The sequence below is a fragment of the Paenibacillus monticola genome (assembly GCF_009664975.1).
GTDB lineage: Bacteria > Bacillota > Bacilli > Paenibacillales > Paenibacillaceae > Paenibacillus_AQ > Paenibacillus_AQ monticola.
On record NZ_WJXB01000003.1, the window covers coordinates 1 to 57,671 of the forward strand.

At 42.4% G+C, this 57,671-nt stretch carries 56 protein-coding genes and 3 pseudogenes (1 of these 59 running past the window's edge); 13 read left to right on the top strand and 46 right to left on the bottom strand.

Annotated elements, in window-relative coordinates; genetic code table 11:
• Positions 1-1,312, top strand: a pseudogene (locus tag GJB61_RS09065) (IS1182 family transposase); the annotation flags it as partial.
• A 153-nt stretch (positions 1,313-1,465) separates the two neighbouring features.
• Here the strand turns inward: GJB61_RS09065 and GJB61_RS09070 are convergent.
• The 6 genes from GJB61_RS09070 to GJB61_RS09095 form a co-directional block, all read right to left on the bottom strand.
• Positions 1,466-2,356, bottom strand: a complete 891-nt coding sequence (locus GJB61_RS09070; RefSeq protein WP_154118208.1) for a ketopantoate reductase family protein — start codon at positions 2,354-2,356, stop codon at positions 1,466-1,468.
• Between the two features lie 37 nt (positions 2,357-2,393).
• Positions 2,394-2,870: a DinB family protein gene (locus tag GJB61_RS09075; RefSeq protein WP_154118209.1), complete on the bottom strand. Its 477-nt coding sequence runs from the start codon at positions 2,868-2,870 to the stop codon at positions 2,394-2,396.
• Positions 2,871-2,890: 20 nt separating this feature from the next.
• Complete coding sequence (locus GJB61_RS09080) at positions 2,891-3,181, bottom strand: ArsR/SmtB family transcription factor (RefSeq protein WP_154118210.1); 291 nt, start codon at positions 3,179-3,181, stop codon at positions 2,891-2,893.
• A 104-nt stretch (positions 3,182-3,285) separates the two neighbouring features.
• On the bottom strand, positions 3,286-4,227 hold the full coding sequence (locus GJB61_RS09085) for a ketopantoate reductase family protein (protein WP_154118211.1): 942 nt from the start codon (positions 4,225-4,227) through the stop codon (positions 3,286-3,288).
• Between the two features lie 119 nt (positions 4,228-4,346).
• Positions 4,347-4,757, bottom strand: a complete 411-nt coding sequence (locus GJB61_RS09090) for a DUF1801 domain-containing protein (protein WP_154118212.1) — start codon at positions 4,755-4,757, stop codon at positions 4,347-4,349.
• Positions 4,758-5,029: 272 nt separating this feature from the next.
• The gene (locus GJB61_RS09095) at positions 5,030-5,770 is read right to left on the bottom strand and encodes an SDR family oxidoreductase (RefSeq protein WP_154118213.1); all 741 of its coding nucleotides are present in this window, start codon (positions 5,768-5,770) and stop codon (positions 5,030-5,032) included.
• A gap of 204 nt (positions 5,771-5,974) precedes the next feature.
• Here GJB61_RS09095 and GJB61_RS09100 point away from each other — a divergent pair, with 204 nt between their 5' ends.
• Complete coding sequence (locus tag GJB61_RS09100) at positions 5,975-6,550, top strand: TetR/AcrR family transcriptional regulator (RefSeq protein WP_154118214.1); 576 nt, start codon at positions 5,975-5,977, stop codon at positions 6,548-6,550.
• Between the two features lie 88 nt (positions 6,551-6,638).
• On the opposite strand, the gene GJB61_RS09105 is transcribed toward GJB61_RS09100, so the two are convergent.
• The 3 genes from GJB61_RS09105 to GJB61_RS09115 all read right to left on the bottom strand — a co-directional run bounded on the left by GJB61_RS09105 (position 6,639) and on the right by GJB61_RS09115 (position 8,706).
• The gene (locus tag GJB61_RS09105) at positions 6,639-6,968 is read right to left on the bottom strand and encodes a nucleoside triphosphate pyrophosphohydrolase family protein (protein ID WP_154118215.1); all 330 of its coding nucleotides are present in this window, start codon (positions 6,966-6,968) and stop codon (positions 6,639-6,641) included.
• 14 nt (positions 6,969-6,982) lie between these two features.
• Entirely contained in the window at positions 6,983-7,891 is a 909-nt protein-coding gene (locus tag GJB61_RS09110; RefSeq protein WP_154118216.1) for a helix-turn-helix transcriptional regulator, read from the bottom strand.
• A gap of 71 nt (positions 7,892-7,962) precedes the next feature.
• A complete protein-coding gene (locus GJB61_RS09115; RefSeq protein ID WP_154118217.1) occupies positions 7,963-8,706 on the bottom strand; it encodes an SDR family oxidoreductase in 744 nt (247 codons plus the stop codon).
• Between the two features lie 179 nt (positions 8,707-8,885).
• Between GJB61_RS09115 and GJB61_RS09120 the strand changes: the two genes are divergently transcribed.
• On the top strand, positions 8,886-9,341 hold the full coding sequence (locus GJB61_RS09120; RefSeq protein WP_154118218.1) for a DinB family protein: 456 nt from the start codon (positions 8,886-8,888) through the stop codon (positions 9,339-9,341).
• A 144-nt stretch (positions 9,342-9,485) separates the two neighbouring features.
• Here the strand turns inward: GJB61_RS09120 and GJB61_RS09125 are convergent, their stop codons facing one another.
• A complete protein-coding gene (locus GJB61_RS09125) occupies positions 9,486-10,328 on the bottom strand; it encodes an SDR family oxidoreductase (RefSeq protein ID WP_154118219.1) in 843 nt (280 codons plus the stop codon).
• A gap of 84 nt (positions 10,329-10,412) precedes the next feature.
• Between GJB61_RS09125 and GJB61_RS09130 the strand changes: the two genes are divergently transcribed.
• Complete coding sequence (locus tag GJB61_RS09130; RefSeq protein WP_229521580.1) at positions 10,413-11,060, top strand: TetR family transcriptional regulator; 648 nt, start codon at positions 10,413-10,415, stop codon at positions 11,058-11,060.
• Between the two features lie 85 nt (positions 11,061-11,145).
• Here the strand turns inward: GJB61_RS09130 and GJB61_RS09135 are convergent, their stop codons facing one another.
• Positions 11,146-12,021 (bottom strand): AraC family transcriptional regulator, encoded by an 876-nt coding sequence (locus GJB61_RS09135; RefSeq protein ID WP_154118220.1) that lies wholly within the window; start codon positions 12,019-12,021, stop codon positions 11,146-11,148.
• A 168-nt stretch (positions 12,022-12,189) separates the two neighbouring features.
• On the opposite strand from GJB61_RS09135, the gene GJB61_RS09140 reads away from it, so the two are divergent.
• Positions 12,190-12,771, top strand: coding sequence for a LysE family translocator (locus GJB61_RS09140; protein ID WP_154118221.1), 582 nt, complete (start codon positions 12,190-12,192; stop codon positions 12,769-12,771).
• Between the two features lie 19 nt (positions 12,772-12,790).
• Positions 12,791-13,567, top strand: coding sequence for an AraC family transcriptional regulator (locus GJB61_RS09145; protein ID WP_154118222.1), 777 nt, complete (start codon positions 12,791-12,793; stop codon positions 13,565-13,567).
• Here the strand turns inward: GJB61_RS09145 and GJB61_RS09150 are convergent.
• The 14 genes from GJB61_RS09150 to GJB61_RS09215 all read right to left on the bottom strand — a co-directional run bounded on the left by GJB61_RS09150 (position 13,560) and on the right by GJB61_RS09215 (position 25,859).
• Positions 13,560-14,036: a GNAT family N-acetyltransferase gene (locus GJB61_RS09150; protein WP_154118223.1), complete on the bottom strand. Its 477-nt coding sequence runs from the start codon at positions 14,034-14,036 to the stop codon at positions 13,560-13,562. The genes GJB61_RS09145 and GJB61_RS09150 overlap by 8 nt on opposite strands.
• A 25-nt stretch (positions 14,037-14,061) precedes the next feature.
• Entirely contained in the window at positions 14,062-14,553 is a 492-nt protein-coding gene (locus GJB61_RS09155) for a hypothetical protein (protein WP_154118224.1), read from the bottom strand.
• Entirely contained in the window at positions 14,546-16,297 is a 1,752-nt protein-coding gene (locus GJB61_RS09160) for a sensor histidine kinase (protein ID WP_154118225.1), read from the bottom strand. The genes GJB61_RS09155 and GJB61_RS09160 overlap by 8 nt, the downstream gene beginning before the upstream one ends.
• Positions 16,294-16,974 carry a response regulator transcription factor gene (locus tag GJB61_RS09165; protein WP_154118226.1) on the bottom strand — a complete coding sequence of 227 codons (681 nt, stop codon included), beginning with the start codon at positions 16,972-16,974 and terminating at the stop codon, positions 16,294-16,296. Before GJB61_RS09165 ends, GJB61_RS09160 begins: the two co-directional genes overlap by 4 nt.
• Positions 16,975-17,123: 149 nt before the next feature.
• Positions 17,124-18,491 (bottom strand): sensor histidine kinase, encoded by a 1,368-nt coding sequence (locus GJB61_RS09170; protein ID WP_154118227.1) that lies wholly within the window; start codon positions 18,489-18,491, stop codon positions 17,124-17,126.
• Positions 18,482-19,141: a response regulator transcription factor gene (locus GJB61_RS09175; protein ID WP_154118228.1), complete on the bottom strand. Its 660-nt coding sequence runs from the start codon at positions 19,139-19,141 to the stop codon at positions 18,482-18,484. The genes GJB61_RS09170 and GJB61_RS09175 overlap by 10 nt, the downstream gene beginning before the upstream one ends.
• Positions 19,142-19,222: 81 nt before the next feature.
• Positions 19,223-19,990 (bottom strand): lantibiotic immunity ABC transporter MutG family permease subunit, encoded by a 768-nt coding sequence (locus GJB61_RS09180; RefSeq protein ID WP_154118229.1) that lies wholly within the window; start codon positions 19,988-19,990, stop codon positions 19,223-19,225.
• Position 19,991: 1 nt separating this feature from the next.
• Positions 19,992-20,738: a lantibiotic immunity ABC transporter MutE/EpiE family permease subunit gene (locus GJB61_RS09185; protein WP_154118230.1), complete on the bottom strand. Its 747-nt coding sequence runs from the start codon at positions 20,736-20,738 to the stop codon at positions 19,992-19,994.
• The gene (locus GJB61_RS09190) at positions 20,731-21,447 is read right to left on the bottom strand and encodes a lantibiotic protection ABC transporter ATP-binding protein (protein ID WP_154118231.1); all 717 of its coding nucleotides are present in this window, start codon (positions 21,445-21,447) and stop codon (positions 20,731-20,733) included. The genes GJB61_RS09185 and GJB61_RS09190 overlap by 8 nt, the downstream gene beginning before the upstream one ends.
• Positions 21,448-21,614: 167 nt before the next feature.
• A complete protein-coding gene (locus GJB61_RS09195) occupies positions 21,615-22,190 on the bottom strand; it encodes a polymer-forming cytoskeletal protein (RefSeq protein WP_154118232.1) in 576 nt (191 codons plus the stop codon).
• Positions 22,191-22,425: 235 nt separating this feature from the next.
• Positions 22,426-23,214, bottom strand: coding sequence for a CPBP family intramembrane glutamic endopeptidase (locus tag GJB61_RS09200; RefSeq protein ID WP_195724293.1), 789 nt, complete (start codon positions 23,212-23,214; stop codon positions 22,426-22,428).
• 103 nt (positions 23,215-23,317) lie between these two features.
• Complete coding sequence (locus tag GJB61_RS09205; RefSeq protein WP_420819739.1) at positions 23,318-23,968, bottom strand: polysaccharide deacetylase family protein; 651 nt, start codon at positions 23,966-23,968, stop codon at positions 23,318-23,320.
• A gap of 84 nt (positions 23,969-24,052) precedes the next feature.
• Positions 24,053-24,646: a YkoP family protein gene (locus GJB61_RS09210; protein ID WP_154118235.1), complete on the bottom strand. Its 594-nt coding sequence runs from the start codon at positions 24,644-24,646 to the stop codon at positions 24,053-24,055.
• Between the two features lie 34 nt (positions 24,647-24,680).
• Positions 24,681-25,859 (bottom strand): MGDG synthase family glycosyltransferase, encoded by a 1,179-nt coding sequence (locus GJB61_RS09215; protein WP_154118236.1) that lies wholly within the window; start codon positions 25,857-25,859, stop codon positions 24,681-24,683.
• A gap of 344 nt (positions 25,860-26,203) precedes the next feature.
• Between GJB61_RS09215 and GJB61_RS32550 the strand changes: the two genes are divergently transcribed.
• A complete protein-coding gene (locus GJB61_RS32550) occupies positions 26,204-26,251 on the top strand; it encodes a hypothetical protein (RefSeq protein WP_420819743.1) in 48 nt (15 codons plus the stop codon).
• 301 nt (positions 26,252-26,552) lie between these two features.
• Here GJB61_RS32550 and GJB61_RS09225 read toward each other — a convergent pair whose 3' ends face one another.
• From GJB61_RS09225 to GJB61_RS09235, 3 genes are all read right to left on the bottom strand, one after another.
• Positions 26,553-27,728 (bottom strand): sugar ABC transporter permease, encoded by a 1,176-nt coding sequence (locus tag GJB61_RS09225; protein ID WP_338115731.1) that lies wholly within the window; start codon positions 27,726-27,728, stop codon positions 26,553-26,555.
• A gap of 11 nt (positions 27,729-27,739) precedes the next feature.
• Positions 27,740-29,260 carry a sugar ABC transporter ATP-binding protein gene (locus GJB61_RS09230; RefSeq protein WP_154118237.1) on the bottom strand — a complete coding sequence of 507 codons (1,521 nt, stop codon included), beginning with the start codon at positions 29,258-29,260 and terminating at the stop codon, positions 27,740-27,742.
• 96 nt (positions 29,261-29,356) lie between these two features.
• Complete coding sequence (locus tag GJB61_RS09235; protein ID WP_154118238.1) at positions 29,357-30,466, bottom strand: sugar ABC transporter substrate-binding protein; 1,110 nt, start codon at positions 30,464-30,466, stop codon at positions 29,357-29,359.
• 207 nt (positions 30,467-30,673) lie between these two features.
• Here GJB61_RS09235 and GJB61_RS09240 point away from each other — a divergent pair, with 207 nt between their 5' ends.
• Positions 30,674-31,261: a MepB family protein gene (locus tag GJB61_RS09240; RefSeq protein ID WP_154118239.1), complete on the top strand. Its 588-nt coding sequence runs from the start codon at positions 30,674-30,676 to the stop codon at positions 31,259-31,261.
• Here GJB61_RS09240 and GJB61_RS09245 read toward each other — a convergent pair.
• Both GJB61_RS09245 and GJB61_RS09250 read right to left on the bottom strand, forming a co-directional pair.
• Positions 31,215-31,373 (bottom strand): annotated as a pseudogene (locus GJB61_RS09245) (HPP family protein); the annotation flags it as partial. The gene GJB61_RS09240 and the pseudogene GJB61_RS09245 overlap by 47 nt on opposite strands.
• 114 nt (positions 31,374-31,487) lie before the next feature.
• The gene (locus tag GJB61_RS09250) at positions 31,488-32,153 is read right to left on the bottom strand and encodes a hypothetical protein (RefSeq protein WP_154118240.1); all 666 of its coding nucleotides are present in this window, start codon (positions 32,151-32,153) and stop codon (positions 31,488-31,490) included.
• A 162-nt stretch (positions 32,154-32,315) separates the two neighbouring features.
• On the opposite strand from GJB61_RS09250, the gene GJB61_RS09255 reads away from it, so the two are divergent.
• A complete protein-coding gene (locus GJB61_RS09255; RefSeq protein ID WP_154118241.1) occupies positions 32,316-33,032 on the top strand; it encodes a response regulator transcription factor in 717 nt (238 codons plus the stop codon).
• Between the two features lies 1 nt (position 33,033).
• On the top strand, positions 33,034-34,449 hold the full coding sequence (locus GJB61_RS09260) for a sensor histidine kinase (protein ID WP_154118242.1): 1,416 nt from the start codon (positions 33,034-33,036) through the stop codon (positions 34,447-34,449).
• Positions 34,450-34,470: 21 nt separating this feature from the next.
• Here the strand turns inward: GJB61_RS09260 and GJB61_RS09265 are convergent, their stop codons facing one another.
• From GJB61_RS09265 to GJB61_RS09300, 8 genes are all read right to left on the bottom strand, one after another.
• Positions 34,471-35,232 carry a (2Fe-2S)-binding protein gene (locus tag GJB61_RS09265; protein WP_154118823.1) on the bottom strand — a complete coding sequence of 254 codons (762 nt, stop codon included), beginning with the start codon at positions 35,230-35,232 and terminating at the stop codon, positions 34,471-34,473.
• 9 nt (positions 35,233-35,241) lie between these two features.
• Entirely contained in the window at positions 35,242-37,197 is a 1,956-nt protein-coding gene (locus tag GJB61_RS09270; RefSeq protein ID WP_338115778.1) for an ABC transporter substrate-binding protein, read from the bottom strand.
• Between the two features lie 217 nt (positions 37,198-37,414).
• Positions 37,415-38,224: a GNAT family N-acetyltransferase gene (locus GJB61_RS09275; protein ID WP_154118244.1), complete on the bottom strand. Its 810-nt coding sequence runs from the start codon at positions 38,222-38,224 to the stop codon at positions 37,415-37,417.
• A gap of 29 nt (positions 38,225-38,253) precedes the next feature.
• Positions 38,254-40,704 carry an EAL domain-containing protein gene (locus GJB61_RS09280; RefSeq protein WP_154118245.1) on the bottom strand — a complete coding sequence of 817 codons (2,451 nt, stop codon included), beginning with the start codon at positions 40,702-40,704 and terminating at the stop codon, positions 38,254-38,256.
• 110 nt (positions 40,705-40,814) lie between these two features.
• Positions 40,815-42,266: an amino acid permease gene (locus tag GJB61_RS09285; RefSeq protein WP_154118246.1), complete on the bottom strand. Its 1,452-nt coding sequence runs from the start codon at positions 42,264-42,266 to the stop codon at positions 40,815-40,817.
• Between the two features lie 155 nt (positions 42,267-42,421).
• Positions 42,422-47,848: a diguanylate cyclase gene (locus tag GJB61_RS09290; protein WP_195724294.1), complete on the bottom strand. Its 5,427-nt coding sequence runs from the start codon at positions 47,846-47,848 to the stop codon at positions 42,422-42,424.
• A 22-nt stretch (positions 47,849-47,870) separates the two neighbouring features.
• Positions 47,871-49,031, bottom strand: a complete 1,161-nt coding sequence (locus GJB61_RS09295) for a small-conductance mechanosensitive channel (protein ID WP_229521581.1) — start codon at positions 49,029-49,031, stop codon at positions 47,871-47,873.
• A 212-nt stretch (positions 49,032-49,243) separates the two neighbouring features.
• Positions 49,244-49,954 (bottom strand): hypothetical protein, encoded by a 711-nt coding sequence (locus GJB61_RS09300; RefSeq protein WP_154118248.1) that lies wholly within the window; start codon positions 49,952-49,954, stop codon positions 49,244-49,246.
• Positions 49,955-50,108: 154 nt separating this feature from the next.
• Here GJB61_RS09300 and GJB61_RS09305 point away from each other — a divergent pair, with 154 nt between their 5' ends.
• The gene (locus GJB61_RS09305; protein WP_154118249.1) at positions 50,109-50,537 is read left to right on the top strand and encodes a VOC family protein; all 429 of its coding nucleotides are present in this window, start codon (positions 50,109-50,111) and stop codon (positions 50,535-50,537) included.
• 70 nt (positions 50,538-50,607) lie between these two features.
• On the opposite strand, the gene GJB61_RS09310 is transcribed toward GJB61_RS09305, so the two are convergent.
• Positions 50,608-51,000 carry an ArsR/SmtB family transcription factor gene (locus GJB61_RS09310; protein ID WP_154118250.1) on the bottom strand — a complete coding sequence of 131 codons (393 nt, stop codon included), beginning with the start codon at positions 50,998-51,000 and terminating at the stop codon, positions 50,608-50,610.
• Positions 51,001-51,188: 188 nt separating this feature from the next.
• Between GJB61_RS09310 and GJB61_RS09315 the strand changes: the two genes are divergently transcribed.
• Together GJB61_RS09315 and GJB61_RS09320 are read left to right on the top strand one after the other, a co-directional pair.
• Positions 51,189-52,100 (top strand): LacI family DNA-binding transcriptional regulator, encoded by a 912-nt coding sequence (locus GJB61_RS09315; protein WP_195724295.1) that lies wholly within the window; start codon positions 51,189-51,191, stop codon positions 52,098-52,100.
• Between the two features lie 45 nt (positions 52,101-52,145).
• Entirely contained in the window at positions 52,146-53,411 is a 1,266-nt protein-coding gene (locus tag GJB61_RS09320; protein ID WP_154118252.1) for an MFS transporter, read from the top strand.
• 123 nt (positions 53,412-53,534) lie between these two features.
• Here GJB61_RS09320 and GJB61_RS09325 read toward each other — a convergent pair whose 3' ends face one another.
• The 7 genes and pseudogenes from GJB61_RS09325 to GJB61_RS09350 form a co-directional block, all read right to left on the bottom strand.
• Complete coding sequence (locus tag GJB61_RS09325) at positions 53,535-54,005, bottom strand: heme-degrading domain-containing protein (RefSeq protein WP_229521582.1); 471 nt, start codon at positions 54,003-54,005, stop codon at positions 53,535-53,537.
• 55 nt (positions 54,006-54,060) lie between these two features.
• Positions 54,061-54,933 (bottom strand): hypothetical protein, encoded by an 873-nt coding sequence (locus tag GJB61_RS09330; RefSeq protein WP_195724296.1) that lies wholly within the window; start codon positions 54,931-54,933, stop codon positions 54,061-54,063.
• Entirely contained in the window at positions 54,911-56,002 is a 1,092-nt protein-coding gene (locus tag GJB61_RS09335; protein WP_338115732.1) for a winged helix DNA-binding domain-containing protein, read from the bottom strand. The genes GJB61_RS09330 and GJB61_RS09335 overlap by 23 nt, the downstream gene beginning before the upstream one ends.
• Positions 56,003-56,090: 88 nt before the next feature.
• Positions 56,091-56,663, bottom strand: coding sequence for a TetR/AcrR family transcriptional regulator (locus tag GJB61_RS09340; protein WP_154118255.1), 573 nt, complete (start codon positions 56,661-56,663; stop codon positions 56,091-56,093).
• A gap of 317 nt (positions 56,664-56,980) precedes the next feature.
• Entirely contained in the window at positions 56,981-57,166 is a 186-nt protein-coding gene (locus GJB61_RS31605) for an ABC-2 transporter permease (protein WP_229521583.1), read from the bottom strand.
• A 61-nt stretch (positions 57,167-57,227) separates the two neighbouring features.
• Positions 57,228-57,416 (bottom strand): hypothetical protein, encoded by a 189-nt coding sequence (locus tag GJB61_RS31610; RefSeq protein WP_229521584.1) that lies wholly within the window; start codon positions 57,414-57,416, stop codon positions 57,228-57,230.
• A gap of 118 nt (positions 57,417-57,534) precedes the next feature.
• A pseudogene (locus GJB61_RS09350) lies at positions 57,535-57,671 on the bottom strand (TetR/AcrR family transcriptional regulator); it runs 237 nt beyond the window's last position.

Here is a 57,671-nt window from a genome sequence, read left to right on the forward strand (position 1 = left end):
CTTGCCACGATAACGGTCGAACCGCGGTGGACCCGGTCCGAATGTTTAAATATCTATTGCTCAAATCCATCTTTGACTTGTCCGACGTCGATCTGGTGGAACGCTCTAAAACCGACTTGTCGTTCAAGTTTTTCCTACATATGGCTCCGGAGGAAGGGGTCATTGACCCCAGTCTGTTGACCAAGTTTCGCAAGCTGCGACTGAAAGATATGAAGTTACTCGATCTGCTCATTGGCAAAACAGTGGAAATCGCCATTGAAAAAGGCGTCATTCGCAGCAAAACCATTATTGTGGACTCGACTCATACCAAAGCGCGCTATACCCAAAAGACCCCGCAAGAAGTGCTGCGAGAACGCTCCAAAAAGGTACGTAAAGTGATCTACAGTATAGAAGAGTCAATGAAAAATGTTTTTTCGTCCAAGCCGGCTACGGATGTCCTTGAGGATGAAATCGAATATTGCCAGCGGTTGGTTGCGGTGATTGAGCAGGATGGACGGTTTACGGGACTTCCCAAGGTAAGCGAGCCTTTAAACCTGCTGAAAGAAACGGTCGCCGATGATGTGGAGCATCTGCAAACCTCTACCGATCCGGATGCCAAAGTGGGACACAAAAGTGCAGACTCTTCTTTTTTCGGATACAAAACCCATATCGCCATGAGTGAAGAACGAATAATTACAGCAGCGACGGTTACGACGGGCGAACAAAATGACGGGAAACAGCTCCAAACGCTGATTGAAAAAAGTAAGGCTGCAGGGATGCAGGTGAAACCGTCATTGGAGATACGGCCTATTCAGAAAAAGACAATCTGTCCTACAGTGCTCAAAACGAAATCGAGCTCGTTTCCAAATTAAATCCTTTGATTACACAGGGGAACCGAAAGAAAGAGGACGAATTCGAATTCAATAAAGATGCGGGAAGGTATGTATGCAAGGCTGGCCATCTGGCCATTCGTCGAGCGCGGCAGGGAAAGAAAGGACGGGGGGGAAACCAGACGGACACCTATTATTTTGACGTTGAGAAATGCAAACGGTGCCCACTGCGCGAAGACTGCTACAAAGAAGGGTCAAAGAGCAAAACCTATTCAGTAAGTATAATGAGCCACGAGCATCTGGAGCAGGCAAGGTTTCAAGAAAGCGAAGCCTTTAAAGCCAAAGCCAAGGAGCGGTACAAGATTGAAGCTAAAAATAGTGAACTCAAGCACAGACACGGGTACGATGTTTCATCTACCTCGGGTCTGATTGGCATGGAAATTCAAGGAGCAATGGCGATATTTGCAGTGAATTTGAAACGGATTTTGAAGCTCATGAGCTGAGAAGGGATTAGCCCAGCAACAATACATCTTAAAAAGACGGCATTCATTCGCCATGATCCGAATGAATGTCGTCTTTTGGATATGTTTGTTTCCAATCTTCCGAGAAGGCCATGTTTTTCAGTGGCCTCGAAATTCACGAGAGCTTTTTCGTTCTTATGGTCTGACATCATTTTGACTTAAGAACTTCAATAAATCGTTATTCAGCTGCATAATTTCATTGTTTGCACTATTCGCATAATCTGGCAACATCATATCCTTCACCATTTTAGTCCGTAGCCATATCATAAAGAACAAATCCAAAATCAAGTTTGGACACCTAAGCATAATTTTATATGCAAATGGATTAATAGCAACGCCAGCTTTTTGTATTGCCCTTAAATACGTTTTTAAAGTGAATGTTATTTTGTGTGCCGTTTTTCTGGTTCTAGCTGTTTTTTCGTCCATTAATATGCTAAGCATTGCAATGTCCGATACTGAATGTGTTATTAGATACGATTTCATATCCTTATTAACTGCGTAGGGAAGTTTTGCTGTTTTAAATAATTTCGCGAGGTTTTCTGCTCGTTCTGTCACCAAACCACTAATTTCTCCAAACACAGCAGCCATTAGAACCTTTGGTGGAAATCGAGCATACAAAATCCCATCTTTAATCTGACCGCCAACACCGGGAAAAGCGGGTAAAAGTCTATCTCCTACAATATCTAGCCACGAAGAAAATCCAATTGAATTACTAATCATCGTAACAATATTTTGGCTTTGATTGTCTTTTAGGGCTAACAACGCTGATTCGGATCGATCGTAACGAACGGTAACGAAAATAAAATCATATACATCATCATTTTCAAGCGTATCAATGACATTTACTTTTATAGATTTAACCGCACCTTTTTCATTATATTGCAGGCCATTTTCTTGCAATGTTTTAAATCTATTCGAACGTGCAAACAGAGTAACGTCAATCCCTGCTTCAATGAATTTGATTGCGTATGCGCTCCCTATAACCCCTGCACCAAAAATTAAAATTCTATTTTGTTTTATTGACATAAAATCACCCCCATTTTTCGAGCCCTTTAATCTGCCTCTATTTAGTCCTACGCACCCAACTCTTCTGTACCTTCCGAATCAAAACAATCTGCCCAATATGATAAGCATTATGCGTTGTCACATTCCCTACGACTTCCCACCACTTACTCCCGGGGATGCCGGGAACGTCGGTTGCCAATTGTTCTTGCGTTAGAATTTCCTGCCAGTACAACAGAACTGTTAACAGTTGTTTTTGAAGTGCATCGAACGGCTTATCTTGTACAACGGTGAAAGTACTGTCATTACTGCCCACGGGCGGTACCGCATGCACATCACATTCTTTATACCGGATCTGCCACGTTTCATTCCAATACAGCAGATGCTGCACGAGTTCGGCAATGCTGTTGGTGTCTTCACTGACCTTCCACCCAGCTTCCTCCTGGGTCAAGCCTTGAACGGCTTCCGTGAACGGTACATACCAACTCGGATCATTCGCATTCGCTAACAGCTGATTCGCCAATACTTCATGCTCCATCTCTGCTGTCCCCTTTCTTACTATCGTAAAGCCAACATCTCAGTGATCTCCGCAACCATTTCTTTATTCACACTGCAGATCAGGAACTTCCCCTTTTTCTCCGTGGTCACGAGTTCTGCATTCACCAATTCTTTGATATGATGCGAAACGGTCGGGGCACCAATATTCAGGCATGAGACGATATCTGCAACACAAAGTCCACCCCCAGCTTCAAAGCTGGTTTCATGTGACTCTGCAATTTTTAAATATAATTCCAACCGATTCTCATTCGATAGGGCTTTAAAGATTTTAGCCATTTTTTTGGTATCCAATGTTGAGCAACCCCAATCCAACAATTTCATTATTCGATAATTATCAAATAATTCTAGCGTAGCCTGGAGTGCGTGTCAATTTTTATAAGGATGAACCTATACAATCAGTCCTGCAAATATGGAGCATATTTCTGAAGCTTATCCCAGTTAGGTGTCGGTATATTCGCCCGTTGCTTCAACTCATTAAAAGCATGATGTAGCGCTGACATCTCATCTGCTGACACCGCCTTATCACTCAAGAGAGTTCTACCGAACGGGGTCGCCAGTATAATTCGCAGCCCTATGTAGAACATCTTCCGCTTATCCCGCACCAACTGTGATTGACTTGCAGGTGTAATCGTAATCCCAAGTGTTTCTAATACCTGATGCCCCTCATCTAAAGCATCAATCGCCTGATTCAGGAGTTTCTTGTTTCTTGCGGCTTGGCGCAAATTGCCGTTACTGGCTGGAGCGAGGAAGTTTAACGGCAAAACCATGATCATATGACTTTTCAGCCACTCATCCATATCCTTATAATAGGTCAGTTTATATTTGGTCTTAACAAAGGCTTGATTGATCACCGATTTCCAGGATAACTCTTCGCCCAGACCACCGATTGCCATTTGCACTTTTGGACCACGCACACTGATCATCCGGCCACTCTCCCTCCATCCACCGTTAAGCTGAAAAGCGAACGCTACCTTTTTCTCCACAGGACTGTTATCCTGCAAATATCTCAACATCTCACCGGGACTCGCATTATTCCCAGTGATAACCACATGTCTGCTGTGATTCGCAGCAAGAGCAGGTAGGACTGCCTGAAAATCCGGATATTTCATCACTACAAAGATAAGGTCAAAGATGTCCTCCGGCTGCAACTCTGTGATCACATTCACCTTATCAACCGTAGTGCGAAGCTGAAAATAATGACGAATGACAAGTCCGTCATTCTGCAGTTCATCCACCCTCCGTCCTCTCGCCAGCATAGTTACGTCATTGCCACCCCGCACCAACACATGGGCAAGATAACTTCCCAAAACCCCAGCGCCATAGACCAATACTCTCATTTACAATGAACCTCCTGATTGTTTGTTTTAAATTTAATAATAATATTACGTTTCGATAAGTATCGAATTGATTGTATAGCGTAGTTCCTTGATTGTCAATTTCTTTTATAACCCTCGGGCTATACAGTCGTGACTTCTATCCACCTGCCGACTATTTCCACAAGGTCCGCTCTCTTAGACTCAACATCACTCATATCCTTCAATTTTACAATTGCTCTATCATTAGTAACCCACTCTAATAGCCCAGTAGTATCTTCAAATAGCCGACTTTGTTCTACTCGCTCTATAACCTTGGCACCTGTATGAAAGATAAGACGAAAAAATCCTTTTCCCTGCAAATTAAAGGTCACACGATCCTCATTATGATAACAAAAGCTTGGTGCATTCCATTTGATATGTTCTGTAATATTTTCATTAACGTTTAAAATAATCTTGCGAACTTCTTCAATTTCATTTTTCTGTGGGTGGTCAAGACTGTTCAGAAATTCGATGACTTGTTCATGACCGGACTCATCCTTATTTGCTTTCATCCACTCTCATCCTTTCACCCTTAATTCATTCTCATTTTATTATAAATAATATCGAGTAAGAAATCTGCTATTACTCACTGAAAGGAAGTGCACCAAAGATAAAAAATTGCTGAAGGTACTCAAGAAGCTATACGTACATTCCAATTGACATACGTGGATCTAACATCTCAACACCAAAACCACTTCATCACTCGTGTGAATTCTACGCAAAAAGATCGCCCTTACATGTTGAACATGTAGAGGACGATTCGCACTTTTGAAACAGCGTTGTATTAGGGTTGAACTGTCGGTCTAATCACAATCTCATTGACTCCGGTATCTTCGGGCTCATTAATGGCGTAGGCAATCGCTCTGGCGATACTGTATGGAGAAATGGAAATACCGGTCATTTGTTGTACCATAGCTTGAATGTCAGGATTGCTAATCGTATGAGTTAGTTCAGATTGCGTCATTCCTGGAGAAATGATGGTAGATCTAATATGCGAGGCCGGAGATTCTTCCTGGCGCAGCCCTTCCGAAATCGCTCTAACGGCAAATTTAGTAGCGCTGTATACCGATGAAAGTGGAGTTACACTATAACCTGCAACCGAGGAAACGTTGATAATATGTCCTGATTGCTGTTCCCTCATGGTTGGCAATACAGCAGCAATTCCGTACAAAACGCCTTTGATGTTCACGTCGATCATTTGATCCCACTCTTGGACTTTCAGTTCATTCAGCATTGAAACCGGCATTATTCCGGCATTATTGATAAGCACATCGATACGGCCATATTGCTGTAAGGCAAACTGCGCCAGCTTCTGCATATCTTCTGATGAAGCTACATTAGTGGGTAAATATACGGCTTCGCCGCCTTCCTGTTCAATAACTTTCACAAGGGTTTGCAGACGATCTTCTCTTCTTGCGGCCAGTACTACCTTTGCGCCGTTTTGAGCCAATAGCTTAGCTGTAGCTTCTCCTATTCCGCTGGAGGCTCCCGTAATAATAATTACCTTTGATTTTAAGTTTTTCAATGTTTTTCGCCCCTTTAAGGAATTTGTAATAACTTTTTACTATACAACAATCGTTCGATATCTAACTTAAGTTGATTATTTAACTGTTGTTGATTATTATTATATAGAGTAGATAAGTTAATTCAATCGCTAATGTATACCCTTTTGTTTCATATACAACATCTGCAGCAGAATTGTTCATTAACTGGAGGAGGCTATATAAGAATGGAGACTGTAACGAAGATAGATAGACGAATCCTAAGAACAAAAGAAGCTATTAATAAGGCGTTTCTGGAGCTTTTTTCCGAAAAAGAACTCGAACAAATCACCATTAATGATATTTCTGAACGGGCTAATGTGAACCGGGGAACCGTCTATCTTCATTACACCGATAAATATGATCTGCTTAATAAATGTATAGATGATCATTTAAACAAAATGTTTATTTCATGTCTAGCAAGCGGCTCGACTCATGAACATCTAGATCTGATCCGTGCGCTGAAGCCAGCCTTTACTTATTTCGAGGAGAACTACCTATTTTTTTCTTCCATGCTTTCTAATCGAAGAACCTTCGCCTTTCGGGAGCGGATGCAGCAGAACATTGTAGATAGCATCCAAGTGAAGGTTGGTATGCAAGGCATCAATCAAGGAATGGATCAGGAATTAATCACACAATTTATAGCCTCGGCTTTCGTGGGCACAGTGGAGTGGTGGATTCTGCATAAAATGCCTCATTCCCCGCAGTATATGGCGGAACAATTATGGAAATTGTTTGAACGTAATGATATTCACCCTCAGTGACTGATAGGCTTATAAACTCTTATATTTTAAAAAAAGGTAACTCCATACGATCTGGAGTTACCTTTTTGATATGCGATAATTAAACACTCTATACGAGGTCTGTGTCGAGCTTGTCGATAAATGAGGTGTAGGCACCCGAGATATCTACACCCAGGCGGTCGGACAGGACTAGAATCCACCAGAGGGACTCCACGAGCTTATGTTTGAGCTCGGCCCTTGTATCTCCGCCTTTGCCCCATGTGCCTTCTGCGGCCATGACCTGGCGGCCAACGAGGCCAACGTCGGTGAAGAAACCAAGCATATCCTCTTCGATAGTCCATTCTCGTCCGAGGCTCTGTTGTTCGAGTTGATGATAAAGTCTGCGCACGTGCATAGCGCGCTCAGTTGCTGCAGTTAAGTCAATTTTCGTTGTACTCATATTATCTCTCCTTTTTAATTCCCACCTAATTTATTTCTTATTGTGTCTAATTGAGCCAATATTCTTGTCCGTAAATATTCGGGCCTAACCTCTTCTAGAAGAACTCCGAAAGACAGCAGATAACTGTCCAGCCAATTGCCTTCAGAGAAATATTCTGTGATGCTGTAACTACCATCTTCATTACGCGTAATCGTATGCTCCGCAAATTCATCGAAGATCCGATATGCCCCTTGCGCTGCAATCCGCAATGTCACTTCGATTGCGTTACGCATTACGTTCTCCTCGGCATCTGCAAACGTCACCACCGGTCTTGGATCACAAACGAGTTCGGTAACAACAATCTCCTTCATGCGGCTGATCTTAAACACCCGGGAACTGTCGCTGTTACGGCAATGTCCTTCCAAATACCAGGATTTATCTTTAAACAGCAGCCTAAGAAGCTCAACGCTGCGCTGGCTCTGTTCGCCCGCTGAATTATAGTAGCGAAATTCTATGAGGTGATGGGCGATTATCGCTTGTCGTAAGAGCGGGAACAGCTCTCTCTGCTGATCTCCACTTCCCCATTTCGAGAAATCCACTTCAATCCAGTTATTCATATCTTTCTTAAACAACCTGCTCAGCTTATCCAGTACGTCATGGGTGTCAGGAAGTTTTATGGCACTTAAGCTCTGAAGAGCCATCAAGATATCATTCTGCTCTGACTCCGATAACAAAGAGGTATTAAAGACATACCTGTCCAGTAATGATATTCCGCCGCCTTTTCCTCTGCTGCTGTAGATTGGAATGCCAGCCGCACTTAAGGTATCAATATCTCTATAGATTGTTCTTGTGGAAACTTCGAAATGTTCAGCAAATTCGGCTGCAGTCAAAGTTTTCTTTTGCAGGAGTAGATAAATAATTTCGAAATGTCGGCTGATCGGCATACATACCACCTCAATTCAACATTATACGCCATAGGCTGACATTTTAACCCTACCCCAAAAAGAGACGACTATCAGGAAGGTTGTAGAGTCGGTCTAATAATGATCTCATTGATTCCTGTATCATCGGGTTCATTAATGGCGTAGGCAATCGCTCTAGCGATGCTATATGGAGAAATGGCCAATTGGTTGGCTTGACCTACCCAAGCTTTGATTTCAGGATTGCTAATTCCATTGGTCAGCTCACTCTCCGTCAATCCTGGAGAGATGATCGTGGAGCGAATATGAGAGGCCGGGGATTCTTCCTGGCGCAGCCCTTCTGATATCGCTCTGACGGCAAATTTAGTCGCGCTATATACCGATGAAGTCGGACTCACACTATACCCTGCCATGGAGGAAAGGTTGATAATATGCCCCGCTTGCTGTTCCCTCATCGTCGGCAATACAGCGGCAATGCCATACAGAACGCCTTTGATGTTAATATCAATCATTTGATCCCACTCTTGGACTTTTAGTTCATTCAGCTGAGAAAGCGGCATAACTCCAGCATTATTCACCAGAACATCGATACGGCCATATTGCTCCAATGCAAACTGTACAAGCTTCTGCATGTCTGCAAATGAAGCTACATTAGTACGTATATAAACAGCCTTACCGCCTTCTGCCTCAATGTCTTTCACTAGGGTTTGCAGACGATCCTCTCTTCTTGCAGCCAACACTACCTTTGCACCTCTTTGTGCCAAAAGCTTAGCGGTAGCTTCTCCAATTCCGCTGGATGCTCCAGTTATAATGACCACTTTAGATTTCAAGTTCTCCATATGTTATCGCCCCTTAAAGGAATCTGTAATTGCTTTCTTACTATACAATTCATAATATGACTACGATGGGTCATATTATAAAAACTTTCGAATATGACACGATGCCGTCAAATTACAAGTCGTATACTAAATTAGCAAGTACGAATGAAGAGGATTTATTAGAAATGGAGCGATAGTGTATGCCAAAAAATAATGACATTTTAAATTTCCAAGCCTTTATTCCGTGGGTTAGTACATTAAAGCAATTGGATACCGAGGTATGGACTAAACCTATGTCAGAAGGAAAATGGTCGATTAGCGAAATGGTTTCTCACATTATGAATTGGGATAATCACATCCTCACACATATCCTTCCCTTCGTTAGACTAGGTAAAGAGATTAGCTTCCCAAATATTGATACTTACAATCGAAAGGCAGCTGTTTATGCCAAATCAGGAATTACACAATCAGCATTGATTGAAGAAGTCATTCGAACCAGAGAAAAGCTTGTTGCTCAGCTTGTAGAAATGCCGGATGTTCTATATAATGCACAATTGAACTATTCTCTTGCTTTCTTAATTGAGGAATTTGTTGTCCATGACAATGTACACAAAGAACAGATTATGCAATTTATCAACAAGTGTAATTTGGAATAAGCGTGAGCATCAGAACAACCTAATATCCACAATAAAAGAGATGCCCTATTTAGGCATCTCTTTTGCTGTTTCCTTTAGTGTAATTGGCATCGTATGAGTTCGTCCACGTGAAGCTCATCCTTGAGGAAGAGGCAAGTCTCCCCGTTAGGCGTTCGCCGGGAAGTCCGTTGAGAAGGCAAGATCCTTCTGCGCTTCCAAATTCGCGAGCCGCTCGGTGAGTGCTTTGTGAATCGTCGTATAAGAGTCGCTGCCAAGCGCAATTCGCTTAGGTGCCGGGTGTTGATCGACGCTATCGATCATGATCTTGGCCATTTTGGCGGGATCGCCGAGGGAGACACTTGTACCTTCCTCAATTATCCGTCGCACCATGCTTGCGGGAGATATATCGTATGCATCAATCTTCGGTGCAAGCTGGGAACTTCCATAGCGAAATTCAGTTCGTGCTCCGCCGGGCTCAACGAGTGTACAGCCAATGTTAAACGGAGCTACTTCTTGCCCAACTGCCTCAATGAAGCCCTCGATCCCCCACTTGCCTGCGTGATAGAGCGATCCGCCAGGGAACGCGGCCTGGCCACCCACAGTAGAGAGTTGGATAATTCGGCCACCGCCCTGCGTACGCAGATGCGGAAGGGCGGCACGTACCACCTGGATCGAGCCAATCAGGTTGGTGTTGATCTGGTGGAGGATTTGGTCATCCGTCATCTCCTCGGCTGCACCAAAGAGACCATACCCAGCGTTGTTGACTACGACATCGATCTTGCCAAGATCAGTGAACGCCTTATTCACGACCTGATGAATTGCCGGTGTGTCTGTCACGTCGAGATGGGCGAGCCACAAGAGGTCACCGTATTGCGCTTTGAGATCGTTCATGGCATCCATCTTGCGAACGGTACCGGCGACACGGTCACCACGTGCTAGAAGTTGCTCGGTCATGTGGCGCCCGAAGCCGCTGTTTACACCAGTGATAAGCCAAGTTCGTTGTGTCATTTTTCAATCCTTCTTTCTTGAGGTTTTCAGTTATTCAGATACTTTACTAACTGGTTAGTTATATGTTATATCTATCTAACCAGTTTGTCAAATGATACAATGTGTTCAAGATACTATACACAGAATGTAGAAGGTGAGGATGATTTGATGCGGAATGCCGAAGCGACGCGAGAACGGATTCTTGATGCAGCCATGGCGGAGTTCTCCGCTTATGGCATTGCTGGCGCGCGGGTCGATCGCATTGCCAAGACGGCTGGATGTAACAAGAATATGATATACATCTATTTTGATAATAAAGAGACACTTTTCAGCACCATCCTTCAAAAGCATCTTACGCGGGTGTACGAGGAACTCCCCTTCACGCCCGATGATCTCCCAGGGTATGCGACGCGTGTGTTCAATTTTGCGATGACGAATCCCGATTTGATACGGCTAATGGCGTGGTCCAGTCTGGAACAAAAGACAGAAAGTCCAGCCGAACGCGGCACCATTCATGATCTGAAAGTTGCGGCGTTGCTACAGGCGCAAAACGCGGGTCAGGTGAACAAGACCTTCGCTCCGGGCTTTCTCCTTACCGCCATTATGGCGCTCGCTACGGCTTGGACGGCGTCTAATCCCTTTGGCCCGTCACTTGATCCGGATTCTACGAAGAATCCTGACGAGTTGAGGAACAGTATCGCTGAAGCGGTCAAACTGATCACACAAGGCGATACGGAGAAGCACGAACAATAACTTTCTTGATAACTTCCATACCTGCACCCAACCAAATAAAACAAGCCGGAGCAAATGACACATCCGTGTCCGGCTTGTTTTACTTCTACAACTTTTTCGTAACGGGTATCCAGATTTCGCTTTTGAATGTGGGGGACATTACATCTTTACTCTCATTCCAGAGAATTTCCGGTCCCTCCATTTGTTCGTAATTAGAGGATGGGAACCATTCCGAATAAATCCGCCCCCAGATCTCTTGCAACGTACCCGGAAAAGGTCCGACCGCTTCAAATACTGCCCAAGTGGATGCGGAAACATCCAGTTGCGATAAACCTTCTGGACATTCCAGTGTTGTAGCCACACCGATGTAATGATCCAACTCTCCTTTTTCCTCCATCCGACTCTCGGGAAAGTTCGTGGATGCGCTTAGCAAACCCAAGGGAACAACATTCGAAAGCTGCTTAAGTCGAGTGATTGACAACAGATCAAGGCTTTCCCACATCGCAGCAATTTCTGGATTCACTCCGTCAAATTGAATGGGAACTCTCTTGTGGAACCCAACGATACGAAAAGCCTCTTTTTCCTCAATACGGTAATTCATTTCACTACCTCCTTTGATGCTCAACTGAAAAGTCATTCGAGGAAAGGCTTTTAGTAGTTGTCCCGTGACTCTTGCTTCTGAGGGTGTAACTCCGTGAAAGAGCTGGAACGCTTTAGTAAATGCGTCTGGTGAACTGTATCCATAATTCAAGGCGATGTCGATGATCCTTAAATTACTTCTTTGAAGCTCAAATGCAGCCAGCGTCAGGCGCCTGCGGCGAATATATTCTGACAGTGAAATACCAGCTAGAAATGAATACATTCGCTTAAAATGATATTCGGAACATAAAGCTCGTCTTGCCACTTCCTTATAGTCAATTTCATTGGTAAGATTGTCTTCAATGTAGCATAATGCATTATTCATGTTTTCAAGTAAGTTCATTTCCTGCCCGCCTCTCCTCAGAACTAGAATAACAGCAATTTTGGATACTAGTCCGATAGTTCATGCACAATAAAGACGGGACTTCCGCTTATGCTGCCGCAATAATATACTATAAGCATTCAAAATATTAGGTGTATATTCATGTGACTACTTTTACTGGAGGTCATCATGAATATAACGTCCTTTTTCATCTATTGTATTGTGGTTACATTTACGCCCGGACCTACCAATATTGTTATTTTATCTTCCGTGCATCATTTTGGCACAAAAAAGGCAATGGAATATGTAGGTGGAGCCACGATTGCTTTTGGCCTGTTACTTGCCGCTTCTGCTATGCTTAATCATATGCTTGCCGGGGTCATTCCGAATATTCTGAGCGTCATGCAGATCATAGGCAGTGTATATATGCTTTACCTAGCCTATCAAATCTATCGAATGAGTTCCGCGGAAACCAAACCTAAACAAACTGCCAATTTTGTCTCAGGCTTGCTAATGCAATTTGTAAATCCCAAGGTATTATTGTTCACGCTAACGGTTATACCGAGCTATGTTATGCCCTACTATACTTCTTCACTTGCATCGCTCGTGTTTGTTATAATCATCACCATCATCGGATTTCTAGCCTTTACGACCTGGGTTGTATTTGGCGCAGTCTTTCGAAGCTTTCTACACAATCATCAAAAAGTGATCAACACCCTGATGGCGCTATTTCTGGTTTATTCGGCAATGATGGTATCGGGAATCCTATAGAGCTAAAGAGGTGGAGGGTATGGAGAAATTCAACTACAAGAAGTCGGCAGATATCCTCGCATTATCGGCAAGCATGACTGATTTCACTTATAAAAAGCATTGTCATGAGGAATATGCGCTCGGTGTTACCCTGCGTGGCATCCAACAATATAATCTTGACGGCAGTTTTCAGTCCTCCCATAAAAATGGCGTCATGCTGTTTAATCCCGAGCAGTATCACGACGGCAGCTCATTTGATAGGGCTGGCATTGATTATGTTATGCTTTATATCAAACCAGCCTTATTTCTAGAGATAATGGGCAAGAAAGAATTGGTGCACTTCTCCTCCCCTATCGTCTACGATGCCCAATTGGCGCAATGTATATTGTCCCTCAGCCAGGCTATTCAGAACGGTAAAGATGAATCTTTGTGCAGCGAGCTGCTGTTAACCCTAGTCGACCTTGTTTCCAATACCGAAATAAATACTGCTCACAGAAATAATAGTGCACTTGTCAAAAGAGCGAAGGAAATGATGTTCTGCAACATAGACAATGTGCTGAAGCTTGACGACCTCTGTACAGAATTTAATCTGTCCAAATATCAGTTCATTCGCGAGTTTAAGGCTCATACCGGAATTTCGCCCTATCAGTTTTTTTTGAATAGCAAGGTAGAACATGCCAAGCAGTCCATTGAGAAGAACAAGGATATCTATACAGCTGTCGCTGAATACGGATTTGTGGATCTTACTCATTTGAACAGGCATTTTAAGAGTGTGTTCGGAATAACCGCGTATGAATACATGTCACAGCTCAATTGATATTACATCTTAATTTCAAGGCCTTTTGTTCCACGCCATAAACCTTAAATCCTACAGACTTATACAGCTTTTTGGCGGAGTCGTTGTCAGATACTACTGTTAAGTTTATTTGTTCCAAACCCTCGCAATCCCTCGCCCTTGTTATTAGTTCAAGCATTAGTAATTTCCCCAAACCTTTCCCTCGCATTTCGGGTGCTACATACATTCCATAAACATTCCCTTTATGTACAGCTTTAAGGCTGTTTTCGCGCATGAAAGTCACAATTCCAACTAACGAACCACTACTATCAAATGCACCTAGAACAAATTTGTCCTTAGACGGTTTAATTCGCTCCACTATAGTTTCTAATGAAAATTCCACTTCTCTCTCGTACGTAGATCCAAATGCTTCTGGGTTGATCATTAACGAACTCAATCGTAATTCTTGGTAGAATCGAGCATCTGTTTCCTGCAATACACGTATACTCATAAGTTCTCCCTCCGAAATCCCAAAATCATTTCAAAGTTATTTCCTTTTTCCAGGTTAGCTCTTTCCCCTCAGCATCCTTGAATAGAAATACAACCTGCCCTTCCTCGCCTTTCATCGTATCCGGGTAGAAGAAGCCCATGAATTGTCCATTTCCACTAATATAAAAGCCATCTTCCCCGTTTCCTCCATGCTCAATGGCCTCTTGAATCGAATTCACAATCGTATTATTCTTGGATACCCATTGCATTTCAGCTAAAGCGAAACCTTCTGGACGTTGATTTACGACAAAATCGAAGCTATTCCCCTCAATGGGTTTGAGGGTTTGGTCAATGATGATCAGGATTTCCTTGTCAGAGTTTGCTGCTGAATCGTTAGCATCAGTCTTCGCTGGTTCGGTTGCTGTTGGTACCGGATTAACGTTGTCCGCTGAGCCTGAGCTAGTCTGATTACCACACGCGCTAGTAAGAAGCAGCACAGTTAGTGCTGAAATAAGATAGATGGTTTTCTGTTTATTCATGGAGTTCTCCTCTGTCTTCATTTAATGTAAAAGAAAATGCGACACCTTGTTTGGTATTGACCACACTGAACTTGCTCTCATGAAGCTCCAAGATATGTTTGACGATCGCAAGTCCCAGACCCGTCCCACCGGATTTACGATCCCGTGATCGCTCCACCCGGTAGAATTGATCCCAAATTCTGCTCAAATCTTCCTCGGCAATGGGCGAACCGGTATTCTCGATTATTGTAGTCATCTCTCCGTGAGACATGCGCTTGATCTCAATGGTAATGACACTCTTCTCCACGGCATGCCGAATAGCATTACTTAATAAATTTAGAACAACCTGCTCCATTCGTCTGGGGTCAGCCTTAACAAACAGTTCTTCCACTTCAACTGTGTTTATCCAGAATTGAAGATGTTTACTCTCCAACTGTTGAGAGAATGAATCTGCCACCTTTTGAATAAGCGTTGTTAAGGATATACTTCTTGGCTGTAGCCGGATGGCCCTGGCTTCGAATTTGGAAAGCTCCAACAGATCCATAATTAAAGCATTCATCCGATCCGTCTCATTTACAATGAGGGCCAGGTAACGCTCTTTCTTTTCACTGGCCACCCCATCCTGCAGACCTTCTGCAAAACCTTTTACTATCCCCAAAGGGGTCTTTAACTCATGGGAGATGTTCGCAATCAACTCTTTACGAAGCTGCTCTGACCGCTGCTTTTCGGCAACATCCTCCTGCAGTTTCATATTCGCACTTGTTAGCTCCATTAAGGTTGTATTCAAGTTCTGCGACAACGTATTCAGGCTGCGGGACATCTCACCAAACTCATCCTTCGAATGAATTTCAGGCTGCTCGGTAAAGTCTAACCTGGCAAGACGTCCCGCCGAGCGATTTAACAGCACTAACGGACGAGATACAATTCTGGAATAAATCAACGACAAAATAACCACAAGTACAACAATGATTGGCGCCAAATACACAAAATATTGCTTGAGGACCCCAACCGCTTCCCCGACTGGCTGCAGAGAGGTCATGACGAATACATATCCGCCCCCATTGCTATCCTCTGCGAGTGAGCGAATCAGAACTGCATAATTGACACCGCTCCATTTATCCTGCCAATCCATCTGTACTAGCGCACCGTTTTGCAGACGGGATTGATATTGTTCTACTTTTGATAGCCAGTCCCGAATAGCATCATCTATTAAAGCATCCTGATAAAGAGGGTTATACGAGCGCAGCTCAGGCAGTATGAAGTCCGTTACCATCCCCTTTACCCGTACCAAACCCTCTTCGAGACTTACCTTTGTCTGCTGTATGACCACTGGCTGCATGATCGTATCCAACTCATCCATAAAAATACCATCGACCACCAGCATACTGCCGATCTCAATCCCTTCCGGGATGTAATTCATTGGTGTTCCATCCATGGGGATACGAATCGTAATTGTCTTCCCCTCTGATTGTAATTTCACAAAATAGGGGTTTATGGGTGTTCGTTCAAACCGGTTGTTCAAAATGGCGGTGCTTGTATCATTATGATTCATAAATGAGCCAAGCAGCCGCGATTGTTCACTGGATTCGGTCTGTTTGAATTGTTCCGTGAATTGATTCATATTCCGTTCTAAGGTATTAATCTTGGACGAACGATAAAACCGTTCAAAAAACAATCCTTCGGCAAGCATAACCAACGAAAAAACGAGTAAGATCAGAACTGTGGTTACAATGAACAGTTTGAGAACTACACCCTGTCTTTTCATGATTCCAGCTCGAATTTATAGCCTGAACGAATGACGGTACAGATATACTGACCTTCGTCTCCCAGCTTGGCTCTTAATTTTTTGATATGGGTGTCCACTGTGCGCAAATCCCCTAAATAATCGTAGCCCCAAACGGCGTCCAATATATACTCTCGGGATACAACTTTTCCATAATGCTTAATGAGAAAGAGAAGCAAATCATACTCTTTTGGCGACAGATTAATCTTTATTCCTGCCATGGATACCGTATGTGCCGTTCTATTTACCAACAAATCACCATAGAGCATTGTATCTCCTTCACGTCCAATGGTTCCTTCAGTTCTTTTCATTAATGCAGTAGCACGAGCTACTAAGACCCTTGGACTTAAAGGCTTCGTTACGTATTCATCCGCACCAAGCTCGAACCCCAGTATTTGGTCATCGTCCTCCGACCTAGCCGTAATAATGATAATCGGTACGTCCGACTTTGCACGAATACGTCTGCATACCGACCATCCATCCATTTCTGGCATCATAATATCCAGAACAACCAGGTCCACCGAAGTCTGTTCAAAAATCTCCAGCCCAAGACGGCCGTTCTCTGCCTCATATACTTCCCATTGTTCCTTTTTGAAATAATCCGTTATAAATTCACGCATGAGCATATCATCTTCAACTAACAAGATCCTTCGTTTCATTGGTGTGCACTCCACTTCCACTTACAACCTTATTTATATATCTACAAGCCCCACTATAGAGGACTGCTGTGTACGTCGTGTGTATTTTATCTGAATTCCAGAAGAAGTACAAATATCGAGGCTGTCCATACACAGAAACTGTTACAACGTCAAATTGGAATCTCTAAGGTTACCTGTGCACCACCCGTGAGAGGAGAGTTGACGATATGGAGCCTTCCTCCATGCAACTTTACAATTGAATCAGCAATATACAGACCTATCCCATAATGAATATTCGATGTCCTGCTGAAATCACCCATATAAAATTGTTTAGTAGCCGATTTCATATCTTCACTTGAGAAACCCTTGCCACTGTCTGTAGTAATGAAGCTGAGCTTGTTATCTATCGATTTGATTTCAAAGCCTAAATTTCCGTTGTAGGGTGAGTAAACAACTGCGTTTGAAACAATGTTCATGATCGCCCTATGAATCAGAGTGTGGCAGATCATAACTTCTGTGGGAATATTATTTTGCACAAACTCCACCTTTAGCCCTTTTGTATTCGCAAGTGCCTCAATCTGATCGTGGATGGTCTCTATAAAACTAGACAAATCTACTCTTTCCACTTGAAATGACAGAGATTTAGCGGAATTTGAAATTTCCATTAATGTCTTGATATACTCTTCAATTTGTTGGGCATTTTTTGAAATATATTCGATGTATTCCTGCTGTCCTTGATCTAACGTTGAATCAGACAGCAATTCTGCATTCCCTTTGATAATGGTTAAAGGAGTCTTCAGGTCATGGGCAAGCGCAGAAATTTGCTCCTTTTTCACCTGTTCAAGATTCCATTGTTGTTCCAAGGAGTTCTTTAATTCTGTTTTCATTTCAGATAAAGAATAGATCACATCATCAAACTCCTTAATCCCCGAAAAAGATACTTCAAAGTCCAGATCTTTACTTTTGATTTGGTTCGTGGCAGAGATCAGGACTCCTAATCTTTTGTTTAATTGTTGGGCATACAGTGTTGAGGTTAAAAATACAGCAACAATGAGTATGCAGAGGAACATTATAATCAATAGTGTTTGAACACTTAGAAAATGCCGTTGTAGAAATTCCGAATTATAACGCAGACTAATATAATATTGCAGAACACATACACCATCTTGCCGCTGAATTGTGTAATAGTTTTTAATACTCCCATTATTTTGATAGAGGCCTTGAGCATATTCTTTGGCTTCAATTAAGTCCTGACTGTCTAAATTCGATTGAAGCACATCGTAGTTATTATTGAATATTGCATAGCTACTGCCAGCGGGGATCATGTCTTCAGTAATTATAGACGCAGACTCGAGCACAGATTTCGCCTGCCTGGCAAGCGTTTCACTATAGTTCGCTGGGTACAGGAGTTCTTCTTGGAAGCAAAGTGCTACGATTCCCGCAAAAAATATCAGTGTAAGCCCAAAGGCAAAACATAAGGTTAGCAAATATCTGAGGAAAACAGTTTTTAACGTTATGGCCCCTTCTTTTATAACCATCTGTACCCAATCCCCCAAACCGTTTCAATGGGAGAAATCTCAAAAGCCACAAGTTTCCCGCGAATATTCTTGATGTGTTCCGTAATCGTCGCACTGTCGCTTTCTCCATCATAACCGTATACTTTCTCGTAAATTTTTTCTTTAGAAAAAACCTGCCCTTTATAACGCGCAAGAAATTCGCAAATAAAATATTCGCTTTTAGTGAGACTCACCTTTTGCTCATTCACAAATATCTCTTTCCCGCTTAAGTTGAATTTCACACCAGATACACTCATAACACTCCGCTTTTCCCTGTTCTCTCTGCGCAGATGTGCATTGACCCTTGCACGAAGCTCGCCCGCGCCAAATGGTTTGGTAATATAATCATCTGCGCCGTTTCCCAAACCAAACATGATATCATTTTCCAACGATCTTGCGGTCAGAAACATAATAGGACAATCTACAACATTTCTTATTTGTTTGCATAATTCAAAACCGTCAATTTCTGGCATCATAACATCCAACAGGATGATGTCGTAGTATGAATAGTCATTAAGTGAAATTCCTATGGCACTATTCTTAGTAACCACATCATGATTATCCTTAACAAGGATATTTTTAACAAGCGATAATATATCGGGTTCATCATCAATGACTAGCACCTTTGCCATAACACTATCTCCTTTTCTAAAACCACAGAGCTTAACTCTTTTTAGTATAAATTATTAATTATTTTGCGTAATGGCGATTTATCACTTTCTGCCTTCCCAACGATTAAACCAAATGATACTGCCTATTAGCACAAAGATAGTACCTGTTATAACGGCAGACATTCCCATACTAAGCTGTTCTCTAAAAAAAGCTGGAAGATTCATGCCTGATGGTGCTTGGAAATCTCGGATAAAAACCTCTGGTAGCTGTGATAGTCGTGCTGCCCATGTCCAGGGGACATACTGCCAGATATGATCACCAACTATCGTACCCCCAAAAATTGCAGCGATTAAAAAACCGGCTCCACCTGAGGCAACGGAAGCTCCTATCCCAAAAGCAAAGCTCAAATATAAATGCAGAGCAAATAAAATTAGAGAACCAAGCAGAACAAACATCGCTCCCTGTAAAAAACCCCCTACCTGTATCTTCTCAACGTTTAAAAACCATTTCATCCCCGCTAAAAGAACTAATGTTGAAAAGAAAATTGAAATTGCGGTCATCAATATTAGTAGAGTGAACTTACTAATGTAACTTACTGTTCTTGTAAGGGTTGAACCAAGAATAGCATTAAAGTTTCCTGCGCTTTCCTCCTGCATTCCAGTCAGCCCGCAAAGCAAGCCAGCTATGATGGGCATGGCAACAGAAATAACCATAAAAAAAGCATCGTAAATTTGACTTTGTGAACTTTGCTTTGTGAAATACCACAGCATAAAAAGGGGATAAAGGATGGGCACAGTCACAACAATCAACCTGATTGATGTGTATTTTGTTTTCAACCAGTCTGAAGAAAGGGCTCTGAATAAACTCAAATTATCGAGCCTCCCTTTTCGAAAACCAAATGGCTGTTAGCAAAGACATAACCACAAAAAATACTAGTGATATCATAATACCCATGGGTATTACAGAAGAATTAAGCAGTGGATCATTTGCTGGCAGCGTTGTACCATTCGGGTGTACCCCAATAATCGGACACATTAATCGAAGGCCCCAACTCCACGGGATCATTATCCAACTTGACTCTGTAGACATCATAATGCCTGTCACCATTCCAGCAACACTAATTCCCATTGCCGCAGCCGTTCCCATCCATGTTGAAAAAAATAAGTAAACAGGTATTAAACCGATTGAAGTCACCCATATTGTCAAGCTTGCTGCGGAAATTTGTAGAAAGGGTGCGGAGTTACTTGGCATCCATACCCCAGCTAAGAAAACAATGGCTACCAGTATTACAGAAGCCAGAAACATATAGTAAGCAATGATCACTATTTTACTAAACCACATTACTGCCGCATTAATGTTAAGTGTACGCAAGCCTCGGTAATTCCCTGATTTCCTTTCTTTCGCATCTGACAGTGAACATAGCAAGGCTGAGCCCACAGGCATAAAAAGGAGCGGCCACCAGTTAAATATCAAAGTAATGAAATAGTTATTCTGCGACCCCAAATTTGATAGGGTAAAGAACGAATACAAAATAAAAAACATAGGGGAAAGTACAATAAGCTTGCGAGAAAAGGTACGTCTATATTTCAAATTTTCGGATAGTAAATAATTAATCATAATCCTTCACCTCTTTTTTGTTCCCCACAACAACCTTCATAAACAATTCTTCCAGATCATCCCCGTGCTGAATTTTATCCTGATAACCGAGTATTCCATTACTAATAATACCGATATGATCAGCAATCTGTTCCACTTCGGAAAGAATGTGGCTTGATAAGATCACAGTGATACCTTTTGTGGGGAAAGAACGAATCAACTCACGCAGTTCTTGTATCCCAAGGGGGTCGAGTCCATTAGTGGGCTCATCTAAAATCAATAGCTTTGGATGGTTTAATAACGCTATGGCAATACCTAAACGCTGTTTCATACCCATAGAGAATTGTGCTGACCTTTTCTTTCCCGTAGTTTGCATATCAACGATCTCAAGGACTTCCTGTATCCGGGAATCCGGCAAATGAAGCAATTTCGTATGAACTTTCAGATTTTCTACGGCTGTAAGATTTCCGTAAAGTGCGGGAGACTCAATTAGCGAACCTATGTCTTTTAGGTCTTTCCGACTCCACGAATGGCCGTCATAGATGATCTTGCCGGAAGTTGGATGCAATAGACCCGTTATAAGCTTTAACGTAGTTGACTTTCCTGCACCATTTGGCCCCAAAAGGCCATAGATTGAATTTCTTTTTAAGGCTAAAGAGATATTATTGACCGCACACTGCCCTCCAAATTTTTTACATAGATTCTCAGTCTGTAGTAAATATGATTCCATTGTGATCATCCTTTCGCTTGCCATATATTTCATGATAAAGGGCAAATCTAAGGATTTTATGAAGCTCCTTCAAAGTAAACTCGAAAAAAAAGCCTGTAAACGAAGCCGCTATTACCGACTTTGTCTACAGGCTTTCCCTATTTAAAGTTATCAGTGCAGTTACAGAATTATTTGATTTCTGTTGCTCCAGTTACTTTTCCTTCAAGTACAGCGCTTGTTTTCAAATCTTCGCTCTTAAAGTAAAGGTTACCATCTACTGTAGCTGTTTTATCAAGAGTAAATCCTTTGGCTTCAACATAAACATCACCCTTGATTGTTCCGCCTTGGACTTTGAAGTTTTCACTTTGCACAGTGACTTTTGGAGCAGTAAGGATATAAGATGCTGTGATTTTGTGATCTGCATCCTGTGCATAAAGAGCAAGCTTGCGGTAGATGTCTCCGTCAGCGGCGCCTTTATCATGGAATTCACCAGCTACTACAACGTCTTGATCAACAGTTACGTCTTTAAGAATAGCAATAATCCATTTTCCATCTGCGCTTACAGCATTGGTAAATGCAGCTGCTTCATCTACGATTGAAGCTGTAGTTACAGCATCGGTTGCCGGTTCAGTTGTGGCGGCTGGAGCAGTTGTAGCGGCTGGAGCAGTTGTAGCTGCCTCATTGGCTGCATTATTCGAACCACAACCAGATAACACCGCAATCGAAACTCCTGCCACTAGCATACTTGTAAATATCTTCTTCATATCATTTCCCCCTATTTTCTATAATATAGTAATTATATATCAAAATTTAAGATTATGCACGTGATTAATTTCACAAATTTGTGTCTTTTTTCGTATTTGCGCAGTTTATACCCTCAACTTAAGATATAGAATCATACTCAAACCTTCTTATGTTTGCACAAATCCCCGCTACAATCCTTATTCTTAATCTCAATTGATTATAGGCTGATCGCTCCATTCTCCCCACCACTGTTCACTAATTTCCAGGCGTTATCAGCGAGTCCGATAACGATTTGGTCAGCTTTCTTCTACGCATCAATACAACAATCAAATAGCCGCCGTATATCAAACACAAAATATTTAAGATAGATACAACTAATACTTCTTTATCTGTAATAGTAGTGTTCGTCATTTGGGCAAGGGCATCAAACATGAAATGGAAAGCTATTAAAGGAACAATGTTGTGTGTAGTTTCTATAAGCAAAGCAAGAATAAAACCGATAAGGAAAGCATTGAGCACCTGCAATAAAGTATGTATGAGATCACTTCCGTTTAGTGCATTAGCCATATGTAGGATACCGAAGAAGATCGAAGAAAAAATGATATAAAATAGGGTTCCTTTGGATTGTAGTCTTTCTCTGAGAATCCCTCTAAAAATGGACTCCTCTGTATAACCAACAAGTAGTGAAAAAACTAATATAAGTACAATTTCAGTAACACTAAGCTCTAGGTTGAAACCACCCATTATCGGTTGAACCGCTACTATAACAAGCAAGGGTATATAATATAACGTTACCTTTTCTTTACGAATATCCAGCCATTTAAAACCAAATAGCCTCATAGAGCGATCTTTCTTTTTCATGTACACAGTAACTATTACAGCCATTAGGAAAAATGCACACCCTTGAGCAAACATAATACCTGTGTCATCAAACTCTAATATAGTCGCGACTGCAGACGCCACAGCTATCAACAAAGTAAGTACTACCCCCAACATTAATGAAAATAGAATCGGATGTCCCTTGGCTGCTACATTTTCTTTCATCGAACTCTCTCCTTTTATCTTACAAATTTTCATTATAATTCAATACTCTTATCTGAATTATAACTAGAAAACAAAGTTCGGTGCAGTGAGCTAAACCACTCCGTCAAGCCATTTCATCCAGACGAACGAAGTGCAAGTTTCTTGTCTGCAATTGATTTAACACTTCTTCCAAAGCTTGCAGCATAAAATAAGGAGCATTCCGGTCCGCACCCATCGTCTCACCGCTGTCATGAAGCAATATAACAGATCCATCGGTAATACGGCCTAACAAGGTTGACTGCAACTGGGTCTGACAGACCCGGCTATTCCAATCCCCCGCCTTCAGCGACCACAGAACAATCCGATACTGCTTATAACGGAAGAAATCAAATATATTGATTAATCCCCAAGGTGGGCGGTAATGGTTGGGTCTGATTCCGACAATCGACTCTATAATATCAGCGGAGCGGTCCAGATGTTCGCGCTTGATGGTACTGGGCAGCATCATCCAGTTGGAGGTATGGCAATAATTATGAATACCAATCTGATGGCCTTCCCGGTCCATTCTTCGGATAAGTTCAGGATTCTGCTCAGCTTGCGATCCAAGCACGAAAAAAGTTGCTTTCACTTGATATAGCTTCAATAAATCCAGTAATTTCGGCGTATAATGCGGATGTGGTCCATCATCAAAGGTGAAGGCCACCTGTTTTTTTATCGTTCCTTTACGAAAGACACCAAAGCCTGTTATTCGTGTAATCATACTCGGAACAAACATGTACAGAGTGGCAATGCACAGTATTCCTCCCACAAGGTATGTAAGCATGGCTCCCCCTATCTCTTACTTTAATCAAGATGTACCTTATCCAGACATTTCCTGTCCAGGCGAGAAACGATTCTTCAGTGAGGACCGTGAATGAATCAGCAGCATCGGCACTAGTTGTTCTGTTCGCCGACTGATCCTTTGTCTTCCTTCTGGGTGCATGGCAGATAGCAGCAATCGAAGATAGAGGGTAGTGATATGCTCAAAGATACCGGACTTCATCTTCTGTTGTTCAAAGCCAAGACCGTGTGTCAATCCTCGATGGAGCAGTGTAATACCCAGTAAAGCCTTGACTTGCCTGAACTCAGAGCGCGATTCGAAAGCTTTATTAATTTGCTTCATGGATGTACGCAACATGCGGGCTGTTTGGAGTGCAGCACGATCCGAGCCTTCAGATTGGATCAACTTCAGGATGCTTCCATTATCAAGGTGGAGTTCACCCACCCACTCTCCCTGTTTGATGACAGTGGTGTCCTGGCATATAATGGCCTGCCCTCTGTGCTTTTTAAGCATCACAGTGCATATACCAAAGTGCTCCGTATACGATCCTCGAAAATGTGAAAGCACCGAAAAAGCTTTTTCCCACATCATCCAGGCGGACTGCACCGTGGTTTTGCGTATTTTAAAGCCCATATGATCACCTTCCTACGAACTATTGTCTTCTCTATTAAATAAATGCCAAATGCTGCTCTGGGGAATCCCATTTTTCATTCAAAGCATGTTGCTGCACGTTCAAAATTTCATTTATCGCAAGCCGGGCAGAGTCTTTATGCATAAGCTTTCTAGCCGCTTCTTTCATCTCACTCAAAATTTCTTGGTTATTTAAAAGTTGCTGCAATTGAGACTGTAACTGGCAAATGCCTAGTTCCCAAGCTGCTCCAGCACTGATCAAATAATCTGCGTTATCCCGTTCTTGTCCATACTGAGGCTGAAAAAGAAGCATGGGCAGCCGACTTGCCAGCGCTTCAGAGGTAGTGAGGCCCCCTGGTTTAGTTATTAATACATCCGCCATTGCCATCCATTCATGAATGTCTTCCACATAGCCTTTTATCTGCACATTAGGTCTGTTCTGGAATTCTCCTTGCAGGCGTTTCATTAATTTTTCGTTGCGCCCACAAATGATATTGAAATGAATATCTGGCGGCAGGGTCTCCGAATTTACTTGATCTATGAAGGACTTGTTAATGATCCCCTCTCCCCCACCCATGACGAGTACAATAAAAACTTTCGGGCTTAGACCATTTTTCACCCGCAATTTTCTTTTGTCCAAAGTCTGGTTATAGGCTGGACGCACGGGGATACCCGTCACAGTAATGATCGTCTTTGATATGCCCCTTCGCTGCAAGGCCAAACGTACCCGCTCAGAACCCACCAAATAGAGATCGGTATGTGGATGTATCCAATAGCTGTGATCAGTGTGATCAGTAATGACTGTAACCGCCGGCACATCAATCAGCCCTTTTGCCTTCAGCAGAGAAATTGCCGCAGCCGCAGGCGGGAAAGTACTGACCAGTAATGTAGGGTTGGCTTCCTGCAGCAGTGTGACCATTCGCTGAATGCTGAATGAACGGAGCTGCTTTAATAACCGGGATAAAGAGTTGTCCCTACGTGTCTTTTGAAACATATAACCGTATAATGAAGGAAAATGCTTCACCCACAACAAGAAGCAGTACCGCTCAAAGGTATGCATATAAGGATGTATCCAGGACATAAAATCAACTACTTCCACGACCATACCCGGTCTGTACAGCGCTGACGCCTCCAGCATTGCTCTCGCTGCTTGCATATGTCCATCTCCCAGAGTGCCGGACAGAATCAATATTTTCTCGTATTTCTTTACTTTCATCAACCTCAATCTCCCCCCTGTGCAATGTATAAGTTAACCTCACTGTACTCACCTTTATCAGCTATCTTTTTCCTTATTTCTAATACTACATAATTGAATTTTCTTTTTTCTTACCCAAATCTTACTAAAATCTTAAGTTCCGGTTTTTATGTCTTCTTATGTTTGACGCCATCCAACGGTCTATCCCTGCTTAGATCTGTGAAAAGTAATGTTTTGATATGCAGAAAGTGAGCGTAAACTCCCTAACTCTACAATCCAGCAGTAGGAAAAGCAGGAAAATAGCTGCTTATGGGGAATATTAACAGTGTACTGCTATTAATATATTTGTTATTACAGATGACAGATTGATACTGATTGACCATCAGGGAGTTACCGGGAAGAAGACCGAGTAGCATCGATCCACCTTAGTTCCATTTATGAAGTCTCTATGGAAACAGCGGGTACCGGCTTCGACAATTGCGAACATACACTTCATTACATCACCTCACCGTATCATAAATCGAACAATTTACAGACTTCACTCTATAAATTCGAGTTCGGCAAGAAATTCAATATTCAACCCTTATATACAGCATTGCTTAGCATTGCTCATGATAATTATAAGCGCCTGAATTCCTAAATTCTTGCCCTTCAAAAAAACGCCGGAGCACATTAGCGCCCGGCGTTTTTTTAACAACTCAACATAACCCTAATCTATGCTCTTTGTTTACGAGTAATGACATCGAATATAACTGCCGCGGCTAACACACCGCCACGGATCATATATTGATAAGAAATTCCGACGCCAAGCAGGTTCATACCACTGGAGAGTGAAGCCATTACAACTGCACCGATAATAGAACCTGTAACTTTACCGACACCGCCGGCAGCAGATACACCACCTACGTAAGCAGCGGCAATCGCATCAAGCTCAAACAAGGTTCCCGCAGTTGTCGTTGCCGATTGCAAGCGGGCCGTAAAGAGGATACCCGACAGCGCGGTCAACATTCCCATGGACCCGAAGACAATATACGTAATTTTCTTGACACTAATCCCACTCAAATGCGCAGCTTCCGGATTGCTTCCGACGGCGTAAATATGCCGCCCGATTACGGTAGAAGTCGTCAAAAATTGATAGACCACAACCACGATCAGTACAATAACTACCGTCCAGGAAAATCCGTTGTAGCCTGCTAGAATCCAAGTGATATAAGCAATGATCGCGGAGATGAATACAACTTTCACTGTAAACATACCATTCGATATCACTTCAAAATTGTAATGGAGTTTGTTTTTTCGCTTAGAGAATTCAAAGTAAATAAATAAGACAATAATTAATGCGCCTACAATCAGTGAAAGTAAATTCAAATTCCCCACTTTTGCCAGCGAGGGTATAAACCCATTACCAATCGCATTAAAATGTTCATCCTTAACAATGATCGTTCCTGTTTTTTCCGTTACACGCAAGAGTGCCCCTCTAAAAATCAACATGCCCGCCAATGAAGCGACAAACGAAGGAATCCCCATTTGGGCAACCAAGAAACCATTAAACATGCCGACAACAATTCCCAATACTAAGATGATTGGAATCGTAAGATATACTGAAACTCCAGCCTGGGTTAGAAGGATAGCTGCGATTGCTCCTAAGAATCCAGCCGCGAACCCGACGGATAAATCAATATGCCGAATAACAATGACTAACGTCATCCCAACTGCCAATACAGCAATATAACCTGTGGCATCAATCAAGTTACTAATATTCCGAGAGGACATAAACAATCCATCAGTCAAGATTGAAAATGTCAGCATAATGACGAATAATGCAATATACATTCCATAGTCCCGAATATTAACCTTGATCAACGACTTCGCTTCGTTAAGTATTTTCACCGGTCTTCCTCCTATTGCGTAGCAAGCATCATTATTTTTTCTTGATCCGCTTCATTTGCGGACAGTTCACCTTTTATTTTCCCTTCAGCCATAACGTATACACGATCACTCATACCTAGCACTTCAGACAACTCGGATGAAATCATGATGATGCTCATACCTTCGCTGATCAGCTTGTTCATGATCGTATAGATTTCAAATTTAGCTCCTACATCGATCCCCCGTGTCGGCTCATCCAGAATAAGCAGGCTAGGATTAACAAATAGCCACTTGCCTAAAGATACCTTCTGCTGATTCCCACCGCTTAAATTACCAACGAGCTGCTCAACCGAAGGGGCCTTAACGTTAAGTGATTGTTTGTATTCGTTGGAAATCTTTACTTCTTCATTGATGTTGATAACTCCCTGCGACGATATCCCCTTAAGATTGGCTACAGAAATATTTTGTTTGATATCCTGAATCAAAAATAAGCCGTCACCTTTGCGATCCTCCGTCACATAGGCAATGCCCGCATGGATTGCATCTTTGGGACTCTTAAAGACTTTTTTGACACCGTCCATAAATAATTGTCCCTGCAATTTATAAGCTCTCGGATTGCCAAATATGCTCAATGCCAATTCCGTTCGCCCAGAGCCCATCAAACCTGCAATACCGACGATTTCCCCTTTTCTTACATGAAGATTAGCATTCTTCACCATTTCTCTACCTAATTTAGGATCAAATGCTGTCCAGTTCTGGATTTCCAGCACCTTAGCTCCAAATTGTTGATCCGCTCTTTTGGGATAAATATCATCAATATCACGGCCAACCATGTGTTTAATAATTACATTCTCGGCGATTTCATTCTTAGCAGCATCCAGCGTACAAATGGTCCGGCCATCACGCAGAACGGTAACTTGATCCGCTATCGCAATAACTTCCTTCAATTTATGGGAGATCATAATGCTGGTTATGCCTTGTTTTTTCAATTCTCTCAGCAGTTGGAGTAAATTCTCACTATCCGTTTCATTAAGCGCAGCTGTAGGTTCATCGAGAATGAGCAGTTTCACATCTTTACTCAAAGCTTTGGCGATTTCAACAAGCTGCTGTTTACCCACGCCAAGATCCTTGATCAGAACTTCAGGGTTCACATTCAGATTCACTTTCTTCAGCATTTCCTTGGCTTTAACAATCGTTTGATTCCAGTCCACCAGGGAGCCCTTTTTCACTTCATTCCCTGCAAAAATATTCTCATAGACGGTGAGGTCAGGAAACAACGCAAGTTCTTGATAAATAATGGCAATCCCTGTTTTTACACTGTCACTGATTTTCGCGAAAATTTGCACCTTGCCTTCAAAGATGATATCCCCTGAATACGTTCCATGTGGGTATACGCCACTAAGAACCTTCATTAAGGTTGATTTTCCAGCTCCATTTTCGCCAATCAAACAATGAATTTCACCTTTATTCACCTTGAAGTTCACATTGGAGAGCGCTTTGACACCCGTAAATTCTTTGGTTATATTGTTCATTTCTAAAATATATGGATTCATAATTAAATTACGCTCCTTAACAAAACAAGTCATAAGATAGAGGAATAGTGATAGACGTATCTATCACTATTCCGTCTAAGCTATGTTTATGTGCGATTATAGACCGGTGAAATCGCCTGCTTCATAATATTTGGAATCCACGAGCGCTGCTTGAACATTCGCTTTGTCGACTACGATAACGTCTGTCTGTTTGGCTTGCACATCCACTTTACCGTTGTTGTATGATCCGGTAGTTTCAGGCGTTTTGCCATCCAGAATGGCGACTGCCATTCCCATTGCATCTTTCACGAGATTACGAACATCCTTGAATACGGTCATCGACTGCTTGCCTTCAATAATGTATTGAACGGATGCTTTTTCAGCATCTTGACCTGTTACTGCAAAGCTGGTAATTTCGCTATCTGAAGCGAAGACATCGGCGATTGAACGGGCCGTTCCATCATTTGGAGCCAAAATCGCTACATCACCTTTTTGATCAGCCGCGGCTGCAGTCAAGTGAGTTTGTGCTTTGTTCTTCGCTTCGTTCGGATCCCAATTAGTGGTAACCTGACTGATGATCTTACTTTGCTCTTCACGGGAAAGTTCAGCTTTAGCCTGCAGTGCTACAGCTTCGCTGGAGTTCGCGATTTTGAATGTACCATCAGCAATTTTAGGTTGAAGTACTGACCACGCACCTTGGAAGAACAGAAATGCGTTGTTATCCGAAGCAGCACCCGCGTATAAATACAAGGGTTGGCCATTACCTTTGGCATTGTCAACCAAGTACTGGGCTTGTGCTTTACCTACTGCAACGCTATCAAACGTTACATAATAGTTAACAGCATCTGTATTCGTGATTAACCGATCATACGAGATTACTTTGATGCCTGCTTTTTGAGCAGCTTCAATAGCAGCGGCTGCAGCATCGCCGTCTTGAGGGCAAATGATCAGTACTTTGATATCTTTGGCGATTAAGGAATCCACATTTTCTTTTTCTTTGGCTGAAGACCCTTGGCTAAATAAGATATCAACCGAATAATCTGTATCCTTCAAAGCATCTTTAAATCTTTGCTCATCTTGTACCCATCTAGGTTCATCTTTGGTAGGCAATACAATCCCTACATCAACCTTACCCCCACTGCCCCCACTGTTGCCACATGCCGACACTAATGCCATGAGCATCATTACAACGAGTAAAAATGGAATCGCTTTCAAAGACCTTTTCATTTAGAAAACCCTCCCTGTATTTGGCTAATACTGTTAATTCCCCATGATAATATCACCTGATTTATCCTCTTGGGAATAGAAAATTCTCCTTTTTTTCTTGAATATCCTCATATCTAAATTTGTTTACTGGCTAAGATAGCATTAAAATTGTAACATTAAGAAACAACAAACGTTTCCACATTAGACTTACTTAGGGGATTTGAACAGATGGATAAAATAAAACGAGAATTTCTAGAAAGTACAATTCATAGTGACCTGCTTGCCACCAAAGATCTTGTGTATACTCCTTGCAGTTTTGATTGCTCTCCTCCTCTCCCAGAAACACAAAATGCTGAATATGGAGCGCATGTATATCGCTTGAATGCTCTTTCCATTAGATTTCGTGTCGGTAAAATCACTCCCACAAAAGTCGGACAATTTGTGACGTTATGGGAGAGAATTGGGGATGGACCCATCCAACCTTATGACGTATCAGATCCCGCTGATTTCTTCGTTATTAGTACCCGTAATGGCAGTAAATTTGGCCAGTTTATCTTTCCAAAAGCTATTTTGTGTGATCAGGATATAGTATCCAATAAGGGTGTCGGTGGTAAAAGAGCCTTCCGCGTCTACCCGTCTTGGGATAAACCCACTAGCCGCCTGGCCCAAAAAACTCAGAATTGGCAGTTGAAATATTTCTTAGAGATACCTCTGAATGCGCCCATAGACCTTGTTCGTGCTCGTATGCTTTACAACCACGTTATCCTATTTAAATCCAAAATTTCGGATACTGACGATTTTTATCCAAATTATTAATACGAAGCGCAACAACAACAATAAGAACAGAGCCGATAAGTACTGGGGTAAACAAGAAGGACCAAGCACTTCCAGCCATAATGACAACCAAAGGATCGGCACCTGCTGCAGGACATATCCAAGTCGGACAATCCCCTCCCCCAACAGCCTGAATTAAACCACAAAAATACTCCCCATCCAGCTTAAAGCTGAGATAGGGAGTATTTTAGCCGTATCTTTCTACTAATTATTTGGATGCTTCTAATTTCGTTATTTGTTGTTTATACAGCTCAAGGAGCTTGGACAAGGAATCTTTGATCGCAGCTGCATCTTTTGATTGTTCAGCCTTTGATAATTTAATTTGGCCTTCAAAAAACTCAATATCAGAAGGATCCACCTTACCAGGTGTAGTTCCTGCAACAGATTGAGTAGTCTTACCCTCCAGATCAACAGCAGATGTTACTCCTTCCTTAAGTGTGCCGAGCGTTAGAGCTCCTGCCGGAATCAACTGTTGTACATTCGCCGTCGGTACCATTACACTAGCTACTGCTGGAACAGTAGTAGTAATAGTAGTGGTGATTGCTGATAATTGGTCTTTCGTTAAAGGTGTAGCGGTTAGAGTGACAGAATCATTGTTCAGAGCCGCAGTGGCCTTGATGAATAACGGCACTCCTATTAGCTCATCGTATTTAGCCAAGGTTGTCTCCCATCTCTTCACAGTTTCCGGGGCGTAAGTTTTGGCTAACTCCAGTGGGCTAGATATGGCTATGCCAATGACTCCTGTCGATGATGCAGCAATAGCGCTTGTCAGTTTTGGCGCTTCGGAACCTTCTGCGGCAAAAACCGATCCAGAAACAGCAGACAACAGTAAAACGGATAAAGCAACACTCTTAAAGATCACTTTGTGATTCATCAATTTAACACTCCTCATTCGTTTGATTTGGCTTACCTGTCTCACTCTACAGTTCAATGATGGCAGATTATTGGTGAAAGTATGGAAAAACAATGGCATAGCTCCACACCTAAGGTACTCTTAGTATAATGAGATGAGCACAAAACACAGGAGGCTATTCTATTGAATTCCCATCTCATTGCTGTAGTCGATGATGATATACATATCCGTCATTTAGTTGAAGCCTATTTACGTAAAGAGAACTATCGAACTATCGGTCTGGAAACCGCTGAAGCAGCCTGGGAGTTATGGAAAACAAACCCGCCAGATATGTGGGTGCTGGATCTGATGCTTCCGGGAATGGATGGTTATGAGCTCTGCCGGCGAATTCGTATTGAAGCTGAGGTACCTATTATCATGATTTCAGCCAGAGATACTGAAGTCGATAAAATAATGGGGCTGGAACTCGGCAGCGATGATTATTTGGTCAAGCCTTTTAGCCCACGCGAACTGGTAGCCCGCGTTAAACGCCAGCTTCAGCGCAGAGATAGGCTGCTAATGACTTCCGATGAAGGAACGATGCATACTGCTGTTGTCACAACTCAAATTTGCTTAGGTGGGCTTCAACTTATGCTGGATGAAAGACGTGTGTTCTGGAATGAGGAAGAAAAAGAGCTGACACTCAAAGAGTATGAACTACTCAAAGTGCTAGCCGAACATCCGAATCGAGCATTTACAAGGGATGAGCTCTTGACGATGGTATGGGGGAACGATTATTACGGAAGCGATCGGGCCGTGGATCATCTAATCAAACGCATTCGTAAGAAAATGGAGAAATTTCCTATCGAAGCCATATGGGGTCATGGGTATCGTCTAAGAACAGAGGGAGGGGAGTCCTGATATGAAGCTCGTTCACCAGATCAATTTGGCCTTTCTTGCCGTACTCTTAGTTGTCCTAACGGTCTCCTCTATCATTATTCACTATGTTCTCTTAGATCATTTCATGGCTTCAGAGGCACAAAATATGCAGACACTAGGGGCAACAATGACGGTCTCATTAAGTGAAGCAGCAATGAGTACCGCAACAACCGCAACACCTATTGGAGCGACTACAACCCTCCCAGCGTTTGGAGCGGTTGCAACAGGTGCTGTAAATGGTGTACAAGCGATCATTACCGATAAATCAGGAAATATTATTTCCGGTTCGGTTCCAAATGCAACTACTTTGCCGGCTGAAAATTATACTCAACCCCTAAAAGTACAGGCGACACAACTAGAAGTAGCAGCTGTACAGCCCTCAAATTTAACGAATATCTGGGAAGGAAGAGATTCCCGGTTCCTGGTCGCAATAAATCCTATTCCTCAGGGTACATTAACGCTTATTTCACCCATCAGCCGCATAAAAGAAGTTGAACAAGCTCTGCTTAAGCAACTGCTGCTTGTGATCTGTTTGGGTGGCATACTAATGTTCCTGCTGAGTCTGGTGATTACGAGAAAACTGATTAAGCCGCTGATGGCATTAAAGGAAGAATTAAAAAAAGTGAAAGGCCGCCATTATTCAGAGGTTCAGCACATTCGTGCTGGCGGTGAAATTGGTACTGTAGCTGAAGCTGTTTTTGAGCTTGCCACTGAGCTGGAGAGATACAGTCGTGCCCAAAAACAATTTTTCCAGAATGCTTCCCATGAGCTGAAAACACCTCTAATGTCGATCTCCGGCTATGCAGAAGGGATTCGCGATGGCATATTTGAAGGTGAGGATGTGCATAAGGGGTTGGATATCATTATGAGTGAAAGCGATAGGTTGAAGAATATCGTGACCGAAATGACGTTGCTCGCCAAACTGGATAGCGAAGCTGATATTTTCCGCCCTGTACAAGTCTGTGTACAAGATATATTAACAGAAACCATTGAACGCATTAACCCGTTGGTTGTGAGTAAGGGATTAGACCTGATGATCGTATATCCAGCTGGAGTCGATCAGAGATTAGCCCTAAATGCCGATCGAGATAAATTGCTGCAGGCTTTGCTGAATGTCGTTTCCAATGCTACTCGATACGCATCAAAACAAATCCGCATTTATGCAAGTCTAAATAAAGAACGAATCGAAATCACAATTTCTGATGATGGAGCTGGAATACCAGCAGATGTGCTCCCTTATCTGTTCCATCGTTTTGTCAAAGGAACTGATGGGGATACCGGACTGGGCTTAGCCATTTCCCGGGCAATCGTAGAACGCTGCGGAGGCTTGATTACAGCAGAAAATGGTGAACGCGGGGGAGCTGTAGTCTCTCTCAGCTTTCCCGCACTCTTCAACTAGTAAGAAGCTGAATTTCACCTTTTACTGTAATAGGGGACAGTTTGAGCAATATTTATTAGTTGAAGATATTTTATAATATTGACAACAGGTTTGACGGATTCGGACGGAAGAAGTGCTGGATTCGGACAAGACGGGCGGCTTATAGAATTTAGCCAATGGATTTACCTTTTCGCCAAATAATGCCCCAGGTGCATGATGAATAAGATAGTTGTAATCCTCCTGAATGTAGGAGTTTCCCTTATTCTCAGCCCCTAACAGCCTTTTTTCATATAAGGAAAATACACGGACCGCCACATTCTCCCATAACATCGGCAAGGGAGCACGGACCGCCTTGGAAAGAGCATGGAGTACTGGCGTAATCTGACCGGCAAACAGCCTTCTGATCACATCATCTCGCCATTGCTCACGCTTTCCGCTTACAGGCTGGAATCCTCTCATTTTGCTTATTCTGGCATTGAATACCCCAGTTTTGTCGGCGGACCATTCGAAACAGCTTTCTTCCAAACAATAGTCCAATCCTTTATTGTACATCGTCATGGCGTATAAACCTGAATTAGCCACTATAAACGCATATCGTTTCGAGAACTGTGAAGCTGCAATCACTTGTGAGGGGAACTGAAAGCTATCGGTCAGCTCAGCCAATTGAACTGCGCATAGATCCTTATCAAGAAATTGTATGATCGGAACAGACCGCCCTAAGAACGGGGCAGCCTGAGCAGTTAAACCAAAATACTGCGACAAAACTGCCAACTCATCCTCTTCAATCCTGGTGTATGTGTGCATGATATGATCCTAAAGCAGGGCTTCGGCAACTTCATCCAAAACCAGATTAATGGCTATGGGGCCGTAATACCCGATCCACAGAGTTGTATTTACCTTATACAGGTGATTGTCCTTCACTGCACTCAAATTTTTCCAAATACTTGTATCCATAAACTCTTCAGTTAATGCTGCATTCGAATCATCCACCAGCAAGAATAGATGCTCTGCTTGCAGCTTTGGCAAAACCTCCATGGAGAGGCTGAGACTCGTCTGTTTATCGTCAACAGCCATGGCAGGTGCCGAAAGTCCCAGATCATCGTAAAGAATTTGCGCTGTGCGATGTCCTGTTGTATGCAGCCGAATAATATCGTCCCGAGGCCGAATTAAAGCTACCGTTTGTCCAGCCATCTTTTGTGCCAGTTCGGCTTTGAGGTCGGCGGTGCGCTTCGTGTATTGATCGACCACATCCTGTGCCTCCTGCTCTTTATCAACGATTTGTCCGAACTTCAGCAGGATCGTACGCCAATCTTCATTGCGTTCAAACATAATCGTCGGTGCAATTTTAACCAGCTTGTCGTAATCTTGCTCCTGAAATTCCGTGCAAATGATCAAATCCGGAGCCGCTGCGATAATGGCCTCCATATTAGGTCCGTCCTGTGTTCCCAGCACTTTGACGTCCGACAGCTTGTCCGTCAGATATTCAGGGAAGTCCGTATTGTCCGTATCTGCACTGACACTGCCAACAGGCTGCTCTCCGAGTGCCAACAGCTGATCAATATACTGAACATCCAGCACCACTATTTTCTCTGGCGTTTGCTCCAGCTTCAGCTCGCCTTTAAGATGCTGAATGGTGCGCACCTTACTTTCCACTGGGCTTGCAGCTGGAGCTTGTGTCTGCACGGCAGCACTGTTGCCTGCGGCTGAAGCTCCACCTGAATTCGTATTTGCACCAGCGCCTGTACAGGCACTGAGCACCATAACTAAACTGATCATCAGCATTGCTGCTGCGGATTTTGTATTTCTCTGCATGTGTATAACTCCCTTATCGTTGTATTGAGAATGATTTTCATCTTCACTCAGACAACTATATCTTCGCTCTTGACCCTTAACAATGGGATATTGCGACAAAAGGGATGGAATATCACGGCGCCCATTCAGCATCGAACCTTGCTGCTTGAACTGGCTGGGAGATACACCTGTGTATTTCTTGAACATTTTACTGAAGTGATAGCTATCAAGATAGCCCACAGCTTCGGCAATTTGGTTAAGCGGGATGCTGGTTTGATGCAGCATAGTCTTGGCTTTCTCAAGCCGCAACTGTATCAGGTAGTCAATCGGGCCCGTTCGCACTCTGTCCTTAAACAACCTCTGCAGCTGCCTTGGATTACAATCCAACATGGCCGCCAAAGAATGCAGAGTAATGGGTTCAGCGTAATAGTCCTCCATATGGCGAACGGCCTGCTGAACGACATCCGGTTGAAGGCCCACTGCTTCATGCTCCTCCCACTGCTTCAGCAATTCATAAACAAACTGATGGAACAACGCCTTAACCTGGAATTGCTCCAGTGTACCTGACTGCTGCCACTGCTGGTTCATTTGCTCAACCAATAAGAACAGCGGGGCTGGAAACTGAGGGGCAAAGCCGTATTGAAGCTGAAAAGGACTGCCGGAGCGGAGCCGCCGCACTGCATTTTGCAGGTAGGGTCCCGTTACAAGCGCCTGATAAAATATCAGGTAATACTCGAATGGGTCTTCTACCTGCACAATGTCCAGAATAGCACCTTTTCCGGCATGACAAACTAAGTTAGCATCAGAATTATAGGCCTTGTTGTCCAGTAATACTTGTGCTTTGCCGCTAGCGGAATATAGAAATACATTGCTTGGCAATTGATAGGCGTTCAAATACTCACCACGCTCCAGAAGGGCGTGCCGTACATCAAGCACCCGTAGAGCCGCATGTTTCCAATATGAAATATGGTGCTCCACAAACAATCTTCTCTCACCTCCTGTTAATCCAGTTTGTCACATACCAACGATCTCATTATAATAATAATGATAATCAATATCAATCGAATCCTCGTACACGGAAGTTCCAGTTTCCGCTTGAGGAATATAGCTGCACTATCAACAACAAAGAAAAGGAACGCTTTAGACGTTCCTCCCAGTGAATATATTGATTAATCGTAAAGCTTTATGAGTCCGTTCAGACAACCAACTGATAATAGGGTAGCGTTAATGACGGTTCAAAGCCCAATCTTTGGGCTAATTTATAGGAGCCTTCATTCTCTAACCGGCATGACCATACCGGCTCCAATTGATGCTCAAGACAATAATCGATCAGTGCAGCACACACCAACCATGCGTAGCCCTTCCCGCGGTGCGCTTCCGCTGTCTCAATTCCGATCTCTAACTGGGATTCATTGCGAAAAGCTGCAAACGCCGTGGATGCAATTTCTCCATTGCTCAACAAGCTGTAGCCCCCGCCTTCCGTAAGAAAATGGTTCGCATCCTTCCAGAAATACCGGGGAGACACACCAGCATTCTGAGCCAAAAATAGTTCTTCATCCATCTGTACAATCCGCTGATCTGGGAGCGGAAATTGTTCCTTCGCATGCTGAAAGGCTTCACGATTAAAGCTGAAATTGACCCTTGTATTCTTATGAATGTTTCTTGGAGCATCTGCATGAGCTAACATCAACGAATCGAATAGATCTGCCCATTTACCCACTGGATCTGCCTGCAGCCACTCTTGTGTAAGCCTGAGCTTCTGTTTATTCGTTATGTAATCCAATAGACTGCGATTAAATTCCTCATTCCCATCTTCCCCGAACAATAATGACATTCCGTATGGATGTACTACATAAAAGGTACGAGGATGCTGTTCACTATCCACATAGACGCTGCCGGGTACACGCTGTTCCAGAACGGCCTCAGCAAACATTGTATTTATATTCACCTGACTTAACGGCTTTACCACTTTAAAATAATCTTCACTCTTTAATTTAATCATCATCCGGTCCTCTCCAAACGATGGGCCAGTTATTATCTGCTCATTAGTGCTTCTATTTGTTTAGCTGGCATCGGTTTATAGTAATAATAACCTTGTACTTCATCACACATCTGATCTCGCAAAAAATCCAGTTGCTCTCTAGTTTCCACCCCCTCGGCAATTACTTTTAATCCTAGATTTTTAGCTAATACAATTATAACGTTAATAATGGCTTCATCCTTATCATTTATATTTATTCCCCAGATAAAGGACATCGCTATTTTAATCTTATCTACGGGCAACTGTTTAATATAATTTAATGAGGAATATTCCGTACCAAAATCATCTATCGCCACCTTGACTCCAAGTTGTTTTAATTTTTTTAAGGATTCAATAATATATTCAGTTTCCTTCATAATAATATTTTCTGTTATTTCCAATTCCAAATCATTTGGATCCAGTTGGGTTTCCTTTAGAATCTTAGTAATCATTTCTACAATTTGTGTGTTTTGAAATTGATTAACGGAAAGATTAATGGCTATCGGGACATTCAATATCCCTTCATCTTGCCATTTTTTATTCTGGATACATGCAGTTCTCAATACCCATTCACCAATGGGAAGGATTAACCCCGTTTTCTCAGCTATGAATATGAAATCTCCTGGACTCACGATACCCAATTCCGGATGATTCCATCGTATTAAGGCTTCCAGACCAATAATTTCGCCAGATAATATATTTAATTGTGGTTGATAATACAGCTCTAGCTCATCACGCTCTAGGGCTTGATATAAACTATTTGTGATCTTCATTTCTTTAACCAAGCTATCCTTAAGGGCCGGTGTACAAAGTTCATACTTGTTTTTACCCTTTTCCTTTGCGCTATACATGGCAATATCTGCATTTTTAATTAGTGTTTCAACATCATGACCATCGGTCGGATATATAGCACCGCCAATACTAGTAGTTATATACAAATCACTATTATTAATAGTAAATGGCAATTTTAAAATATTCAGAATCCTCTCCGCAACTTCTCTTATATAATGTTCACCTTCTAAATGATGAATTAAGATAAGAAACTCATCTCCCGCGACTCTGCACACCGTATCCATTTCTCGTATTGTATTGGTTAACCTTATGGATACCATTCTCAGCAGTTCATCACCTTTAGCATGTCCCATAGTGTCATTGATTCTTTTAAAAGAATCAAGATCAATAAATAATATCCCCAAAGATTCACCCTGTTTAGCCGCAGCAAGAATCGAATGATTTAATCTATCATTAAATAATCTTTTATTGGGCAAACCTGTTAAATGATCATGATAGGCCAGTATTTTTATATCTTCCTGCATCTCTATACGTTTAACGATTTCATACTCTAATTCTTTATTGGCTTTACTTAGTTCACTGGTTCTTTCTTTTACTTTTAATTCAAGCTCATCGGATGATTTCATTAATTTTTTCTGGGCTTGTTTAATTTCCGAAATATCCTGGAATATCCCCACAATGCCCAATGAATCTCCCCACTGATCTACTAAAATAGAGGATGATAAAAGAATCGGCAGCTTATCTTGATTACTCTTCACAATCTCTAATTCCAAACTACTACAACTCATTAGCTTCAACAATTCTGTCTTTTCTGATAATAGTAGAGATGCGGATTTATCCATTAATTGACTTTTTTCATAACCTAATAGTTGAAGTGCCCCATTATTAATATCCTTTATGATGCCTTCATGATTTACAATAATTAGACCTTCATTCATGATCTTCAGTACTTCTAGAGCAAAGTGATCCGGGTTGATGTCCATCAATTTATATTTTTTTATCGAATACCATGTGCCAATTATAGGTATGATCACTAAGATCACCCCGATAGAGGGCATAACCAATATATTGAATAATGGAAGAATAATGTCTGTAATTCCAGCTCCTACTCCGGATATAAGAATGGTGATTAATATAAGCTTGGCCTGTTTCTTCTCTCTAATGATTTCGGAATTTCTCCACCATCTGAACAGAAAGTAGACGATTGCCACCATATACGATAAATAATATATATTATAGAAATTAGTCCAGATAAATCCTCTATCCATCGCCTCAAGAGCGACCCAGCCTAAATTTGTTTTCACAAAATTCTGTGCGGATAGGGGCTGAAAAAAATACAAATATATTGAAATTACGGCTGGAAAATAAAATAAACCATAAGTAAATCTCTTTTTTAAAAGCTCTTCTCTTCCTGTTAGTACAATAATAAAATGTAAAAGTAAACAGTGGAATATAGACCAAGAGAGCGCCGAGTAGACATAGAATGTATTTGCAGAATTCGCGTCGTGTGAACGATTCATGAAAGAAAACATAATTGCCCAATAAGCTAAACTTAGGCATATTATAAAAAATAATTTGTTCAATCTATTCCTTGAATCGTTCAACAAGGTAAACATACCAATTATCAAATAAGTAATCCCACACAATAAATTTAAAGTGGTCAAAATAACCATCCTGTATCCCCTTTATATATCGCATAATACTTTATATCGACAATATAGTTTTGAATTATTAGGTAATTAGACTCAATAAATAATTAGTTCTTTAGATATATACGTAAGATCTAATCTTTATTTTCGCCCTCACTCCATTCCTCAGACATCTCCGCTTGTGCGTAACCAGACCCTAACGAGCTAACAGAGTGATTCTGAAGAATTCGCTGTCTGGAGGATTCTACGGCTGGCTTACGAAAACGGCTACCAAGCGAGTATACACTTACGAATAACACCACAAACATGATTCCGGCGACCAAACCACCGCCTTGACCAGGGATTAAGGGCATGCTTGCAAGGACCGCGATCAGGCTCCCAATGGAGAACCAGGACGTATAGGGGAAACCACGCATTCCAGCCCGCTGCGTCAGCGGACCTCCGTGCTGTTTACGAAGCCGATAATGGCTGGCCATAATCAGACAATAGGCGAAGAGCAATGAGAAACCGCCGGAGCTGACAAGAAATAGATAGACCCCCTGGGGCAGTAATAAACCAAGTCCTAAAGCCAACAGCATTGCCCCACCGGATACAAGAATCCCGCGATAGGGAAGATCAGTACGGTCGCGCATCCAAGCCGGTGTATGTCCTTCCTCCGCCAAAGAACGGAGCATCCGCCCCAACCCGAATACAGAAGCCAGCATGGTGGACAAAATGGCTGAAACTAACACAATGTTCATAACTATCCCCGTCCAGCCTAGGCCATACAAACTAAGTGCCGAGACAAAAGGACTGATCTGTTCAGACACGAGTGAAGGAGGAATAAGCAGAAACAATACAGTTATGGCTGCTAGATAAAGGCCAACCAGCAAAAAAATCGTATAACCGATCGCTTTAGGTATAGTTACAGCCGGATTAGCTATATCCGATGCCGCAAGTCCAAGCACCTCAAATCCAGCATAGGTAAACATCACCATCAGCATACTCCCGGCAATCCCACGAATACCCCCTGGTATCCAATTCTGATCACGCAGGACATTCAGACCCACGGCTCCAGTAGAACCTACTGTTCCAATACCCGCTATAATACATGCAGCTATCACTATAAAAGCAGCAATAGCGAGCAACTTAAACGCTGCAAGCCCACTCTCCAGCTTGCTTAACCGCTCGGCTCCCAGCAAGTTCAGCAGAGTTACACTCACAATAATGCCCATCCCGAGAAGTGCCATTGGCAGCTCTGGAAACCACCCCCGTACCAAGATGGAAACCGCTGTCGCTTCACTGGACATAGCCAGTACAAGCCCAGTCCAATACACCCACCCTACCGTAAAACCTGCCCCTCTGCCAAAGGCTTGCTCGGTATACGTGCGAAATGAACCGGATACCGGATTGGCTACCGTCATTTCCGACAATGCGGACAAAATAAAATAAACCAAAACACCACCGATTATATAAGCCAGCAGCACCGACGGTCCAGCTGCACGAATGGCTATCGAGGAGCCCAGGAAAAATGAACCTCCCACCACTGTACCGAGCGCAAGCATAGTAAGCTGCCACACCGATAACCCTCTTTTTTCCGACTTCATAGAGCTGCCTCCCAAATCTGTTTTAACCAAGTATCTGCAAATACCGGAGGAATTACCCCTACCAGCGTAACAATTTCGTTGCCTCACAAGAAAAGCTGTCCCCTATGTAGAAGTTTCTACAGAGAGGACAGCTTTTCTAAGTTAACAGGATATAATCAATTTTCAAATAAAGTCACACGGTTCCTGCCGCTTGTTTTGGATTGATAAAGAGCTTCATCAGCCAGCTTGTAGATATCCTCTTCTCTGAGGCCATCAACCTTCACCGCAGCAACACCCACGGAAACCGTTATAACCCCGGATGAGGGGCTTGTTGCATGCTCAATGCCCATACTTTCAATACTTCTTCTAATTCCTTCGGCATATTCATAGGACTCTTCCTGAGTGATCCCCGTGATAATCAACCCAAACTCTTCTCCACCTAATCGAAACACGAAATCATCGGCTGGCCCGGCAAGCTCTTTGATTTTTTTGCCAAGCTTGCGTAATACCTCATCGCCCTCATAATGACCATACGTATCATTATATTTTTTATAATGGTCAATATCGAGCATGATACAGGTCAGATATTCCCTTTCGCTAGCGGCTTTTTCTACTTCTTCCTGGAATATTTTATTGAAATGTCTTCGATTGTAGAGGCCTGTCAGCTCATCGGTAATGGATATCTTCTCGATCAACTGAATGTATTTATTTAGCTCCTCATTGTTCAGTTCCAGTTCACGGGTGCGCTCTCCCACCAGCTCTTCCAGATGTTCCTTATGGCGCTTAAGTTCTACTTCCGCCTTCTTCCGCTCGGTAATATCCTTTACGGTTCCCTGAATAGCCGGTTTATTCCTATAATTGATTAAGGTCACCTTATGAATCACAACAACTTCCTGAATTTTATCCTTATGGATTAACTTTGTTTCATACTCGATGGGAGCGTTCTTGCCCTCAACTCTTCTCTCGTAATAGTGCATAATTTGATCACGATCGTCGGGACTAACAAAATTCCGGAAAGGCTGTTCGAGCATCTCTTCCATTTCATAACCCAACATCTGAGCCAAGGCCGTATTCACATACATGCACTTCTCATCTTGAGCAATAAATATACCGTCCACCATATTGTTTACAAGTTCACGGTACTTCTCCTCAGAACGTTCCAGGTCAGAATACAGGCTGGCGTTCTCGAGTGAAAAAACCATTTCCCTTGACAAAAGATTAATAATTCTCATCCGCTCTTTCGTAAATACACCTGTCACCAGATTATTCTCCAGATAGATGATAGCTATGACTTTGTTTTGATTAAGCAATGGCATACAGACCAGCGATTTCGGTCGAAATTTCACAATATAGGGATCGTTGACAAAGTGGGTTTCGGAAAAAGCATCATTGTAAATTAAGGATTCCTTACTTTCCTCTACTGCCTTTAAAATGGACTCCGGTAAATTGTTAAACTGTACATTCTCATGCATCAGTACAGTTACTTTGTCCTCTTCCGATTTATACTCACCCTCTACAAGCAAGCTGGAGCTGGATCTCATCAGAATGCAGCCTCTTTGGGCTCCGGCATTTTTAATCACGATCTCCATTAACGCTTCCAGCAGGTTGTTTAACTCAATTTCCTTCGATATCGCCTGCGAAGCCATAATCATCGAATTTAAATCGATATTTTCCGTAAAATCCGTGATGGTTCTCCCGTGCAAAAATTGCTTGTTGACTATTTGGTTCACGGTGTCCGGATATTGCTCATTCAAATGCCTGATCTTTCCTTTGGCCCCCCAAACGGAATAGTAGTAAAGTGCCTGTCTGAGTAGATAGGTGGCAAACTCCTTGAAATTCTTGTTGTAGTAAAATTTTGCAGCCAGCTCATTCGTCAGTGCCTTATACCTGACAAAATCGCCTTGTTCGCTGGTCTCGATCGCCAGATCATAGAATCTGCCAGCCAACTCTTGCTTCCCAGAGATTCTTGCCCATTCTGCTTGCAGCAGATACTCATGCTGCTTGAAATTTCCCGGGTTATGCTTCGCCCATTTCTTCACCCTGCCATATTCTTTCCGCATTCTTGTCCTTGCTTTGACTTGATCCATCGCACTTAAGTCCTTATAGCAATATGCCAGGTTCAGGAATGTATACAGCGCGAACTCCTCCATAAAGGCTGAACCGGCAAGGGTACCTATAATTTTATAGGCTTTATCGATATACACTAACGCACTTTTATAGCTTTCATAGGTGAATAGCAGTTTCATTTTGTAAATATAATAAATAGCGATCCCTGAATAGTACTTCGCCTCTTCAAGCTGCCTTACATAAGCCTCTTCATTGAAATCGGCGTCATTAAAAGAACGGTTGTCCGCAAGTTCACCGGCCAGACCGAGAAGCTGCTGCCTGGCTAACTTGGCTGTGGCTAAAGCTTCCTTGTATTTGGTATTCTCGATCATGGCAATGGTTCTGCCGCTTTCCTGAAGATTGGTAGCGATGTCCATTGTCGGATTCCAGAGATTCACATAAAAACAAGAGTGGGCAAGATATAGCCAATCCCCAGCTCTCAGGCTAGATTCAATAGAAGTTTTGTACAAGTCCTGCAACGTGTCCCAAGGTTCAGTCCAAGTGTGACAGAATAGCGTGTATAATACATGCGCCGCCCCCTTCCACTGCAGATCATTAAATTTATCGTTTATCCTGAGGCCCAGCCTGCCGAAATCGAAGGCTCCTTTGAGGTCGCCAAATCCAGAAAGCAATATGGAATAACCGATAAAAGCAAGGGCAGATTCGGGAGAATTCCCGTATTTCAATGTCAAACCAACCTTTTTCAGTACCACAAAACCAAAGAGTGCGGTTTCTCCCGAGATAAAGGTCGGCGGAATAAAGTTGATCAACAGTCTCATAATGAGCCTTACTTCAGGGTCCGTAATTTCCGGTTTCGCCAGAATCTCCTCAAGAGTTCTTCCTCTCAGGCTGGCTTTTACTTTCATGAATTCCTTTAGAACGAGTGGCATTCCGACCTTCTTCGGGATCTTAATCCCTAATGCCTGCAGTCCCAACCTACCGGAGTTTATCGATTCCTTCATCATTCCCAGATAAGTATAATGATTAGCCTGCATTTCGTAGATCTGCGCAATGGCGAAGCTATTATGTGTATGCCTAAGCAGTACTGCACAAGTCCGATCAGCGGCTTCAATATGCTGGGTGAGATATCCGCATTCGGAGTATAACTGATAGATTTCTGCAGTTTGCCGCTCATCTTCTAGCCAGGAGTTCTCTGTCGTCAAAAGGCTCAGTACCGCCTCCAAAAGAACAAACGCCGAATCATAGCCAAAGGCGGCCTTTGCCTTTCTGGCGGCCTTCAGGTTAAGCTGAATAACTTGGGTAATTTCATCTTTTTCGCTGATGTACTGGATTCCTTTATTCATATGTGTAGCAATATCCACTATTTTTTCTTCTGTTTCTTCAGGAGACAGATGTTTCTGCATCAGTCTTCCAATCGTCAGGTGCAGCTGTTTGCTTGTTTCAGTATCAAGCATCTGATAGAAAGCCTGCTGAATCCGGTCATGTTGAAATCTGAAGCGAATATGCAGCCGCTCCGCAACCTCTTCTTTTTCCTCTATCAAAGCAGATAACATGGAGTAATTAGAATCCGTCGGAATGAGGATATCTTCTTCCACAGCTTTTATTAAGGACCCGGCAATAAATTCTCTTTCTTCTTCTCCAATCAAAGAGAGCAGATTGAAATCAAACTTATCGCCGATGGCTGCACCCAACATCATAATCTTCCGAACATCCTCCGGCATATTCTTCAGTTTCCGCATCAGAAAATCGACAATGTTGTCATTGACATGCAAATTCATGATTTGATCCAGATCCCAGTTCCAGACACCCTGCAGATCATCAAAGAATACATATCCGTTTCTATATAGGTCCTTGAAAAACTCATTTACGAAGAAAGAGTTCCCTTTGGTTCTTATGTAAATAATCTCTGCGAGTTCCTTTACCCTGCTGGAATCGGTGAATAGTGTATCCGCCACTAAGCTTTCCACATTACGTGCGGACAGAGAATTCAACCTAATCTGCCCAACTTCCCTGCTTGCTTCAATTTTTTCCATAGAGATAAACAGAGGATGGCCTTGGGTAATCTCATCCTGGCGATAAGAACATATAATAAAGCATCTTTGCAAATGATTATCGAGAACCAATTTTTGTACCAGCTGCATGGTGGACACATCGGCCCACTGAACGTCATCCAGAAATAAGACCAAGGGCTTTTCAAGAGCGGAAATACCCTCAATAAAATGAGCAAAAGTCATGAAAAAACGATTGGTTTCTTCTGCGGGATTCAAATGCTCGATTTCCGGCTGAATACCAATCCATTTCTCAAGTTCGGGAATGAGGCCCGTGATTAACGTACCATTTCCGTTCAGAGCCCTTTTTAAAGATGTTTTCACACTACTCTTATACTTTTCATCTGAACCACTCATGAGCTGGCTAATCAACCTTCGGAAAGCCTGAATGATCGCGCTGTAAGGAATGTTTTTATTGAATTGGTCAAACTTCCCTTCCGCAAACAACCCTTTTTCCTGGCTAATATATTTATGTAGCTCATGTACCATTGCAGTTTTGCCAACACCAGCATCACCAGAGACAAGCATAATTTGTGGATTGCTCCTGAGACTTCTTCGGAAGGCATCGACCAGAACCTTCATATCCTCTTCCCTGCCGTATATGGTCTGTGGAATCTGAAAAATATTTAGTCTGTCCTCTATGCCAATCTCAAAATCCTCATGCCCCGCAAGGCATTTCTGTAAATCGGCTTTAATTCCGTAGGCACTTCTATATCTGTCTTCGGATGACTTCTCCAAAAGTTTCATAATAATGGCGGATAGAGATTTGGAAACCTTACCATCAGTTACTGTAACAGGCGATATTGCTTCTTTGGCAATAATGGAATAAATCTGCTCCAGCATCTCTTCTGATTCAAACGGTTTGATCCCCGTCACCATCTCATACAAACATACACCCAGAGAATAATAATCCGTCCGGTAATCTACATTCCGATTCATTCTGCCCGTTTGTTCAGGAGAAATATATAGCAGACTACCTTCCATTACACCACTATTTTGAAATTCCTGTTTTTCTTTGGTTAGTTTTACCGCAAGTTCAAAGTCAATTACCTGAACCACATCTTGTTCTCTATTCCAGATAATATTGGAAGGTTTAATGTCCTTATGAATAATATTCTGTTCATGTACGGCCCCTAAGATTTCAACAAGCTTGATGGTGAACTTCAAAAGAGTATCCAAATCGAGCCTTTCATCAGCCATAATTCTTTTTAGCGACCGACCGCGAATATCCTCCAGTACCATGAAATAAAAGCCATTTTGTTCTTCCAGTTTAAAGGGTTTAATCACTCCCTGGTCACTTTCACTCAGCTCTTTAAGCATTTTATATTCCTGCTTAAAGCGCATAACCTCTTCGTGTCCGGCAAATTCCGATTTTAATACTTTTAAGATGTACGTTTCCTGAGAAATGGCATCCCTGCATCTGTAGACCGATTTTCCGCAATGATCCGAAAAGGTCTCCAGTATTTGATAATTATCAATGGCAATCATACCCATTCCACCTTTAGCTGTTCTATCCCTTTACTTCAAAATCAGCATCAAAATCAAAAACATATGCGGCAATCAACCAGATAATCCAGCAGTTAATTCCAAAAAACAGATACCCGAAGTAACCTAATAGGGGCATCTCCGAGAAAATATGTATCTTATCAAGATAAGGAACAGAATACTTCCAATAGTTCGGGTTAGTAGGCATGGAGTCGTGGAACCATTCACTTCCGAAGTTCCAGAACTCCCAGAAGAAACCGTTACACAGGGTGGCTAGAGCGAATAAAACAGTTTTGGACCAATCGCCATCTTTAATCGGAGTAAATGGAGTCCAGTAACCAGTCAGAGCCATGGCGGCGGAGAGCATGGGAACCAAAGCAACCCATAGTACCCAGAAGAGCAAATATGGATAGTACCCCATTCCAAAAGCCAGAATTAGCCCTATCACATAATAGATCAGCAGAAAGGTTCTGGACACAGACAATTTGGGACCGTTGCGATAGCGATTTCTAAATAGTTTGAACGTCTTCAATAGCAAATACCATTCCACAATCGCCGGTAGAACAGTGGTATAGGACAAGGAGAACCAAAACACATTTCCAAAGTTAGAGAACACTTCATTGTTGGGATAATACCAGTTCTCAATGACAAAGAAATTTAGAAACTCGAAGGCAAACCAGCTGAAGCAGGAAACAACAGCCAGCAGTTGCATGATGTGTGGTTTCTTGGAGACAAGAGAGAATCCGTTAGTCCGTTTATAGACAATTCCATCTAGAATCAAGATAAAAGCCCACCATAACGGGACAAATGTATAATATTCCAGAGATATATGTACCTTGATTCGTGCCCACATTAAAAACCAGCTAATTCCAAGCACGGGCAAGCTCCACCAGAACCAGACGGGAAATTCTGTCTTGAGTTTCGGCTCCGTACTGGATTCAGGAATATTTTTAAATCCAAAAAGCTTCGGAAAGACCAAAAACAACGTAATGAACAATGCCACAATGACCGCTAAAGAGAAATATAGTAAACTAAATCCCGGGTCATTCTCAACTTTTTGCGCCGGAAAATCACCATAACCTGCTGGCAAGCCACCCCATTTAACCAGACTTCCAATCAATGGCAGGATAAAGATTAAACCAAAGGTTAGAATAAGAATAAACTTTTTTTTCCAGGATTTCATCATCTTTTGACTCCTCTAAATACCAAATTATATGTTCGTTAACAATATGTAGTAATTTATTTTTCGAAGTCGAAATTTGTATATATTAAATATGTAACATTCGATATCCGCTCAGTTTTTTCCTGCTTGCAGATTGCCCTTGAGGTAAAACATTATATGAGGAAAAAGACACTGACGGGGGGTCAGTGTCTTGGGACGAATCCTATTGCAAATGATCATACTTTTTTCATTTTTGCTGGATTATTAATTTTATATTTCACTGGATGTTGAGTGAGCTTCTTGGCCACTACTTTTGCTTCAAAAGAGACTCGGTCCCCCACCTGAAGTTCCAGTTTTTTTAGCGTTGCACTATGGCTTGACCAGACTTCATCAATCGCAAGCTCCTGACCTTCCACGGATACTCCCCCATAAATGATCACTTCATCATCATTATCGGAGAAATGATTAGGCACTGTCGCAAACTCCTTTACGATCGCCGTCATCTGTAATTTATCTTCAGGTAACTCCACAACTTGCTTCTTAGCTTTTGCAGGTTTTCCGGGTATTTCCTTCGCTACTTTCGCTACTTCTACTACCTCAGCTATTTCCTCTTCTACGTCGTCAGACAACTCTAACATGTCAACGGGGTCTGCTGAGTCAGAAGCTGTGGCGCCTCTTTGTCCAAAACCAGCCGTTTGCATTTCTTTTAGATACGACGGGTGAATGCAATGCCGCTGGTTATTTTCAAATTGCACAACAACCGTCATGTTATCCACATAACCCACAATCTCGCAAGGTAAAATCAAGCCATACCCCTTATACAGATATGTTTTGGGCTTGGTAGCTGTATTGGACAATAGATTCCATTCCTTACATCTATCAATGAGCTCATCTTCACTGCTGAAATCTTGTACTATAATAGGCCCAATAGCAAACGGATAGTTCATCTCACTTCTCACCCTTCAAATCAATATAACCTATTATCCCACATTTTAAAGTACAGCTCAAAAGAAAGGCATATTAATGATTTGCCATTGAGCGGGAAATGCTATAGATTGGAAATGAACCCTTGTCCAAAAATAACTTTGTAGGAGTGAGTAAATGTCAGTAGATGTTTATGTCAATTTTAACGGTAACTGTCGTGAAGCCGTGGAATTCTACGCACAGGTTTTTGAAACAGGACAACCGCAAATCATGACCTTTGGAGAAAGCCCGCCCAACCCGGAATACCCGCTGCCTGAAGAAGCGAAATCCTTAGTCATGCATACTCGGCTAAACATTGATGGAAGCAACGTCATGTTCTCTGATGTATTTCCTGGCATGCCATTTATTCAAGGCAACAATATCAGCTTGTCATTGGTCACTGCGGATGAGGCAAAGATCAAAGCCTGGTTTCCTAAGCTCAAAGAAGGCGGCAAGGTCGGGATGGAACTTCAAGAAACCTTTTGGAGTAAATGCTACGGGAGCCTTACGGATAAATTTGGCATAGAGTGGCAGCTTAGTTATGACACTGGTGAGTTCGGAATGTAACTTTATATAAACCATGTAATATATTATAATTTAAATTAAAGGACTGCCAGATGGCAGTCCTTTTGTATGCTTAGTCTTGGACAGGATCGTCTGCGGGGCTCTCTACGAGATGCTTCAGCACATTCAGCTTGTTATCCCAGAATCTTTCGAAGTAAACCAGCCATGATTGCACATCCTGAAGCGGGCCAAGCACCAAGCTATAACGCGTTTCGCGGCCGACCTTTCGCTCCTTGAGAAGCCCTGCTTCTTCCAAAATATGCAGATGTTTGGAGACCGCCGTCCTTGTCATTGGATAATGCCCAGTGATCACAGTCACCCTCCTGTCTTCAATAAGCTGCCCCGCATCGCTATCCTGATGGAGAACAAAATCAATTACAACTTTCACGGAAAAGTCTGTCAAATCCCTAAACCGAATAATGCCTTGTGTGATTTTATTGAACGGATATAATGCAACATTTTGCATTTATATAAGCCTCCTACTTCTTAAAGTGAGTTAACTTAACCGATTAAGCTAAGATTACAATATATTCCCAAATATATCAATATCCACGATAAAAATACTAGATTCGGAGCTTTACTTGATCTCTTGACTCTTTCTCGAATGAAATGTTAATCTTTAGTAATATTAAATATACTAGGGAGACTCTTACATTGAAAAAGATAACCATGAAGGATATCGCACGTGAGGCTAATGTTTCTGTAGCAACTGTAAGCTATGTTCTTAACAATGTTGAGAACCAGACGATCCCGGAGAAAACGCGATGTCAAATCATGCAGTTGGTAAAAGAACTCAATTACATCCCAAATCTGGCGGCTCGCTCACTCAGCAAGAAGAAAACGGGACTCGTCGGGGTTCTTATAAACACCTCTGCGAACATGCCCTTTTGGAAGCGCCATAATTATTTTTCATTTATTGAGGCTTTGGAGAGATACTTAACAAAAGCTGGCTACCATACACTTCTATATACTTTGGACGCAGATCATCCTTCCCTGGATATCATCGTAGAAAGGAAGCTGGAGGCTGTATTTCTAATAGATGTGAAGGATGATGCCTTCTACTCCATCTCTACACATTTCATTGAAGGTGTTCCCTTGATCTTGATCGACAGCCTCATTGAGGATAAGTTGTTTAAACAAGTCCTCTTCGATTACCACTCAGTGCTGCAAGCAGCCCTGCTGGAAGGCCCTGCTCAGACATGCTTAATCATGGAGTCTTACAATAATTCCGCCTTAACTCTGGCAATTATGGCTGATATCCCCTTGCCCCAAGAGGCAATCTTCATCATTCATGACCTGGATGAGCTGAACGCGGTCTTAAACCGGAATACGTACAAAAAGGCTATAGTTATCAATGAATTTATAGGTAATCACATTGAGAAAGCTGGTGTATTCGAGCACATCAGTGTTATTTGTACCTGTTCTTGTCCGGAAATTTTGACAGAGATCACTCATAAAATTGTATTCAAAGAAGACAAGGCTGCAGCTGCATTTGCATTGATGGAGGATCTATTGCAGAATGTCGATTATTCGGTTCAAGCTATAAATAGATATTATATTAAATAATTTTTTTCACTGTAACTTAAACGTTTAAGTTGAGGGGGAATTACATTGCAAGAACCACTTTTAACAAGCCAAAACCCAGCTGCCGTTCAGTCCTACCCTACGGTATGGAGAAACAGGCAATTCCTGCTGCTTCTCTGCTCTTACTCCATTTCTCTGTTTGGCAACACCTTTCACAGTATCGCCTTAAGCTTATGGATCCTTCAGACAACCGGCAGTGCCAAATTGATGGCTGTTGTTACAGTGACGAATCTTTTGCTCAGCTCCTTCCTTGGATCTATAGCCGGCACGTTTGCAGACAGGATCAATCGCAGAACTATCATGTTGATTACTGATCTGATCAGTTTTGGATTCGTTCTGGTATTGGCATTTTTTATTTCCTTACCATTGTCTCCTTTTGTTGTCGTGGCCTTGTTGACCGGGCTAATTACCACATCGGCATTATTTCAATCTCCTGCCTATCAGTCATCTATTATCAATGTTGTCGGCAAAGAACAGATTCAAAAAGCAGTGGGTCTGATTAATCTTTCGGAGAACATTTGCCGAACGATCGGATTCTCGGCTGGGGGGATTTTCGTGGCCACTTTCGGCGCAGCTGACGCTATTATTCTGGATGGGGTTACCTTTCTGATCTCCTTCCTTCTCGTTCTTAGCGCTGGATCTTTTCCGTCGCCATCGAGTATCAATCATTCGCCGAAAGAAAAAAAGAAATTTATCGACGATTTGATCGCTGGCATTCTCTATATCTGGAGATTTCCGTTTGCCAAAGCCATTATGATCATGTTGCCTACGCTTACCCTTTTCTTTATGCCATCCTTAATGCTTACTCAAGTGATGGCCGTTAAAGTCTGGAAAGCCAATCCGTTTCAATTTGGTCTCATGGAATCTTGTATTCCGCTTGGTTATATGATCGGTTCGGGTATTATCCTGCTATGGGGTTATCGCATTAAAAATCGGGGTGGGGTGGTCATTGCTAGTTTGTTGACGATCGGTCCTATGTATATACTGTTATCATTAATTAACACTGCTATTGTAGCTATTCCCGTGATTCTTCTCATCGGCTTTATGTTCTCGTTCTGTACACTGCTGATCAATATTATTCTTAGGCTCGAAGTTTCCGAAGAACTTCAGGGCAGGGTATTCGGGGTGTTAGGGTCCATTATGAGCGTAGCTCCCTCGGTGGGTCTGGCTATCGTTTCGTATTATTCCGATATATTTGGACCCCGTTCAATTATGAGCTCACTTGGAATTTTGCTTCTGCTTTTTTCCATCTTGGCTTTCGCCAAGTTGAAGATTATCCGCACCTATCATTAGTGAGAATGATCGTGCGATCTTACTGCAGCGTATCCCGGTAATACCGGGATACTATCACTCCAAAATACTAGGCGATTCCTCGGAACTACCGCGATTCATTCTTAACGATCATAGCTACAGTGATCAGCATTTCAAAAAATCCTCTAACACAGCGATGATCAACCCATGATCTTCATGACCCTCTAGACCCGATACGGAGATTGTTCCGATATGTCCAACATTTTTGATAATTATAGGAAAGCTTCCGCCTTCGGCCGCATAATCCATGGGATCTACGAATGCACTCTCCTCAATCGTGGTGTTCCATGATTTATATAGTACATGCATGTAATAGGAGCTATGTCCAAAATGATTGACGACATTGATTTTGCGATCAATCCAGCGATCATTGTTAGGTCCGGTTCCTTCCATTTTCGCATGAAACAGCACTTGTCCATTTTTTCTAATATCAACAGCGATTAGCTTATCCCCATTCGTTGCTCTTTCCAGAATAGCATTTCCAATTTGAATTGCTGATTGATTACTAAACTCGACGAACTGTAAATCGCTTTCTTGCTGAAGTATTTGCTCTGCTAATTCGGTATAATTCTCCAAGCATAAACACATCCTTTATCAAGTATCAGAATCTTTTCAATTATAACAGACAGATTCACTTCACTCTAAGAATTAATCCTTCCTGCGAACTGTGATCCCATTCCTGTTCCGTGGCAAATGAGGGACAACCCTCCCAGTTATTGTCTATATCGTATTTAAAAATGCAATAAGCCATCACAATACAAGCCATGATAGAATCCATTCCGTGAAGATTCGGCTCTCCATTTGCATTAAGCGTTCCTTGTATAGCTTGCGGGGTAATAGAAAGGTTAAAGCTTTTATCTATTTGTGTTTTGAAGTTAGCATTCATAGCTTCAAATGTAGCTGCATCATTACTTTTGAGGTGCAAGGTTTTCCACAGGTGGCTTGGATAAACCTCATACAGATGCGAACCCTCCTTTTTATATGACGTAAACGGATAAATAGAAACTTCCTTTTGCAAATTAAATAGTAGCTTGCGTCCACCGTATAACATCCCATTCATAGCGATTGGTGTTGCAGATATTGGACTTTTTCCATTCACGGCAATATCGGTTTCCCTAAGATCTATATCACTTTTACCACTATGTACTGTTCCAAATCGACTCTTAAACTGCTCTCTTGTATCGCTATAAGCTTCTTGAATAAATGTTGCCCACGAGGAGGAATAGTGACTCTGCAAGTGATGCATAGGAATAGCAAAAGGGAAATCCAATCCCCAAGGTGCTGAGGTCTTCTTTATCAAGTACAATAAATCCAAGCGATCCTCGCAGCTGATGACTTCTTCTATAGATAATTCATTTCCTATAAGCTTGCCTCTTGTAACAAAAATCTTTCCCTCCGGGTTCTTGGCCCCGCTGAAGTCACACCCATAGATATCCATATTTTCTCCCTTGAGTCTATTGGTCTCTAATCTTATTGCCCGTCTATGCCCTGTCAGCAAAGTCAATCTTCAGTAACGGAAGCCCTATAAAGGTAGCATACCGTTCAGCAGCCCGCAGCACTCTTTCTTCATTGTCACCAAGCTGTTCGAAAGGGCTAATCACAAACTCAAGCCCTTTTTTCTTAAAGGTTCGTTTCCATATCCCGATGACTTGACCGTCCACAACAAGGGTTGGCATAAACACACCGTTATTACCAGGGACAATCCGGGGAGCTGTCTCCGGCTTAAGAACAGCACTGCGGTCTTTATAACCAAGAATAAATTCATCAAATCCCGGCAGCAGATAGACACCAAAATCATCAGAAGATTGTGCTACCGAGACTGTAGTCATCCAATATTCGCGGCCTTCTATTTGTTCGGAGAAGAGTTCCCCTTTCACTGTTTCGAGACCTCTTCTGGCATCTGTAAGTGTTATGCCTGCCCACCAAGCAAAGTCATTAATGGTCGCTGGCCCGTGAGCTTTAAAATATCGTAACGCCAGTTCTGCTAATGATTGCTCAAAAGAAAGGTCACGGGAATGGGGCACCCACTCGTCCAGCAACACGAAAGTTTGCTGCTTGCCATTCACCGGCCCAAAACAGATCAGACCATGATAAGCACAATGCCACAAAATATGATAGCCACGTTGGCTTGCAGTGCTGATACTCGCATCCTCCAGCAGTTGCAGCAGATCCGAACGATCTACCTGCCGCCCACCTGTTAATGCGTCATAAATGATTTCCCGGCAATGCTCCAACGTTCTAGTATCCAGCCCCAATTGAGCCAGTCTGCTCTTGGCCTGTCCCACAACGCGCGATCCTGCAAGCTGCAGCATCCATTTCACATCTTCGGACGGCACACAATGAATCGTACCACGCAGCGTCCACGTAAGAACGATTTTGCGATCGGCTATTGCACGCTCTATATCCGTTAATGACGCAGAGGGTGTACGCAAACCAATCGCCCACATCACCTGCATATAATCTTGCGCCTGCAGAGCACCCAATTTCTGCACAACTTGTTCAGGCCGCAGGAATTTGGAGCTAGCAATAAGCAGGTTATTTAGGCGGCGATCCGCAATAATCTTATTAGTCACAGTATCTCTCCTGTATTACGCTCTGTATTTATAAAACTGAATAAACAAAAGACACCAACTCTTAGTTAGTGTCTAGCTCCCGATCGTATCACAATCTGATAGCATCCCAGCTCATCCGAATAATTTGTTGCAAGCGATCTTCATTAGCTTCGAACCGTCCTTTGAAATGGGCCTTCGCCAACTGTGTGACAGGAAAGTAACAATAAGTCAGCAAAAATACTGTATCTAGTGGCTTTAAGTCACCTTTCTGTTTACCCTTCTCTATGAACTCATGCAAAGGGATGAACATCGTCGCTGTATCTTCAAGACATAATTTGTCCATGAGCGGCGAGGTTGAAAACTGCTCCAAAAACATAAAATAATCTTTATTGTCCAGTATGAACTTCATTGAGTTCCTCATAAACCGCTCACATAACTCTTGTGTGGATAAGCTGTCATCAAGCTCATGAATCATTTGTCTGCTCATCTTCTCCTTAACATTGATATAAAGTTTGACGAGCATGTCCTCCTTATTCGCAAAATAGACGTAAATTGTCGCTGAAGAAAGATTCGCTCGCTTAGCGATCTTGGACATTGAAATGTCCGAGAGTCCAACTTCGTTTATTAACTCCATAGTGGCTTGAAAAATCGCTTCGTTCTTAGAATCATCCTTATGTCTCATAAGATTATGATAAATGATCGTTTAATTAATGTCAACGACGAGCCCATACTGTACTTTCAAAATTATATTCAAAATAAGACGACTCTTAACGAGTCGCCTTCAATGACTTAAACTTCATTATGCTGTTAGTTCTTCAGCTGTAATAGGGTTACGTTTAGGAACCTGAAAGACAAATATAAGAACGTAAGCGCAAGGAATATCACCGCATCCATAAGCAAATACAGGATCTGTTCTCTCATTAATGCGTAATCTCCGCTCCCTATGATCGCTTTGAAACCTACGATGCTGTGCGTCATGGGAAGTAAAGGATTGATCTTCTACATCCACGTTGGCAACAGTCCCAGCGGGAATGTACCCGCACTCGAAGTCAGCTGGAATATCATCAATACGATCGCTAGGAACCTTTCTGGATTGTCCAGCCAAGTGACAAGAGTCTGGACAATCATACTAAAGGTAAAGCTGACGATTAAGGTGAAGAGGAAGAACAGTACCACGTTGTGCACCTCAAGCTTCAGCACATATATTAGTACAATATCTGAAAGTAGCGCCTGAAGGATACTTTAACTATACAGCGCCGTTATACAGTAGCTTCAATCCGCTTGCAAGACCTGTTGTACCTGTTGAAAGCTTGTTTAAATTCTCCTTCAGGGTGGACAAACCATCCTTCAGCTTGCCTGCCCCTTCCGTCAACTCCGTCGCGCCATTGCCCGCTTCCCCTAGCCCTGCTGATATCGTATCTACCTGTTCGAACATACCTTCCAAAAAATGCGAAATACTTTCATCCTTACACACCCTTTATGTTGAAAATGAATAGTTGACTGTATGCGTAATACGGTCATTATTTTATTAAAAAAAGCCTTTGCAGGCGGAATTATTCAGAGCTACTCAAAATACCATTCGAAATAAATAAACTCATATGATCTTTAATTTGGTCTTTATTCAGCGGTTCGTGCGTTTTATTCCATTCAGTAGTCAATGCCAAATATAAACGCAGGATCATAAAGGCAG

Bases quoted from the DNA above. Each gene is read 5' to 3' on its own strand.
- GJB61_RS09070 (WP_154118208.1), bottom strand. From the start codon at position 2,356: ATGTCAATAAAACAAAATAGAATTTTAATTTTTGGTGCAGGGGTTATA.
- GJB61_RS09075 (WP_154118209.1), bottom strand. From the start codon at position 2,870: ATGGAGCATGAAGTATTGGCGAATCAGCTGTTAGCGAATGCGAATGAT.
- GJB61_RS09085 (WP_154118211.1), bottom strand. From the start codon at position 4,227: ATGAGAGTATTGGTCTATGGCGCTGGGGTTTTGGGAAGTTATCTTGCC.
- GJB61_RS09090 (WP_154118212.1), bottom strand. From the start codon at position 4,757: ATGAAAGCAAATAAGGATGAGTCCGGTCATGAACAAGTCATCGAATTT.
- GJB61_RS09100 (WP_154118214.1), top strand. From the start codon at position 5,975: ATGGAGACTGTAACGAAGATAGATAGACGAATCCTAAGAACAAAAGAA.
- GJB61_RS09105 (WP_154118215.1), bottom strand. From the start codon at position 6,968: ATGAGTACAACGAAAATTGACTTAACTGCAGCAACTGAGCGCGCTATG.
- GJB61_RS09110 (WP_154118216.1), bottom strand. From the start codon at position 7,891: ATGCCGATCAGCCGACATTTCGAAATTATTTATCTACTCCTGCAAAAG.
- GJB61_RS09115 (WP_154118217.1), bottom strand. From the start codon at position 8,706: ATGGAGAACTTGAAATCTAAAGTGGTCATTATAACTGGAGCATCCAGC.
- GJB61_RS09120 (WP_154118218.1), top strand. From the start codon at position 8,886: ATGCCAAAAAATAATGACATTTTAAATTTCCAAGCCTTTATTCCGTGG.
- GJB61_RS09125 (WP_154118219.1), bottom strand. From the start codon at position 10,328: ATGACACAACGAACTTGGCTTATCACTGGTGTAAACAGCGGCTTCGGG.
- GJB61_RS09135 (WP_154118220.1), bottom strand. From the start codon at position 12,021: ATGAACTTACTTGAAAACATGAATAATGCATTATGCTACATTGAAGAC.
- GJB61_RS09140 (WP_154118221.1), top strand. From the start codon at position 12,190: ATGAATATAACGTCCTTTTTCATCTATTGTATTGTGGTTACATTTACG.
- GJB61_RS09145 (WP_154118222.1), top strand. From the start codon at position 12,791: ATGGAGAAATTCAACTACAAGAAGTCGGCAGATATCCTCGCATTATCG.
- GJB61_RS09150 (WP_154118223.1), bottom strand. From the start codon at position 14,036: ATGAGTATACGTGTATTGCAGGAAACAGATGCTCGATTCTACCAAGAA.
- GJB61_RS09155 (WP_154118224.1), bottom strand. From the start codon at position 14,553: ATGAATAAACAGAAAACCATCTATCTTATTTCAGCACTAACTGTGCTG.
- GJB61_RS09160 (WP_154118225.1), bottom strand. From the start codon at position 16,297: ATGAAAAGACAGGGTGTAGTTCTCAAACTGTTCATTGTAACCACAGTT.
- GJB61_RS09165 (WP_154118226.1), bottom strand. From the start codon at position 16,974: ATGAAACGAAGGATCTTGTTAGTTGAAGATGATATGCTCATGCGTGAA.
- GJB61_RS09170 (WP_154118227.1), bottom strand. From the start codon at position 18,491: ATGGTTATAAAAGAAGGGGCCATAACGTTAAAAACTGTTTTCCTCAGA.
- GJB61_RS09175 (WP_154118228.1), bottom strand. From the start codon at position 19,141: ATGGCAAAGGTGCTAGTCATTGATGATGAACCCGATATATTATCGCTT.
- GJB61_RS09185 (WP_154118230.1), bottom strand. From the start codon at position 20,738: ATGATTAATTATTTACTATCCGAAAATTTGAAATATAGACGTACCTTT.
- GJB61_RS09190 (WP_154118231.1), bottom strand. From the start codon at position 21,447: ATGGAATCATATTTACTACAGACTGAGAATCTATGTAAAAAATTTGGA.
- GJB61_RS09195 (WP_154118232.1), bottom strand. From the start codon at position 22,190: ATGAAGAAGATATTTACAAGTATGCTAGTGGCAGGAGTTTCGATTGCG.
- GJB61_RS09200 (WP_195724293.1), bottom strand. From the start codon at position 23,214: ATGAAAGAAAATGTAGCAGCCAAGGGACATCCGATTCTATTTTCATTA.
- GJB61_RS09205 (WP_420819739.1), bottom strand. From the start codon at position 23,968: ATGTTTGTTCCGAGTATGATTACACGAATAACAGGCTTTGGTGTCTTT.
- GJB61_RS09210 (WP_154118235.1), bottom strand. From the start codon at position 24,646: ATGGGCTTTAAAATACGCAAAACCACGGTGCAGTCCGCCTGGATGATG.
- GJB61_RS09215 (WP_154118236.1), bottom strand. From the start codon at position 25,859: ATGAAAGTAAAGAAATACGAGAAAATATTGATTCTGTCCGGCACTCTG.
- GJB61_RS09230 (WP_154118237.1), bottom strand. From the start codon at position 29,260: ATGAATCCATATATTTTAGAAATGAACAATATAACCAAAGAATTTACG.
- GJB61_RS09235 (WP_154118238.1), bottom strand. From the start codon at position 30,466: ATGAAAAGGTCTTTGAAAGCGATTCCATTTTTACTCGTTGTAATGATG.
- GJB61_RS09240 (WP_154118239.1), top strand. From the start codon at position 30,674: ATGGATAAAATAAAACGAGAATTTCTAGAAAGTACAATTCATAGTGAC.
- GJB61_RS09250 (WP_154118240.1), bottom strand. From the start codon at position 32,153: ATGAATCACAAAGTGATCTTTAAGAGTGTTGCTTTATCCGTTTTACTG.
- GJB61_RS09260 (WP_154118242.1), top strand. From the start codon at position 33,034: ATGAAGCTCGTTCACCAGATCAATTTGGCCTTTCTTGCCGTACTCTTA.
- GJB61_RS09265 (WP_154118823.1), bottom strand. From the start codon at position 35,232: ATGCACACATACACCAGGATTGAAGAGGATGAGTTGGCAGTTTTGTCG.
- GJB61_RS09275 (WP_154118244.1), bottom strand. From the start codon at position 38,224: ATGATGATTAAATTAAAGAGTGAAGATTATTTTAAAGTGGTAAAGCCG.
- GJB61_RS09280 (WP_154118245.1), bottom strand. From the start codon at position 40,704: ATGGTTATTTTGACCACTTTAAATTTATTGTGTGGGATTACTTATTTG.
- GJB61_RS09285 (WP_154118246.1), bottom strand. From the start codon at position 42,266: ATGAAGTCGGAAAAAAGAGGGTTATCGGTGTGGCAGCTTACTATGCTT.
- GJB61_RS09290 (WP_195724294.1), bottom strand. From the start codon at position 47,848: ATGATTGCCATTGATAATTATCAAATACTGGAGACCTTTTCGGATCAT.
- GJB61_RS09295 (WP_229521581.1), bottom strand. From the start codon at position 49,031: ATGATGAAATCCTGGAAAAAAAAGTTTATTCTTATTCTAACCTTTGGT.
- GJB61_RS09300 (WP_154118248.1), bottom strand. From the start codon at position 49,954: ATGAACTATCCGTTTGCTATTGGGCCTATTATAGTACAAGATTTCAGC.
- GJB61_RS09305 (WP_154118249.1), top strand. From the start codon at position 50,109: ATGTCAGTAGATGTTTATGTCAATTTTAACGGTAACTGTCGTGAAGCC.
- GJB61_RS09310 (WP_154118250.1), bottom strand. From the start codon at position 51,000: ATGCAAAATGTTGCATTATATCCGTTCAATAAAATCACACAAGGCATT.
- GJB61_RS09340 (WP_154118255.1), bottom strand. From the start codon at position 56,663: ATGAGACATAAGGATGATTCTAAGAACGAAGCGATTTTTCAAGCCACT.
- GJB61_RS31610 (WP_229521584.1), bottom strand. From the start codon at position 57,416: ATGTTCGAACAGGTAGATACGATATCAGCAGGGCTAGGGGAAGCGGGC.